We start from the raw sequence: 56,113 nt of genomic DNA, 5'->3' as shown, positions 1-56,113 counted from the left end.
CAGCGGCGAGTGCTGTTGCTGCGTGTCTTGCGGCGCCAGCGTGCGGTAGCCTCGCGGGTCGGGCGGCTTCGCTATCTGCCGAAGGTGTGGTCGTTCGCGCGGTTCATTTCTGGCTTGGAAGTGGCGATCCGCGGCGTGATCTGGATGTTGCGCAGGCATGCCCCGGTGATGAAGCAGCTGTTTGCTGGGGTGTTGATCTACGCGCCTGTCGCGGGTGTGGTGATCGGCGCTTTCCTGTGGCTCGGCCGAAGTGCAACTGGCCGTACCGCCGATCTGATTTCCATCGCGAGTACAGCCGGCGTTTGGACGACGGTAGGTGCAGTGTGGTTGGTGAGCGCCCAGGTCATCGCCCGAGTGGCAACCGCGGTATGGGGGGAACCGCGTCAATGGACCGGCGCAGCTATCACAAGCATCATTGGGGCGACCGTGATCGTGTTCGCGACGGTATCGCTGTACGCAACCGGCGTATTCGGGAAGCTGGCGCAGGTGCAGCAGAACGTCGCGGAGTCGGTGGAAATTCCGGAGGAGGTGTCAGTCAGGACCTTCTCTGCGCTGCTCGGTGCAGGCATGTTCTGGATGGCCTGGGGGATGTGCCGAACAGCCGGATTCATCCACCTGCGCCTCAGTGAGCGGATCAGGGCCGTGGGCCTCGCGGTCTTCATCGTACTCTTCGGCGTCACTTGCCTGAACATGGCGATCATCAGTGTCCCGCTTCCGGGCGCTGTCCTCTTTACGCGAGTGACGCTCGGCCTGGCGATGTTCTTGTTCCTCGTCAGTGCGTTGGTTGCCGCGGGCGAATGGTTCTCGCGGCGTCAGCGGCTGATCCGCGCGGGCGTTATCGTGCCACGACGAGGGTTTGGGCTGCGTGCGGGGCTTGTCGTCATCGTGGTCAACACTGCGGTCTACGTCACAGTTCTCGTATTCGACAGGATCGCCTGGACGAGTATGCGAGCTGTCGAGATCGCGGCGTACGGGCTGGTTGCCCTGATGCTCGTCGGTGTCGTTCTCGCGCTGGCCTGGTGCGTCGCAGGATGGCTCTATGTGCGGCGGGTGGACAAGTTTTACGAGAAGTATCGCGCCGCACTGTTCGGAGCCGCCGATGGTGCATAGCCTCGCACCCGGCCGTGTCTAGGGCAGTCGGGGGTCAAGTCCCTAGGGACTTGACCCCAGTGCGAGCCGAGAGCTACAAGTAGTGTCCGAGCAGCCGGGTGCGGGAATGCCTGTAGTCGGCTTCTACAACTGGGACCGCCGCCAAAAGCGGGGCGTATATTGGATGTTGGTGTCGTCAATTCCGACGAGATTCACAAGTTGTACTGGCTGAGCCGAGCGTATGAGTCGCCGAGGCGTCGTTGGCGCAGGTGATCGGAAGCGATACCAACGCTGCAGGACTCACGCGAAGGTGTACGGCGTTCGAGCCCCGAATGGTGACGGCTGGCGGAGAGGATCGCGGGGGAGTGACAACCATCAGTCTGGCGTTCAAGTGGGCTCGCTCTGAGGCGTGGCGACACATGCAGGCGTGCGAGCGCGCGCGTATCCGCTGGGCAGAGCCGGCCATCACGGAGATGGTAATGGCGTACGCTGCGCAGGCTGTGACGGTGGTGCCATTCACTCAGCCGGCTGAATCCGTCAGCGGCGCCGACTGGGTGTGGTGGTGGGTCGACGGTACGAGTGCCTACGGCATGCTGGTGCAGGCAAAGCGGCTGACGATCGCGGATGATACGTGGCATTTCGGCTTCGACTACAGAGCCGGTCATTCAACTAAGCTCCAGCGTGACCTTCTGATGAGTTCTGCGAACGAACTCGGGCTGGTCCCCATGTATGCGCTCTACCTCGGAACCGGTGACTACCGCGATTGGGAGCCATGTGCGGAGGCGCATGCTGGCCGCCACTGTGTCTCCTGCGTGAAGCGCACAGTCTCCCTAATGCCAGCGTTGCTCGCGAACGAGTGGGCGGTGACAAATGCGACGGAAACCTATGCGCGATCGGTCGCTTTGGAAGAGGTCTATCGACCAGCCCCTATCGACTCCTGGCTGTTCCGAGGGCTCGTGACGCAATTAGCGCCGGAACTAGGTGACTTCCTGAGGACGAGACAAGACGGCACACGTGCGGTGGCCAAATCAACGATCGCCAAGGTGCTGGCGGTGCGCGCCGGACAGTTCAGCGCACCGACTTTGAATCCTGTGCACGTTCGCAATGGTAAGCACGACCGGCTTGGTCCGGTCTTCGGTGAGCTTCCCGACGACACTGGTCACTTTGGTGTGCCCTACTTCGAGCATGTGCTCGGTCCGCTCCATCAGGCGCCGCCGGAGTACGTACTTGAAATCGAGTCTGGCAGCATCGACGCAGCGAATCTGGAGAGTGATATGCCGGAAGGGGTCGCTGGCATCGTCGTCACACGTCTGCCACGGTGAGGGCGCTGTTAGTGGACTCATCTTGGGCTGTCTCAACGCGATGGTCCTTGCCGCGCCTTACCTGCTCCCCCGGCGAGCAGCTTTGGTCCGGGGCTGGCCACATTGCCTTGACGCCAGGGCCGCCGCCATCCTCACAGGCTTCGCCGCTAATCGACACGGCGACTCCCAGCAACCGTGCTGCGGACGCGCTCGCAGGTCTATGACAGCGTGCGGATCAATAGCATTGCCGAAGACGACTGGTGCGTTACGGACTTGCGATGACACGCAGTCTCATACCGTGTGTCTCAACGAGGAATCGTTCGGTTCCGCCAAGCAGAGCACGCATGTCCTCGCTCGCAAGTGACTTGGACATCCCCGGCTGGACGATCGCAACGCAAACATTGAGCGTCCGGTAGCGTGACTCTCGAACGATGGTGGCCAGGGTTGCGATATCGCCAGTGATCAGGCCACTCTTTCCGGAGTTCTGACGTTGCTGCTCTCGGCGGAAGAGCCGTTTGGTGAGCAGTTCCGGGATCGACTTTGCACGATTCATCTTCATCGACTGACCGCAGACCTCATAAAGGTCGTTGATTCGCCCGCCTGGCTTGTCGCCGGATGAGTACTTACAGTGCGCCACCAAGACTTCGAGGCTCTCCTCGGTTCTTTTCAGCAGGACGATGTCGGCCAGTTCGCCGGCACCGTCATCGTCGATGATGATCTCCCACTCGTCCTCCGCGGAGAGTACCTGAATCGCGCGGTGCTGGATCGTGGCAGGGTCGCGATCCGCCCCCTGCGACTCCCGCTTGATGTCGACGCCAGACCAGTCGATCGTCTCGATAGCGTCGACCGGAAAAAGTCTTCTCTCGCGGTCCGGCCTCAGCAGGAATCCGTGTTCAACGAGAATCGTCTCGCCCTCGAAAGTAATGAGTAGTCCGTTCGCGGTGAGGAAGGCCGCGAGGCTCCCTGCACCCGCCGGTGTGAGGATCTGAGCGTCTTCGGCAACAGGGCGGATCGTGGGTGGGTCGTCTTCGTGGAAATCGAACTCAAATTCGAGTTCCCATGCTGGCGTCTTGAGCTTGAACCGTAGCGGCTGGTCTGCCGTGTGACCGCTCAAGGAGAGCTCGGTGTCGAGCAAGGAGAACGATTGATTCTTGTAGCTCACCTTGCGCCGCTCGCTGAGCGTTGCGACGAGTTGATGTGGCCATTCAATCGACAGGGGGACGTACGGTGGGCGTTCCCGGGCCGGCTCGGGAAGCAGGAAGCCTGACATGACGGACTCCAGGGAGATGGAGGTGTCCGTAATCGTTGGTCCGACCTGGGTCGCCCAGCGGACCCAGTCGTGGATGTCGCTAGCTTGTTCGTGGCTCCACACGCGTCCTTTGCGGGACGCTCCGAAACTCACGGTTCGGCCGTCGGCAAAGCCGTGGGCGAAGATGTTGGTCTTCATTTTTGTGCCTCCTTCTCCACGCCATGCGTGTAGCACGTCTTGGCCGACGTGCATGGAAAAGCGCCGGTTGCGGCTCACTGAGTCGAGAAGGCCGACGTTGGTCGGAACTCGGCGTTTAACCTTGGACAGGATTCGGTACACCGTTTCGCCCTTAACCAGGGTGACGTCGTCGCCGCCGATGGCTTTGGCGATGTCTTCGTGCATCGAATCGTTGTTCGTACTGTTGATGTACAGAAACCCAGCGGCGTCGTCGACATGCACTACGTGAAGGTGGTGGACGAGTTCGTTGAAGCTGGAGAAGTCGCCCCATCTGACGGGGGTTGCTTCTCGCGAGACCCACCAAACTACCTTGTCCATGTTGTTAATGCCGATCCGCGTCGTCAGCAGCCGGTTGTCGAAAAGGTCGTAGATGCTCTCGGGATTCCAGTTCACTGGTTTCGTGGACCGGTACGTGACAGTGCTCATCTTCGGATGGATGCTACGCATGGCGACTTCGCGAGGGACCGATCCAAATGCAACCTCGAAGTCAGTTCGGTCCTTCTCTTGTCCGACACCGTGCTCTGTCAAATCGCGGATTACTTCGTTCCAGTCGGCGTCCTCGCCGTATAGCTTGCGGAGCCGTTCGTCGACGCCAGCAACTTGAAGGGGGACGAATGCTGCGGCTTCTCCAAGAGACTCGTTGCCTACGCGGGTAAAGCGTCCGACGAACTGCAGGGTAACGGCAAGGCTCTTTTGCGGGTCATGGATCGCGGCGATCTTCAGAGCCGGGAGGTCGAAGCCCTCTCCGAGCATATTGACGCATACGACGATTCGGCTTCCGCGGCTGAAGAGCCTGTCTCGGTGCCTGCTGCGGGTCGACTCGGCCATTCCTGTGTCGATGCGAACTGGGGCGAATTCAGAGCCGAGTTCCTCGTAGAGCTTGACAATCTCCTTGGCCCGTTCCACGGAGCTTACGCGCGCCATCAGAAGGTGATCCAGCCCAGCTTCGATATCGGCGTGGAGTTGCTCGACGGCAGCAGCGGCTACGGCGCGGTCGGGATCGGCGAGGTCGATCACTGAGTGGTAGTTGATCCTGGCGAAGTAACCGTGTGCTTGGGCCAGGCGGAGCGGGTAGGCATAGGCGATGCGGCCGCCGAGGTGACGCCCGTCCTCGCGATACGGAGTCGCCGTGAACTGCACAACTTCCCGCGCATCGAACAGCTCGACGACTTGCCTCCATGTGCGGGCGCCCAAGTGGTGCGCTTCGTCGACGAACAGACGTTGGCACGACATAGCAAGGTACGAACGCGCTTCCTCCGAGCACGCGTTCAACACCTGCGCGGTCGCCACGACCACATTGGCTCCCGCCAGGGCCTGCCGAACCTGACCGACAGTTTGGAGTCCGCTCTTGAGCACGAGAACAGTGGGACACAAGAAGTCTCCGACGACCGCACGGACGTGGGGTAGTATCCCAAGGGTCACGAACTTCTCCGCGATCTGAGTGCGTAGTGCGTCGGATGGAACGACCACCAAAGTCTGGGCCGGCGAGTGGCAGTACGTCGCAAGCATCGTTTCCGTCTTGCCGGTCCCCGTCGGCATCACCACTGTGATCGGTTCATGCTCTTCGGTGGAACGGTAAGCCAAGATCGCATGCAGTGCACCGAGTTGCGGTTGGCGGAGCCCGACTTCTGATTCGGTCTCTGCCGTGAACCGAAACCGCCCCTTGAGGGCGGCCTCCACGACTTCGCCGTCCTGCGGTTCGTCGCCGTGCGCTCCCGGACCCTCGCCGAGCCACCACAGCTCATTGCCGTCGATGTCTTTGCACTCGATCGTCGCCACGTAGGTACTCCTTTGTCCCTAGGTCTACGAAGTACTCCGGTCGCGTGCCGATCTCGACTTCTCGGTTCTCAGTATGGCCGAAAAGGACAGGTGCTGGGCTGCTACTCACTCAGCATGTGGCCGCGTGCGGGCGACGCCTCCGAGGCCGAATACGACCTCACTGATTCAGCACCGCCTGATGTACGGCGTCGTCGCCGATGCCCTATGTGCCTGGCGACTCCCACGAGTGTCATCCCGCTGGTGATACTCCTAGCGCAGTTGGAGAGTGCTTTCGTGTGGCGTCCGCCGTCGGGGTCTTGGCGAGGTTGACAGCTACGACTGAAGCATCCGGTGAAGTGGGGCTGGAGGGGTTCGATAGTTGTCCTGTTAGGTCCACAGAAAAGACCAGGTCAGAAGATGTTTCTGACCTGGTCTTTTTGTTGGTCCACACCATGTTGTAGCCCGGTCCGCATGCGGTCCACGCCATGGCTAGTATTCGGTCCCGCATCCGCACTGACGGCGGCACCGGGCGAGCTCTCCCTGTCGCCGCCGGTTGTGTTGCCGCAACCACATGTACGTGGAAGCGCGGCAATCATGAAGTGAGGTCGCTTCGACTGGGACGGACACGAGACGCGCATGGCGGCCGGATAAGCAGGCGCGAGGCCGTCCGGATGTGGCGGGGGAAACACTGCGACGGGCCGGTGCTGCGGCACCGTCGTGAACCGCGGCGTTCACCGCCCTGACCTGCGGCGATCACCGTCGCATCCCACGCAGGGGCAGCCGATGCCGATGCTCGTGATGAGAATCACGTCGATGTGATTGGTCCGGCTAGGCGCCACTACCAGCGGTGATAGGCATTACTGATGGGTAACCCAGGACAAATCGATTGGCCTGATAAATCGGGCCGTCCTAGCCTCGTTGTCGAACCCAACAGGTACGCGAACGAAATGAGGAAGCACGTGTCGCTGATCAACAAGCAGATCAAGCCCTTCACCGCCGAGGCCTTCAAGGACGGCGCCTTCGTCACCGTGTCCGACGAGGACATCAAGGGCAAGTGGGCCGTCTTCTACTTCTACCCGGCGGACTTCACCTTCGTCTGCCCGACCGAGCTCGGCGACCTCGCCGATCACTACGAGGAGCTGCAGGCCCTGGGCGTCGAGGTCTTCTCGGTCTCGACCGACACCCACTTCACCCACAAGGCGTGGCACGCCTCGTCGGACACCATCGCCAAGATCAAGTACGCGATGATCGGCGACCCTAGCCTGCAGATCAGCACCGACTTCGAGGTGCTCCGCGAGGGCCAGGGCCTGGCCGACCGTGGCACCTTCCTGGTCGATCCGGACGGTGTCGTCCAGTTCACCGAGGTCACCGCCGAGGGCATCGGCCGCAACGCCTCCGAGCTCGTCCGCAAGGTCAAGGCCGCCCAGTACGTGCGCTCGCACCCGGGTGAGGTCTGCCCCGCGAAGTGGGAGGAGGGTGCCGACACCCTCGCCCCGTCGCTGGAGCTCGTCGGCAAGATCTAGCAGCCTTCGCGGCCGCGGGGCGAGACTCATTGCCCGCCCCGCGGCCGCCACCAACTTCGCTCGTATCTGAAGAACAGGATCGGATCACCATGCTCGAAGCCGCACTCGCCACCCAGCTCAAGGGCCTGCTCACCAAGGTCACGATGCCGGTCGAGCTCGTCTCCACGCTCGACGGCGGCCCCAAGTCGGCCGAACTCGCGGAGCTCCTCGACGAGATCGCGGGCATGTCCGATCACATCCAGCACGACCGGACCGGCGATGACCCGCGGACCCCGTCGTTCGAGATCCGGCGCGCCGGCACCGACATCGCGGTGCGGTTCGCCGGAATCCCGCTGGGCCATGAGTTCTCGTCGCTGGTGCTCGCGCTACTCCAGGTGGGCGGGCACCCGTCGAAGGAGGCCGCCGAGCTGCTCGAGCAGGTCCGTGAGCTCGAGGGCGAGTACCACTTCGAGACCTACTTCTCGCTCTCGTGCCAGAACTGCCCCGACGTGGTGCAGGCGCTGAACCTGATGGCGGTCCTCAACCCGCGGATCACCCACACCGCGATCGACGGCTCGCTCTTCCAGAGCGAGGTCGACAGCCGGCGGGTCATGGCCGTGCCGACGGTCTTCGTGAACGGCGAGCTCTTCGACTCGGGCCGGATGACTCTCGAGCAGATCGTCGGCAAGCTCGATTCCGGTGCCGCCGAGCGCACCGCCGCATCGCTGGCCGAGAAGGACCCGTTCGACGTCCTCGTCGTCGGCGGCGGCCCTTCGGGCGCGACGGCGTCGGTCTACGCCGCCCGCAAGGGGATTCGCACCGGCATCGTCGCCGAGCGGTTCGGCGGCCAGGTGCTCGACACGATGGCGATCGAGAACTTCACCTCCGTCTCGTACACCGAGGGGCCGAAGTTCGCGGCCGAGCTCGAGAATCAGGTGCGCCAGTACGAGGTCGACATCATGAACTCCCAGCGCGGCGCGAAGCTCGCGCGCGACGAGGAGACGGGCATGATCTCCGTCGACCTGGTCAGTGGCGCGCAGCTGCGCTCGCGCACCGTCGTGATCTCCACCGGCGCCCGGTGGCGCTCGATGGACGTGCCCGGCGAGGCGGAGTACCGGAACAAGGGCGTGACCTACTGCCCCCACTGCGACGGTCCGCTGTTCAAGGGCAAGCGCGTCGCCGTGATCGGCGGCGGCAACTCGGGCGTGGAGGCGGCGATCGACCTCGCCGGCATCGTCTCGCACGTCACGCTCATCGAGTTCGACTCCGCGCTGCGGGCGGATCAGGTGCTGCAGCGCAAGCTGCGCAGCCTGCCGAACGTCGACGTTCTGGTCAGTTCGATGACCACCGAGGTCGTCGGCGACGGCACCAAGGTGACGGGCCTGAACTACAAGAGCCGCACCACCGACGAGACGCACACGCTGGAGCTCGACGGTGTCTTCGTCCAGATCGGCCTGCTGCCCAACACCGAGTGGCTCGAGGGCACGCTGGAGCTGAGCCCGCGCGGCGAGATCGTGGTCGACGAGGCCGGTCGCACGTCGGTGCCCGGCGTCTTCGCCGCGGGGGACTGCACGACGGTGCCGTTCAAGCAGATCGTGGTCGCCGCGGGTTCGGGAGCGACCGCCGCGCTGAGCGCCTTCGACCACCTCATCCGCACGGACCTCCCGGTGGAGGCCGCCACCGTCCGCTGATCCGACAGCGGAATCACAGCACCCACGAGGGGCCGGGAACACTTTCCCGGCCCCTCGTCGTGTCGGCTGCAAGGCCGGCTTCGGTGAAAGCCCGGACAGCGATGTCACCGGGGCGCTAGCTTCTACCTTGGCAAGATTTGCACCAGCGGCCCCTGGGGCACACCGGTGGGCCCACGAGCACGGACTTCACCGGCCGTGCCGATGTCAGGCGGGAGTTGGCCCGGATGCAAACGCAGATGATGGCGGTGTCGGGGATCATCGATTGGGAAGAGCTCACCGGGCAATCCAAGTTCGTGATCGACATCATCAGTATTCCGATCTTCAGCGCGATCGCCGGTCTGATCACCAACTGGACCGGCGTGATCATGCTGTTCTCGCCGAGCAATTTCACCGGGTTCTACGTGCCGGGGCTGGCGGCGCTCTTCCGGCTACTGCCGCGCAAGGTCCAGATCCTGCCGATCTTCGCACCGGGTGGGATCCTCGGCTTTCAGGGCTTCATACCCTGTCGAGCGGAGAAGATGGCCAGCCTGCTGGTGGACATGTCCATCTCCCGGATAGGCAGTGTGGGCACCTTCTATCGGGAACTCGAACCCGACAAGATGGCGGAGTTCATGGCCCGCGAGGCCAGACCGCATGTCCGGCGCATCGCCGTCGACGCGATCGAGACGCAGTACAAGTGGCTGTGGGACACGATGCCGCGACCGGTGCAGGACAGCGTGATCGCGAATATCGATGACCGCGTTCCGGAGATCTCGCAGCGCGCGTTCCAGCGGGTGGGCGAGCACATCGACGAACTGCTCGACGTCAAGCTGATGACGGTCAACCACCTGCGCCGCAACCCGGAGATCCTCAGTGAGATCTTCCAGGGCATGGGCAAGCCGGAGCTGCGGTTCATGGTGAAGATCGGTGCCCTCGGGTTCTTCTTCGGGATCCCTCTGGCGCTGTACCTGTCGTGGGTGCACGAGGCGCATCCGCCCGTGCTCAGCGCGATCCCGGCGTGGCTGGTGGTGCTGTGCGGCGCCGCACTGATCGGCGTGATCGTGAACATCCTCGCGATCAAGATCGTCTTCGAGCCGGGTGATCCGCAGCCCAGGTACAAGTACCTGTGGAAGCAGGGGGTCTTCCCGAAGCGTCAGCACGAGGCCGCCGCACAGGTCGCCGACATGATGTCGGAGAAGGTGCTCACCGTCAGCAACTTCACCCACGAACTCCTCTTCGGCGCCAGCGGCGACAAGACGGCCGCCTATATCGCCGAGGTCATCTCGGAGGAACTCGACGCGATCTTCACGCCGGTCGCGACCACGGTGGGTCGCACGCTGGGCGTCGTGGATCTCGACCTGATCGAACGGAAGGTCAGCCGAGAGATCGTGGAACTGACCCCGGAGGTGTTCTACGACAAGGAGTTCAACGAGGAGAAGTCGAAGAGGATCGCCGCGTTCGCCACGACGAAGTTCCGCGAACTCAAGCCGGCGGAGTTCAGCGAGATGCTGTACGCCGCCATTGAGCAGGACGCCTGGTTGCTGTACGTGCACGGAGGTCTGCTCGGCATCGCCGTCGGCGGCGTGCACATCTTCCTGTTCGGGGCCTGACCACAGCCTCCGGGTCCCGACGGTGCCGGGCTCGTCGGGGGCGCTCAGCCGGCGGCGGCCAGCTTCTTTCCGTGCGGTCCGCGCTTGCCGATGTACTTGTCCCGGCGGCCGTCGTCCGCCCATCCGCCGGCGTCGTACTCGTCGAGGTCGAAGGCCACCTCAATGAACTGGGCCCCGAATGCGGTGACTCGGATGCTGCGGAAGACGGTGTGCGCCTTCTTCACGCTCTCGATCGCGTGTACGGCCGCCGGCTGCACCTCGAGAAGTGCGTACCTGCGGTAGTCGTCGACCGGCTCGTCCGAGATCTCGAGCAGGCCCAGCCTGTGCAGATTCGCGAAGTAGCTCCGGTCCTGTTCCGGTCGTTCGCAACCGGCCATCTCGGCCACCATCGATAGGTCGCCGAGGAGAAGCTCCGAGCCGATCATGAACAGCGTCTTGGTGCGAACGTCGATGAGGGGCTGGGTTCCTGCCTTCCCCATGAAGCGCAGGATGCGGGCCTCGTCGGGCAGCAGCTGATCGACGATCAGCCCGAACGACGGATGCTGGTCCCTGAGTTCGGTGTTCGGACGCTGCGAGAGCCGGATGAGGGCCATGCCGCGTTTGCGCACCCCCGCCGGGGACGATCGTCGCCTCGCCCCGATGCCACCGAGGAGGCCGCCGTCGACCAGGCCGGTGACATCGCCCAGCCCGAGGGCGTCCGCGCCCTGCTGGAGCGGCGCGACGGCCGCCGAGGCCATCTGGGTCGCCGGCTCGAGGACGGGCTCGACCACCGGCCGGGCGGTCTCGGACAGCTTTCCGACGGTGTCTCCGAGTACTCCGCCGGTGATCTGATCGAGCGGCGCCGCGAGCCCCTCGGCGAGTCCGCCGAAGAGCGGGAAACCCGCGCTGCGCCGTGGCCGCGCGGCCGCGCTGCGCCCGTCGCCCTCCGACTCCTGCGACGGTGCCCCGTCGGTCTTCGGCTGCTTGTTCTTCTTGCCCTTGTCCGACATCCGCTTCCCGCCCGTTTGGTGGCCCGGCCCACTCATGCTAGCCAGGCCGTCGCCCCGATCGGACGCTTTCCGCTGAGATCGTTCCGCGAAGCGCTGCCTTCGCAAGGATGCGAGATTCACGACCCGAGAGTGGGCGAAACGGCCGGTTCTGCGGGCGCGAACTCCGTCGAACCGCCACGCACCCCACCTTCGCACGCACACAATACGAGGCACTGCGCAGTTCGGAGGTGGTCATGCAGTCCTGGTCCGAGATCGTCGCCGACTTCGGCCGGAACTGGCCGGTCTACCTGTCCATGCCGATCATCGCGGCACTCATCGGCTACGGCACCAAGCTGGTCGCGATCAAGATGATGTTCCGGCCCCAGAGGTTCAAGGGGTTCGGCAAGCTGGGCTGGCAGGGGATCATCCCGCGGCGCGCGCCGCAGATGGTCGACGTCCTCTGCGACACGCTGACGGGTCGCCTCATCTCGGCCCGCGAGATCGCCGAGAAGGTCGACGGTGCCGAGGTCGCCGCGCTGATCGAGCGACCGCTCCGCGCCGAGGTCGCGCGCCTCGCGCGCGACATCCTGCCCGAGTACCAGCCCACTCTGTGGCGCCTGCTGCCCCCGGTCGCGCAGGACCTCGTGATCGAGCGCGTGCAGGACGCCGCGCCCGACGTGGTGGTCCGGATCGCCGAGGCGATCACCAACGACATCGATGAGCTCTTCGACCTCAAAGCCATGGTCACCGAGGAGTTCCTCGCCGACCCGGACACGCTCGAGTCGATGTTTCTCGACGTCGGTCGCCGGGAGTTCGCGTTCATCCGGCGCAGCGGCCTGGTCTTCGGCTTCGGCATCGGCCTGGTGCAGTTGCTCGTGTGGGCGCTGTTCCACAATCCGTACGTCATGCCGCTGTTCGGCCTGTTCACCGGCTGGTTCACCGACTGGGCGGCGCTGCGACTGATCTTCAACCCGAAGGAACCGACGAAGTACCTGGGCGTGATCACCTGGCAGGGGCTGTTCCTCAAACACCGCATCCCGGTCTCGCAGGAGTACGGAACTCTCATCGCCACGCGTGTTCTGACGTCCGACCGGCTGATGCGAGCGGTCTTCACGGGGAAGAACTCACCGAAGGTGGTGCTCGCCGTCGCGGACGTACTCGAGGACAGCATCCGGGAGGGGCTGGGCGACGTGGAGCAGCTCGCCGGTATCGACGTGGCGTCGATACCGGGGCTCGAGGAACTGAGGACCGCGGAGCTTCCGGGGCTGGGCGCACTGCGCGGTGATCAGGGCGCTCTCCCGGTCGCGGGCCTATTGGGGATCGTCTCCGGGGTGCTCAACGCTCCCGTCCGTGGAGCGACCGGGATCGGCCTCGACCTGGCTCGGATACAGCCGATGTGCAACGCGGTGGCCGCGGATCTCGCGGTCGTGATGCCGACGCTGCTCAAAGGTGCCGAGGAGTACCTGACGCGTGCGATGCAGATCCAGCCGATCATGGCCGAGAAGATGGCCGCGATGACGCCCGAGGAGTTCGAGGGCGTTCTGCGGCCGGCGTTCCAGGCGGACGAGCGAACCCTGATCGTCGTCGGCGCGATTCTCGGCTTCCTGGTCGGCGAGCTGCAGGTGCTGTTGGTGGAGCATCTCGCCCACTAGAGTGTGATGTGAGTCACAACGCGTTGCGTAATGATTACGCGGCGCGTAATTTCATCACTACGCAAACGCGTAACAAACATCCACAGCATGGAGGACATCATGGGCAACAGCACCGCGTCGAAGAAGGCCGCCACCGAGCCGTCGATCAGCAACTTCCTCTCGGGCGTCGTCGGCAACACGAAGGACCTCGTCGACAACCTGATCGAGAACGTCGAGAGCGCCGAGAAGGGCGCGCGCAAGGGCGTCCGCAAGATCGCCAAGAAGGACATCAAGAACCTGCGGAAGCAGACCGAGAGCCTGAACGAGCAGGTCAGGAAGCTCTCCAAGGTCGCCAAGGCCAAGTGAGCCGGAGCGCGCCGGCCGCAGTCATCGAGGATCGCCCGGGACGCCCGCTGAGCGGGGCCCGGGTGCTCCTGTGTTCCCGGGGTCGGCGGTAGGCTCGGAACCGGGGCGATCCCGACGAGGAGGATCATGAGCGACGAAGAGCCTTATCTGATCAAGCGGTACTCCAATCGCAAGCTGTACGACTCGGTTCGCCGCCGGTTCACGACGCTCGACGAGATCGCGGCGCTCCTGGATTCCGGTGTCCGGATCGTCGTCCGCGACCACGATGTGGGCACCGATCGCACCGATGAGGTCCTGGCGCAACTGCTCAGGCGCAAGGCGCAGAGCCGCCCGCGCACGGGGAGTTCCAATGCGTCCAGCCTGCTCGCAGAGCTGTTGCGCGCGCCCGCCGATGTCGCCCAGTCCGTGGTGGACGGTCTGTCCGCGCAGGCCCGGGGATCCGGCGGTCCGGGGTCCGGGAGCCCGGGTGTGGAGGACGAGCCCGACGCGAAGGGTGCGTCGACGACGTCGGAGGCCGAGCCCGCAGAGGCCGCGCCCGCACAGGCGGAGCCGGCGGACGGTGACCGGCGCGACGAGGAGATCCGGGAGCTCCGCGAGCAGGTGAGTGCGCTCACCGAGGCGGTCACGCTGCTGCTCAAGGAGAAGTCGGACCGCACGGACTAGGCCGGCCGGCGCGACCGGTGCGTCTCTCGGGGCCGCCGAGCCCGATCGGTGGCAGGATCGAGTCATGACCGACGACGCCATTCACACCCGGATCGACGCGCTCATCGCCGAGGAGCACGAGCTGCGCGCGCAGCTCGGGGCGGGTGAGATCAGCGAGGGCGAGGAGCACGCGCGGCTGCGCGTCCTCGAGACCCAGCTCGACCAGGCCTGGGATCTGCTGCGGCAGCGGCGGGCGCGGCGCGAGTTCGGTGCGGATCCGGACGGTGCCCAGCCGCGGTCCGCGAGGACCGTGGAGGACTACCGCAACTGAGCGCTCACGGCACCGGTGTCAGCATCCGGTGCCGCCCGCGCAGAGCCACCGCCACGGGGTCGTCCCGCCGGCGGGGGTTGGGCCCGGCTCCCGGGCGCGTGTCGAGATCGCGCACCGTCGGGACGGTTCCGCAGCGCGGGCACAGTCCCGATGCCTCGATGTCGGTACCGCACGTCGCGTGCGCGAAGACCCGGCCCGGGAAATCCGCGTCCAGATGCCGCTCGCCCCACCGGGTCAGGCTGAACACCGTGGGCCACAGATCCTCGCCGGCGGCGGTGAGTTCGTATTCGACGGTGCGCCCCTCCCGCCGCCGCACGAGGACCCCGGCCGCGACCAGGGTGTCGAGCCGGTCGGTGAGTACGGCGCGGGAGACGTCGAGGTGGGCCAGTAGATCGCTGAAGTGCCGCACGCCGAAGAAGAGATCGCGCAGGATCAGCAGTGTCCACCGTTCGCCCACGACCTCGAGCGCCCGCGCCAGGTAGCAGCCCTGCGCCTCGTACCCGGTTCCCAGTCCCATGGCTCGATCCTACGCGAAATAGGTCTTGTGAACAGACTTGTTGTGCGCCATGATGAGTCTCATGAACAGACTCGAATCTCGCTACGGCCGGGTACTCGCCACGGTCGCGGCCAGCACGCTCGTCGCGATGCTGGCGTACGCGGGGCCGTTGGGCAATGCGGTCACGCTCAACGCGGCGCTGCGCGCCGGCCCGGCGAGCGCCACCTGGATCCTCGCGTCCATGAGCGTCGGGCTCGCCGCAGCGCTCGTCACCGCGGGCGTGGTGGCAGACCGGATCGGCCATCGCCGGGTCTTCCTCGCGGGCGCGGCGGTCTTCCTCGTGGCGAACCTGACGTGCGCCGTGGTCGCGACGGCCCCGCTGTTCGTCGCCGCCCGGATCGTCGCCGGTGTCGGTGCCGCGGGCATGATCGCGACGGGGCTCGGGCTGGTCGCGGCGGTGAGCGAGCACGACGGCCATCGCGCCCGCACGGCGGTGTGGTGGAGCTCGTCCATGGGGGCGGGCATCGGCCTGGGGCCGATCGTCACCGGCTTGCTCGACCTCGCCGGGGCGTGGCGGGCCTTCTACGTCCTCCTCGCGGCGGCGGGTGCGGCGCTGTGGATCTCGGCACGCCGCATCCCCGCGCAGCCCCCGCACAACCCCGACCGCCCGCAGAGCGTGCTCGGCTTCGTCCTGCTCACGGGCGCGCTGAGCGCGGCGGTGGCCGCGCTCGTCGAGGTCCGGGTGCGGGAGGCGGGGCTCGCAGCGGCCCTCGCCGTCCTCGCGGTTCTCCTCGCCGGGGCACTGATCGCCGGCGGCCGTTACGGCGCGGCGCCCCTGGTCGACCCCGCGCTGTTCCGCCACCGGCGCTTCCTCTCGTCGACTGTGGCCGGACTGGGCGCGGGAGTCGGCGTGATCTCGGCGATGTCCTACTCCGGCACCTTCGTCGTGCACGGTCTGGGGCTGAGCACCCTCCAGGCGGGGCTCCTGCTCTCGCTGTGGGCGGGCACGAGCGCCGTGGCGGCCCTGGGCTTCTCGCGGCTGGCGGGAATCCTCTCGGGTCGTGCGCACCTGCTCGGCGGCCTCGCGGGGGTCGCGGTGGGCCTGCTCCTGATGTCGGGCCTGTCCGACGGTGCCTCGCCCGCGCGGCTCATCCCCGGGCTCGTGGTGGCGGGCGTCGCGTCCGGTCTCCTGAACACGGGTCTGGCCCGCGAGGCGATCGCGAGCGTGCCCGCCGGCGATGCCGCGATGGGCAGCGGTGTCAACAACACCGCCCGCTACGTGGGCTCGGCGCTGGGTATCACGATCGCGGGCGTCCTCGCCTCGGGCGCGCCCGGCGCGATCGCCGGCTGGAACCGCATCGCGTTCGCCGCGGCGGCCGCCTCGCTGGTGTGCGCCGCCGTGGCCGGACTGCTCACGCTCCGCGCCGGCGCCCGCGTGGCCGGTCGAGAAGGGCCGGCCGCGCCGTCACCGGCCGCTCCGCCGCTCCCGCGAGGCTGACGGTCATCGTTCGTCGGCCACCTGGCCGTCGCCCTGGATGACGGCGCGGGCGGCGAGGAGCAACTCCGCGATGTCGTCGTCACCGCGGCTGCGGTAGGCGCCGATGACGGTCGCCAGAGGCGAATCCTCGGGCAGGCAGACTGCGCGTGCGAAGGCCCGGCGTGCCGAGTCCCCGCGCAGACGCCGGCCCGCGCCGATGAGGACGAGCGCGTCGCGGAGCGGGTCGCCTGACGCGGAGTCCACCACTTCGACCGTGAAGAGCTGTTCGTCGCCGAAGATCAGGAGCACCTCGGTTCCAGCGGGGACGTCGTAGGCGAGCAGGTATCGCCGGATCGTCCCGAAGATCGGCTGGTTCCCCGTCCAGTTCACCGATTGCTCGTCGTAGTCCGAGGCGAGGACCACTTTGTCTCCGTGGCTCATCCCGAGGATTCCGGCGATCGCGATCGGGGCGATGAATCCGCTGCCGCGCAGGTGCTCGCTGGTCACCCGGACGCGGAGCGCCCAGGCGTCGCCGTGCCGGTACAGGCGCGCGGTGTGCTCGGGGGCCTTCCGGGGATGGCGCGTCGTCGTAGCGCCGCGGACGATGCCGCCGCGCAGCTCGTACGGCGGATTGGAGGCGTACGCGAGCACGCTGGCGGCGGAGACGGAGAACCGGCCGGTGATCGATTCGACGAGATGGTCGAGCGCGACGGCGCCGCCCGCCTGGTCGAGCTCCTTGCCGATGGCGGCCTTGATCCCCGCGTAACCCTCGAGCCCCCAGTCGGCGAGCGCCCAGCGGTCGCGGTCGACCCGCGCGAACCGTTCGTCCGCACTGAGCGAGTTCGCCAGGCTCCGCGCGCTCCGCTCGTGGACGAAGCGGTCCACGATCTGCTGCGCGCCCAGCGGTGCCCCTTCGATCGAGAGGACGGCGGCGGCGTAGTCGCCGACCGAGGACGTCCGGGTGATCACGTGGTCGCCGTCGACGACGTACCCGCACCGCTCAAGCCAGGACCGCGTCGTCGGCTCCGGCGCCGGCTCGGGGCCGAGGGCGATGTCCTCGATCCGGACCACGCCGTGCGGATCGGCGGCGGCGTCGAGGAGCTGCCGTGTCCGGTTCTCGGCCTCCGCGAGAGTGGGTGCGGCACACCATCCGTCGAGGATCTCGTAGCTGTCGTCGAGGCGATCGAGGAGCCGCCACGCGGGCTGCCCGACCGCGTCGACGGTGCCGGCGATCGCGGGCATCAGCGCGATCACCTCGTCCAGAGGGCGGAGCGCGCCGACGTTCCGCCGGATCGCGGCAGCGGCCTGGGCGAGGGTGCCTCCCTCGGTCACCGCGGCCGCGAGGGCGGCGCGCGCCTTGTTGTCGAGCTGTCGGACGCGCTCCCGGGTCACGCCGTGCGTCTGCCCCAGCTCCTCCAGCGTGGCCGGTTCGTCGGCGAACAGGCGGCGACGCAGGATGTCGACGGTGCGCGGTTCGTACCCGGCGAACAGCTCGTCGAACAGCGTCGCGATCGTCCGCGCCGGACCCGTCCCGCCCGGTAGGTCCGCGGCGGTGAGACCACGGACGTACTCGCGCGCCTCGCGGACCTCGGCCGGCTCACCCGGCAGCGGTCCGTCGCCGAGGAGAGGCTCGTCCGGTCGGCCGACGGCCTGCAGCCATGTTCCGATGACACGCAATCGTGCGGCGATCTCGCGATCGGGATCGGACGAGGGGGAATCGCCCGGCTCGGACGCGTCCACGAGCCACTCGACGATGCTCGGCCGGTGTCTCTGCGGAGTCTCCGGCTCGGTACCCGCCCCCGTGGCGAGCGACGCGGTCGGCTCGGCGGGGGTGTCCGATGCGCTGATATCGGCGAGCGCCTCGAGGATCGCTCCGACGGTGCCCGTACCGATGGCTCGCCACCGCATCATCGTGCCGCTCGTCAGGGGCCGCAGGTGGCTCGTGGTGGCGTACTCGAACCTGGCCAGGGCGCGGGCCGCGCGGGTGGGGAGCTCTAGTTCGGCGAGGGGCACGTCGAGGGGGAGCATCGGGAACAATTCGACGACCGGCGTCCCGGGCGCGTACTCCATCGCGAGCGCGACGAGGTCCGACAGGCGAGCCTGCCGCGCCTCGGTCCCGGCGTCGTCGATCGGGACCCGCCACTCGCTTACGCGGGGCGCGGCGGTGGTGAGCCAGGGGAAGGCGTCCGTCCACAGCGCCACCGTCGGGTGGGCCGGGCCGTCGGCCGTGCAAGTGGACATGGTGTGCGAACCTCCCCGTTCGAGCGTGTCCGAATCTTTATAGCGTTCGGCACCGACAACATCGTCCGGCGCATCCCCGATCGCGGCACCTCGCGAGCGCGAGCGGCCGCGCGTGGGTACGGCGTCACGCTCCGGACAGGTGCTCTCGCAGCCGGTCGAGGAACACGGATTGCGCTTTCACCAGCTTCTCCGCCGCTTCCTCGAGACTGAACCACCCCGCCCGGTCGATCTCCGGGAAGCGTTGCATCCGGCCGGAACCGCGCGGCCACTCCAGCTCGAACTCGTTGGAGCGGATCGTCGTGGCGTCGAAATCGCCTTCCCGCGCGAAGACCGACACCGTCTTGCCGCCGGACTGCCGGACGGAGCCCAGCGGCACCGTCGGCCCGGGTGGCGCGGGGCGGCCGAGTTCCTCGGCGAACTCGCGCTCCGCGGCGGCGAGAGGCTCCTCGGTGGTGTGGATCCCCTTCGGAATGGACCAGGCGTGGGCCTCCTTACGGCTCCAGAACGGGCCGCCCATGTGTCCGATCAACACCTCGATCCCGCTGTCGGCGATGCGGAACAGGAGGAGCCCGGCGCTGGTCGTGGTCACGTCCGCAGCGTAGCGCCGAACGGCCGAAAGCCGAGGCGGTCACACAACTGGTCCAACCAGTTGACCAGAAGGCGGGCGGGCTGTCATGCTGCTCGCCATGGACGTCACTCCCATCGCCAGGACCGCGGTCTCGGACGAGGTGCTCGCGCGCATCGTCGACGAGATCCTGTCGGGCCGCCTCGCCCCCGGCGATCCGCTGCCGGGCGAGCGCGACCTCGCGGACCGCTTCGGGGTGAACCGGCACGCGATCCGCGAAGCGCTCAAGGGCGCGCGCCAGGCGGGCCTGGTGCAGATCGCGCAGGGCGGCAAGACGCGGGTGCTGGACTGGCGCGAGAGCGCGGGACTGGACGTGCTCAGCGCGGTCGCCATCGCCGGGGTCGTGCCGCCCCTGCGCGTCCTGCGGGACGTCACGCAGATGCGTCGCACCGTCGCCGCCGACGCCGCCCGGCTGTGCGCCGAACGTGCCACAGCGGGGGAGAGGTCGGCGATCGTCGAACTCGCCCAGGGCTATCCGGACGGAGGCTACGCCGCCGATGCCGCGTTCTGGACCGCCGTCATCGACGGCTCCGGCAACCTCGCCTATCGCCTGGCGCTCAACACCCTCCTCGCCGGCATGCGCGGCGTGGGGGAGCAGACCTTCGGCGCGCTCGGGCTCGACGGTGAGCTGTTGGACGGGCAGGCGCACGTCGATCTCGCGCGGTGCATCGCCGACGGTGACGGCGCCGCCGCGTACGCGAGGACGTCCGCGCTGTTGGACGGCATCGTCGCCGCCCTCGACGAGCAACTCACGAATCTCTAGAAAGACCGGGTACCACCGTGTTCGACCTCATCCGCGCCGCCATCCCCGTCTTCGTGCTCTGCCTCGTCCTGGAGTACCTGTCGTTCCGCTTCCTGCCGGACGACGACGAACTCGGCTACGACCTGCGGGATTCGCGCACCAGCCTCGCCATGGGCATCGGCAACGTGGTCATCAACCTGGGCTGGAAGCTCGTGGTGCTCGCCGCGCTGGCCGGGGCGTACCTCGTGGCGCCGGTGCACCTCTCGGCGGCGAACCCGCTCACCTGGGTGCTGCTCTTCCTGGCCGACGACCTGGCCTACTACTGGTACCACCGCACCCATCACACGGTCCGGGTGCTCTGGGCGAGCCACGTCGTGCACCATTCGAGTCGCTTCTACAACCTGTCGACCGCGCTCCGGCAGACGTGGACGCCGTTCACCGCCCTGCCCTACTGGATCCCGTTGGCGCTGATCGGTATCCCGCCGTGGATGATCCTCCTGCAGCAATCGGTGAGCCTGCTGTACCAGTTCTTCATCCACACCGAGCGGGTCGGGCGGCTCTGGCGGCCCATCGAATTCGTGCTGAACACACCGTCCCACCACCGCGTGCACCACGGCTCCAATCCGGAGTACCTCGACCGCAACTACGGCGGCATCCTCATCGTCTGGGACCGCCTGTTCGGCACCTTCGAGCCGGAGGGGCAGCGGGTGCGCTTCGGCCTGACCAAGAACATCGACACCCACAACCCGCTCCGCGTCGCGACGCACGAGTACGCGGCGATCTGGCGGGACGTGCGGGCGGCGGATTCCTGGCGGGTCCGCTGGGGCCACGTGGCGAAGGGGCCGGGCTGGTCGCCGCGCTGACGGGTGGCGGCGACGGTGCGCGTTCCGCTAGGCCCGTCCGCCCGCCGGCTCCGCGCTCGCACCGGCCTTCTGCACTGCGCGTGTGAGCATCTCCGGCCCGGTGACCAGCGCCCGGCGCCAGGGTGCCACCCCGTCCATCTCGACCTGCAGGGAGAAGCTCAGTACGGTCCGGATGAGCACGATGATGCCGAGCACGGCGACGTCCGTCAGGGTCGGATCGGAACTGACCGTCTGCACCAGGTCCGCCGCGACCAGGATCTCCAGGCCGAGCAGGATCACGCTGCTGAAAGTCTCACGCAGGGTGCGCAACCCCGATGTCCAGCTCCCCGCGCGGCGCCATGCCATGCCGGCGGCGACCAGGGCCACGACGAAGCCGAGGGTCAGCGCGGCGACGCCGGCGAACTCGAAGCCGACGCCGACGATCTCGAAGATGTGCTTGACTTCCACGCGCTCATCGTGCCACAGCGGAACGGCGCGAGAGCACGGCGTTCGCGATCCCCGCGCCGAGCACGACCAGCGCCGCCACGAGGGGTGAGCACTGCGCGACCGCGGTGCCGAAGCGCTCTGCGAGCGCGCCGTTGACCGCCGACGCGAGGGACTGTCCGAGGATCAGCCCGCTGCCGAGCATGGTCATCACCGTGGCGGAGCGGCCCAGCGGGCTCCGCTCGGCGCCCAGGCTGAACTCGGTGACCAGGGTGGGGCCCACGCCGATGCCCGCGATGGCGAGGCCGGCCACGAGCAGCGGTAGCGACGGCGCGGTGGCGATGAGCACCGCGCCCAGGACCAGTACCGTGGCGAAGCCCACCCACCGCGCGGCGATGCTGAACCGCTCGGGCAACAGCGCCGAGCCGAGGGCCAGCGCCGCCGAGCCGACGCCCATGACGCCGTAGAACAGCCCGGCGGACTCGGCGTTGCCCGCGTCGCGCATGAACGCGGTGAGGCCGGTGAGGGTGGAACCGAAGAACAGGCCCATCCCGAAGACGCCCGCGATCACGGTGAGGAGAAGGGGTTCGGCGAGCTCGCGTGCCGGTGCCTGGGCGACGGTGCCGTCGGCGTGCTGCTCGGTGGCGCGGCCGCTGGGGTGCAGAGCGAAGGCCGAGACGAAGAGCACGGTGAGGACGGCCGCGCCGACCATCGGGGCGGCGGGCGACATCGTGGTCGCGAGCAGGCCGACGATGACCGGCCCGAAGACGAAGATGACCTCGTCGGCGGCGGATTCGTAGGCCATCGTCGACAGCAGGGTCCGGCCGCGGCGTCCCTCGGGCAGCTTCGTGGTGATCATGGTGACCAGGCGGCTGCGGGACATCGGCCCCACCTGCGGTGCACTCGCGCCCACGAGTGCCGCGGCGGCGAGGACCGTCCAGCCCGGCAGTGGGCTGAAGACGACCCACGCCATGAGGAGCAGGGCGAGACTGTTCGTGATCCCGGCGGCGAGTACCGCGCGGCGTTGCCCGTACCGATCGGCGGCGGCGCCGACCAGCGGACCGACTGCGGCGGAACCGATCCCGACCATCGCCGAACTGAGCCCGCCGAAGGCCAGCGAATCGCGCCCGGCCACGACCAGGGTGAGGGCGCCGACCACCATCATCGCGAACGGCAGCCGAGCCACCAGCGCGATCGGGAAGTAGGAGGGCCCCGCGACGGAGAGCATCGACGGACCCGCGGATCCGGTCGCCCGTGGGGATGTTTCGTGGCACATGGTGGCGGTCACCGTGAGGGGCCTTTCCGCGGCCGGCGCCGCATCGCTCGACGTGCCGCCTTGGGAGCCCGGGGGACGTGCCAGGTAGATACACGGTTCTTCGGCTGCGGCTCGGCCGCAGCCGAAACATCCTATCAATTATTCGGCGCCGTCGCTGCCCGTCGCGCATCGATCGTCGTATCTACGTCGGCAAAGCCCCAGGTGAAGGGGGGTTTTGTCCGATTGGTCACGCGGCGTCGGTAAGGCTAGTCTCACTCAACTATGACGAGCCTTACCTTCTTTGTAGCGGCGTCCGCTCCGGCCGCCCCACCGTTGTGGCGCATCCTCACGCAGGTGGGCTACTTCGGCGCGCTCTCGCTGACCGTCGGGTTCTTCCTGGCGCTGGCCTTCCTGCTGCCCGCGGGTGCGCGGGGTGGGGCGGCGGAGCGCAGCCTGCGGAGCCTCGCGCCGGCGATCGCGGCGTTCACGGTGATCGCCGGATACGGTCAGTACGCGGGGCGCATCGCGCGCGGCAAGCTGGGTCTCGGCTTCGCCGAGTCGCTCTCGCCGAGCCGGTTCGGCGCCTATCTCGACCTCCCGAAGGACAAGGGCGCCTGGATCTCGGCGTCCGCGATGGCCACGGTCCAGCTCGGGCTGTTCGCCGTCGCCGCGATCCTCGTCCTCGTCGTCGGCCGGGCGCGCGGGCGGACCATGGCGGCGGGCGCCGCCGTCGGCTTCGCCGTCGTCGTTCTCGCGGCGTCGGCGCCCAGCCTGACCACGACCGTCGTGGGCATGGACGCCGCGGCCAACCGGGTGCTCAAACTCGCGCACATCCTGGCCTGCGTGATCTGGCTCGGCGGTGTTCTCGTGCTCGCGGCAGCCGGGCTGCGCGCGCGGCGCTCCGGCATCGACGGCGCGAACGCCTTCGGACGCATGTGGGTGCGGTTCAGTGCGTGGGCCATGGGCGCGGTGATCGCGGTGGGCGTGAGCGGCCTCTGGCTCACCTGGGTGCACGTCGGTTCGTTCGCGCAGTTCGCCACCACGCCCTACGGGCGATACCTGTTGCTCAAGCTGATCCTGGTGGCTGCCATGGTCGCCGCGGGCGTCTACAACGTGCGGGTGCTGATCCCCGCCGTCCGGCGGGCGCGTCTCGCGGGTGACGAGAGCACCGTGATCCGCCTCGCGCTGCACCACTTCCCGAAGGTCGTCCTGGCCGAAGCGGTCGCGGGGGTGGGCGTCCTGTTCATCGTTCCGTTCCTGTCCGGGTCGGCGCGCAAGCAGGCCGACGGTGCCGTCGCCGGCCCGTTCGACTGGGAGGCCTTCGGCATCGGCGCGCTCGTCGTGGCCCTGTTGATCGGCGCCTGCGCGGCCGCGGTACGGGCCGGAGGGAGCCGGGCGGTCGCGGCCTGACCGCGCCTACCGGATCGGCGGCTGCAGGACGTCGCTCAGCGTCACCAGCTGCAGGTTGCGGGAGCGGATGATCTCCGTGAGCTGTCCGTAGACGTGGGTGACGGGTTCGTGGTTCGCGTGCCCGATCACGATCGCCTGCTCGCGGAAGTACTTCCGGGCGCACTCGAGCAGGTACTTCTCGGTGATCAGCCCGGAGTCGGACAGCGAACCGTCCCACAGCGTGGGGACCGGGTAACCGAGATCGGCGGCCACCGCATCGACGTGGGCGTTGTGGTAGCCGAAGGGCGGCCGGTAGAAGGGCGTCCCGTCGACCCCGAAGTTCTGCCGGAGGAAGTCCTTGGTGTGCTGGAGTTCCCGCGCCACGCCCTGCGGGCCGAGGGCGACCAGCGAGGGGTGGGTCCAGGTGTGATTGGCCAACTGCACCTGGCCGGAGTCGACCAGCGGCCGCAGTGCGTCCCGATGCGTCGTCCAGCCGGCGAAGCTCCCGGTCACGAAGAAGGTCAGGCGCGCGCCGGTGTCCTGGGCGAACCGCGTGTACGCGCCCACGACGTCGGCGTTCGCGCCGTCGTCGATGGTCAGTGCGAGGTGACGGCCCTGCCCCGGGAGCCGGGTGATCGGCGCCGCCGGGATCGGTGTGCGGACAGTGTCCGGCGGCGGCGGTCCGAAGGGCTTCGACGGCGCCGGTGGCGGAGCGCTCGGACTCCCGCCGGCGCCCGCGCGGACGGTCGCCTCCGGCGTGCAGCCGGTCAGTGCGCCGACGGTGCCCGCGGCCAGGAGGGCGAGCAGAGCGCGGCGCTCGATCCGGGAGCCGGTCACCGCGCGTCCCCGACCCGCACCACCTCGAGCGGCACCGTGCCGGTGTGGCGGAATCCCATCGCGTCGTACAGCTTCTGCGCCGGGTTGTCGTCGGAGGTGTGGAGGAAGGGGATCTCGCCGCGGTCGCGGATGCCCTGCGCCACAGCGCGGATCAATCGGGAGGCCAGGCCGCGGCCCCGGGCTTCGGGCGCCGTGCAGACGGCGCTGATCTCGGTCCATCCCGGCGGGTGCATGCGCTCGCCGGCCATGGCGATCAGGGAACCGTCGGAGTCCCGGACGCCGAGGTAGGTCCCCAGGCGGATCGTCTTCGGCAGGAACGGGCCGGGCTTCGTGCGTTCGACGAGCGCCGCCATCTCCGGGACGTCGGCGTCGGTCAGGCGCACGGCCTCCGGGTCGGGAGCCGTCTCAACGGCGCTGCCGTCGTACTGGACGAGGCCGATCGTCTCGACCACGGTCCATCCGGAGGGCAGCGGAGTCGCGCGGTCGCGGAGGAGGACGGTCCCGTCCGCCCCGGCGAGCCGAGCGGCATCGGCGTAGTCCTCGGCGGTGAGCTCGCGCGGATGGCCGAAGAAGACCGAGACGTCGGACCGGTACCGCTGGATCCTGCCGCTCGTCGTGCGGAATCCCGCGTGCGGCCCGGAGAGGGCGGCGTTCACGGGATCGAGCAGGACGCTGTTCTCGGTCACCCGCCGATCATCCCAGACGACGGTTGTACGTCGGTGGCGACCGCGGCCAGACGGGGGAGGACCTGATCGCGCCAGCCCGGGCCCATCCGCTCGAACGCCGCGGCCATCCGCTTGTCGTCCAGGTCGAAACCGCTGTGCTCGAGCAGAACGCGGGTGCCGCGTCCTTCGGGGCGCAGTGTCCAGGTGAGCGTCCACTCGGTGGTGAAGGTGTAGACGAAGCGCTCCGGTGCCACCGACTCCAGCACCCGGCAGGGCTGTGCCCCGAAACCGGGCATGTCCAGCGTGAACTCGTGCCCGATCTCCGCGGCGATGTCGCCGTCCGCCCACCAGCGGCGCACCAGATCCGGTTCGGTCAGGGCGCGCCAGACGGTGGCGGGTGCGGCGGCGACGAACTGATCCAGCGTGATGGTGGCCATTCACAACTCCTCTGCGACCTCGGCGAGCGCGGACAGTCGTGCACGCCAGAACTTCTCGAACGGGTGCAACCACTCGCCGAGCTGCTCCAGCGGTTCGGCCGTCAACCGGTAGATCCGGCGGCGCCCCTCGGGGGAGTCGGTCACCAGGCCCGCATCGCGGAGCACCTTGAGGTGCTCCGCGACGGCGGGCCGGCTCAGCGTGAATCTCTCGCTCAGCTCGCCCGCGGCCAGGGGGCCGTCGGCGAGGATCCGGAGCAGTTCCCGGCGGACGGGATTGGCGAGCGCGAGGAAGACGCGGTCGACGTTCTCCGTCTCGGTGGTCACGCCGCCGAGGTTACGTCGGAGATACCCGACATGTCAATGATCTCCGACATGTCCTCGATGTCCGCACTCACTCGAAGGAGGCGCCCTCGAAGTCCTCCGGGGTGTACTCCCGAGCCTCGACGAGCACCATCCAGTTGCCCGAGTTGTCGCGCATCAGCGCCTCCACGCCGTACGGGCGCTCCTCGGGCGGCTGGATGAACTCGACGCCCTTAGCGGACAGGGCCTCGTACGTCGCGCGGCAGTCGTCGACGGCGAGCCCGAGGCCGGGCAGGCCACCGTCGGCCTGGGCCCGCTGCATCGCCGCGATGAGATCGTCGGAGAGGGGCTTCGACGGGGTGGTCAGGTGGACCTGCAGTTCGGGCTGCGCCGGGTGGCAGACGGTGACCCACCGGAAGTCGGGCCCCATGGTGATGTCGTCCTTGGGAGCGAAGCCGAGGATCTCGGTGTAGAAGCGCAGAGATTCGTCGAGGTCCTTGACCCACACGGACACGAGCGAGATGTTCTTGATGATCATGCCGACGAGCCTAGGAGCCGCCGGGCGCGCCCGGCTTCTCCTCGCTTGCGGAGCCGTGCCGCTCCGCGAGCCCGGCCATGAAGACGTAGCAACTCGGGATCCGCGGGGCGCCGTCGGACCACCGCGAACGGAACTCGGTGGGCGATTCGCCGACCAGCTCGCGGAACCTGCTGCTGAACGATCCGAGGCTGGCGAACCCCACCGCGGTACAGATCTCGGTCACCGTGAGATTCGTCGCCCGGAGCAGGTCCTGCGCGCGTTCGATGCGCCGGCGGGACAGGTGCTCGGCCGGTGAAAGGCCGTAGGTCGCCGCGAACAAGCGCTGGAAGTGGTACTTGCTGATACCCGAGATCGCCGCGAGAGCGGCGAGATCGAGCGGCTCGGAGTAGTTGCGGTCCGCGTGATCCCGTGCACGGCGCAGGTGGGGCAGGAGGTCGTCGGACGCGCGCACGGTCACCGGGATCGCCTCCGCTCTCACGTCAATGAGGGAATTCGCCGCTGATCCTCTCACTGTGCCGCCTACGATGGGCGGCTATGGACCTCAAGGGCATCGTCACCACTCCGCTGCGCGTCGTCTTCTCGACCGCCGATGCCGCGATGTCGGCGATCGAGGGCGGCGTGGCCGTCACCCGGTTCGCCGTGCAGAACGTGGACGCGGAAGTGAGCAACGCCCTGCACGTCGAGGCGGGGATGTCCGCGGCCACCCCGATGCAGTTGCTGCAGCGCCTCGCCCTCCTGCTCGAGCCCGATCGCCCCATCGGGATCATCCTGTCCCGCGGCGGCCCCCTGGACCGCGTGCTCAAGCCCGGCGGCGTGGTCGACCGGCTCACCGAGCCCGGCGGCATGCTGGAGAAGCTCACGGGGTCCGGCGGCCTGCTCGACCAGGTCACCAAGGACGACAGCCCGATCACTCGGCTGACCAGCGAGGGCGGCCCACTCGACCGTCTCACGCGCCCCGGCGGCGTCGTCGATCAGATCACCGACTCGGAGGGGGTCCTCGAGCGTCTGACCTCCGAGGGCGGCGTCATCGACAAGCTCACCGCGCCCGACGGTGTGCTGGAGAAGCTCATGTCCAAGGACGGCGTGCTGGACAAGTTGACGGAGAAGGGCGGAATCCTCGACAAGCTCGCCGCCGACGACGGCGTGCTCGAGAAGCTCACGGGCCAGGGCGGCCTCATCGACAAGCTCACCGAGCCGGACGGGGTGATCGACCGGGCGATCGCGGACGGCGGCATCGTCGACCAGCTGCTCGGCCAGGAGGGCGCGATCGAGCGCGCCATCGCGCCCGGTGGCACGCTGGACGCCGTCGCCCAGCTGCCCGACGTGGTGGCCGAGCTCAACGAGGCCGTCGCGCTCATGACGGCCGCGGTCAACCCGATGAGCGAGCTGGTCAACCGCCTGCCCAAGCGCATCCTCAAAGGGCGGGAGGGGCGGGAGCCCCGCCGCGGCGCCGGGGCGTCCGACGGTGCCCCCGTCACCCGTGCCGACGGCGCACCATCGGACGGGCCCGAGCTGATCTGAGCCGTCCGGGTGACCGGGTGGGGACGGCCGGGCGAACGCCCGGCGAACTCGACGGTGCCGCCGTTCACCGACGTGTGAATCCTCGTGTAACCCTTGCCGAACACCGGCTCGGTGCCCTTCCGTGCCGGTCCGCTGCGCGCTTACCTTCGGCGCATGAAGATCACAGTGCTGGGTACGGGGTACTTGGGGGCCACCCATGCGGCGTGCATGGCGGAGCTGGGCCACGAGGTGCTCGGTGTGGACGTCGACCTCAGCAAGATCGCCGCGCTCTCGGAGGGCAAGGTGCCCTTCCACGAGCCGGGCCTGCCCGCCGTGCTCAAGCGCAACATCGAAGCCGGCCGGCTGCGCTTCACCGACTCCTACGAGGAGGCGGGCGCCTTCGGCGACGTGCACTTCATCGCGGTCGGCACGCCGCAGCGCAAGGGCGAGTTCGCGGCCGATATGACGTACGTGAACTCGGTGGTCGATTCGCTCGTGCCGCATCTGCGCCGCGACGCCGTGATCCTGGGCAAGTCGACGGTCCCCGTCGGCACCACCGACCTGTTGCGGGCCCGCGCGGCCCGGCTGGTCCCGGCGGGCGTGAGTGTCGAATTCGCCTGGAACCCGGAGTTCCTCCGCGAGGGCCACGCGGTCAAGGACACGCTGGAGCCGGACCGCCTCGTGCTCGGCGTCGAGCCCGGCGGTCGCGCCGAGGAGGTCGCCCGCGAGGTCTACGCGGGCATCCTCGCGCGTGACATCCCGTTCTTCGTGACCGACACCGCCACCGCCGAGTTGGTGAAGATCTCCGCGAACGCCTTTCTGGCCACCAAGATCTCGTTCATCAACGCGGTCGCCGAGGTCTGCGAGGCCGCGGGCGCCGACGTCGTGGCTCTCGCGGACGCGATCGGCGTGGACTCCCGGATCGGTCGGAAGTTCCTCGGGGCGGGCATCGGCTTCGGCGGCGGCTGCCTGCCCAAGGACATCCGCGCGTTCATGGCCCGCTCCGGCGAGCTCGGCGCGGGCCACATGCACGGCCTGCTCCGCGAGGTCGACGCGATCAACATGAGCCGGCGCACCCGCATGGTCGACCTGGCCCGGGAGGCCTGCGGCGGAACGCTGCTCGGCGCCAAGGTCGCGGTTCTCGGCGCCGCCTTCAAGCCGGACTCGGACGATGTGCGCGACTCGCCGGCGCTCAACATCGCCGGCCAGATCCAGCTGCAGGGCGCGGCCGTCTCGGTCTACGACCCCGAGGCCATGGACAACTCGCGGCGCGTCTTCCCCACCCTCGACTACGCCACCACCGCACTCGAGGCGTGCGAGGGCGCCGATGTGGTGCTGGTGCTCACCGAGTGGACGCAGTTCCGCGAGCTCGACCCGGCGGTCGTCGGCGCGGTCGTCCGCAACCCCGTCCTACTGGACGGGCGCAACTGCATGCCGGCGGCGGACTGGGTCGCGGCGGGCTGGGAGTACAGCGCCTGATCCGTGCTCGCTGGACAGGAATGAGTGCACACTCGTACACTAAATCTTCATGAACGCTGTGCACGATCGCCGTCGACTGGAGGTGCGCGCTCTCGCTGAGCTGGGCTGTAACGAGATCGCGGGCACGGCGGACGGCGTCCACGGCGTGCACCGGGCCATCTCGGATCGGGTGTTCCGGTACGTCCGCCTCGGGGTCGGTCCCGTGGTCGCCCCGGTGCGCGCCCTGCACGACGGCATCACCGACGGCGTCTACGCCACCATCAGTACCGTGGCGCGCACCGTCGGCCGGGTCGCGGCCGCGGGGGCGGACTGGCCGGGGGACCGGCCACCGTCGGAGACGGTGCGCGGGGCGACGCTGATCGGCGCGGTCCTCGGGCTCATCGGCGACGACCTCGAGGCGCAGGGCTCACCGCTCGCCGCGGACCCCGTCACCGTCCGGGTCGACGGTGCCGTGGTGCACCTGGGCGACGGCCCGGTCCCGCCCGGCCGGCTGGATCCGGCCGAGGTCTTCGACGGTGCGACGGGTCGCGTCGTGGTGCTGCTGCACGGGCTCACCGAGACCGAGTACGCCTGGGGTGTCGGCGGCCTCGATGCGGAGGACTACGGCGTGCGGCTGGCGGTCGACCTGGGCTTCACCCCCGTCTACGTGCGGTACAACAGCGGCCGCCACATCAGCGAGAACGGCCGCGAGCTGGCGGATCTGCTCGAGCGGCTCGTCGCGGCCTGGCCCGTGCTCGTCACGGAGCTCGTGCTGATCGGGCACTCCATGGGCGGCCTCGTGGCGCGCAGCGCCGCGCACCGGGCGGACGAGGCCGCAATGGCCTGGCCCACCGCGGTTTCCGCCACCGTCAGTCTGGGGACCCCGCACCTGGGCGCACCGCTGGAGCAGGCCGCGCACTACGGCAGCGCGGCGCTGGCCGCGATCCCCGAGACCGCGCCCTTCGGCCGGCTGCTGCGGCGGCGCAGCGCGGGGATCCGCGACCTGCGGGGCGGATCGATCGTCGACGAGGACTGGCGCGGCCGCGACGCCGACGCCCTCGGCCGCGCCGTCGCAGCGGAGGTGCCGCTCCTGGACGGTGCGGAGCACTACTTCGTGGCCGCCACCGTGACCCGCAGCGGGAGCAACCCGGTGGGCCGGATCGTGGGCGACGGGCTGGTGCTCGGACCGAGTGCGGCGGGCCGGAACCGCGCCCGCCGCATCGGTTTCACCGCCGAGGCGGGGATGCACCTCGGCGGAGCCCATCACTTCACCCTGCTCCGCTCGGACGCGGTCTACGAGCGGATCCTGGGCTGGCTGGATCAGCCGCGCGAGCGCGCGGGGGTGACGGGCGAGTAGTCCGAGGCGTCGCCCCGCAGGGCCACGCCCTCCCGGCCGTCGACGCCGACGGGCAGATCGCCGGCCAGTGTGACGCGACGCAGCAGTCGCCGGTGGTCGCCGTAGTCGTTGATGCCGAAGTGCTGCGTGGAGCGGTTGTCCCAGATCGCCACGTCGCCCGGCTGCCAGGCCCAGCGGACGGTGTTGTCGGGGTTCTCGATCCGCCGCTGCAGCAGCGCGAGGATCGGCGCCGAGTCGTGGCTGCTCAGGCCGGCGAAGGACTTCACGAAGTGGCCCAGCAGCAGTGAGCGCCGGCCCGTCTCCGGGTGCACCCGCACCACCGGATGCTCGGATTCGAAGATGTTCCGGATGAACTCCTTGTGGTACTCGGCGCGCTGGTAGGTGGCGTTGTGACCGGCGTAGTCGTAGTCGTTGGTGTGGATCGCACGCAGGTTCTCCGCGAGCGCCTTGAGCGGCGCGGGCAGCTTGTCGTACGCGCGTGTGGTCGAGGCCCACGTCGTGTTCCCACCGTGCGGCGGCAGCTCGACGGGCCGCAGGATCGACGCCTTGGGCACGCGGTCGACGAAGGAGACGTCGGTGTGCCAGCTGTTCGCCGCGCCCTCGATCGGCAGCAGGTCCGAGTCCGAGCGGACCGTCGGGTGCGGGGTGGTGGGCACGCCCAGCCGGGCGGCGAAGGCGTGCTGGCCGGCGTCGTCCAGGTGGTGCTGGCCGCGGAAGAAGATCACCTCGTGCTCGGCGAGCAGGTCGAGGATCGTCTCCGCGGTCGCGTCGTCGATGTCGCCGCCGAGTCGCACGCCGTGCACGACCGCGCCGATGTGCTCACTCAGTGTGGTCACGGTGATCCCGTGCGCGGTGGTCGTGGTGGGATCGAGCGTAGCGGTCATGCCATCCTCCGGAAATCCGTAGCGTGCGTGGTGCTTCCAGCTCACCCGATCCGCTTCGACGGTGCCAGGGTTGCGTTCAGCGGGCGCGGAACCCTCAGTCCGCCTCCTCCTCGGCCTCCTGCTGCAGCCGGTCGATGTCGCCGGACGGCACGCCGACACGGCCCGGCGTGTACGTGACCGAGTGCAGCGCACCGGAGTACGGAAAGGTGCCGCGGCGCTCGCGCAGCTCCCACGCGACGGGCCCCCGGGCGTCCACGCCCACGGAGATCCCGGTCCACGGGGCCATGCCGATGAGCTGGACCCGGTCGGTGAGGGTGGCCGGCTCGTGCCCGTCCACGCCGATGCGCAAGTCCCACCGCAGGTTCGGGCGAACGGTCGCGATGAGGGTGACGGTGCGCCGGCCGGGCGTGACCCGCTCGGTGCGCGCCTCGGTGTAGCGGCCGTAGGCGTTGTAACCCAGGACGATCGTGCCGTTCTCGACGTACACCAGATAGCCGCCGAGCGGGTCGCCGTGCGCTACCAGGACGCCCTCGTCGCCGCCGCTGGTCCCGACGCCGATCTCCACGTCGATGTCGATCCGGAAGTCGCGGTACTGGACCAGCTTCGCCGAGCGGTAGCGTTCGAGCACCGGAGTTCCGGGGAGGAGCCGCACCGGCGCGGAGAGCCGCTGTTCCGCGGGGTTGCGGGTGGATCCGTCGATCACGAGGGGGAAGACGGTGTTCCGCCACGCCTCGTGCTCCCACTCCGCCGCCAGCTCGGCGACCAGCTCGGGGTGTCGCTCCGCGAGGTCCGTCGTCTCCGCGGGGTCGGCCCGGTTGTCGAAGAGCTGCCAGCGGGGCGCCAGCGGATCGGCGCCCGGCGTCTGCAGGCTGAGCAGTTTCCAGCCGTCGCGGTAGTAGCCGCGGTGGCCGCGGAACTCCGTGTACTGGCGGCTCCGGGCGGAGGGGGCGGCACCGTCGGACCAGGCGGCGCGCTGGGAGAGGCCGTCCCGCTCCTGCGCGGGCCGGCCGTGCCGGAACGCGGGAGTGGGCACGCCGGCCAGGTCCAGCAGCGTCGGCGCGACGTCGGTGACGAAGGAGTACTGCTCGCGCACGCCGCGGGCGTCGGGCAGCCCCGCGGGCCAGGACAGCACGAAGGGCACGCGCACGCCGCCGGCGAAGGTCTGGCCCTTGTAGAACCGGAACGGCGTGTTGGACACCTGCCCCCAGCCGCGCGGGTAGTGCACGCCGAGGCGCGCCGTGCCGATGAGGTCCTCCGGGTGGTCGACGTCGCCCTCCCAGCCCTCGGGGCCGATGCCGTCGGCGAACTTCACGAACTCGGCGAAGTAGCTGCGGGTGCCCTCGGGGCCGCCCTCGGCGGTGCCGCCGTTGTCGGAGGTGAAGACGACGATCGTGTTGTCCAGCTCGCCCAGCTGCTCGACGGTGTCCAGCAATCGGCCGAGGCTGTCGTCGACGGTGCGCACCATCGCCGCGTAGACCTGCATGTACCGCGCGAACCGGCGGCGCCGATCGGGATCGAGCTCGTCCCACGGCGGCACGTCGTAGCCGGGCTCGCCGTTGCGGTCCGCGGGCCGCACGTCCGGACCGAACAGCCCGAGTTCCTGCTGCCGGGCGAACCGCTGCTCGCGCACGGCATCCCAGCCGCGGGCGTAGTCGAGGTCGCCGCGCGGCAGGTCGGCGTCCTTGACCTGCAGCGGACCGTGCATCGCGATATGCGCGAAGTACAGGAAGAAGGGCTTGTCCGCGTCGTGCGCGCGCAGGTCCTTGATCCACGAGACCGCCGTGTCGGTGAGCGCATCGGTGACGTAGAAGTCCTCGGGGTACTCGGTGACCGGGTCGACGGTGTTGTCGCGCACCAGCTGGTTGGGGTGGAAGAAGGAGTTCAGGCCCTCCATCGAGCCGTAGTAGTGGTCGAAGCCGCGTTGCAGGGGCCAGGAGGAGCGATCGGCGTCCGGCCCGAGCCGCGAGTCCTTCGCCAGGTGCCACTTGCCGACGGCGTAGGTGGCGTATCCGGATTCGCGGAGGATCTCCGGCAGGGTGAGCACGTCGTCGGCGAGGCTCAGGCGCAGGTTCGGGTACCCCGGATCGGAGTTGGCGACGGAGCCGTAACCCGCGCGGTGCGGGTTGAGCCCGGTGAGCAGCGCCGCGCGGGCGGGCGAGCACACCGGCGTCGAATGGTGATTGGTCGAGACCACGCCGCGCGCGGCGAGCGCGTCGAGGTGCGGCGTGGGGATCTCGGAACCGTACGGGCCGATGTCGGAGAAGCCCATGTCGTCGACCAGGACGACGATGATGTTCGGCGCGCCTGACGGGGCGCGTACGTCGGTGGGCCAGGCGGGCTCCGACTCGGCCTCGGAGCGGCCGATCCGCCCGGTGAAGTCGTCGTATCCGCGGGCGTGATCGGGGATGGTCGTCATGCCGGCGCGGTCACCGCCGGAGCCTGCTCGACGCCGAGGGCGTCCAGCAGCCGCTCGCGCAGCTCGGCGAAGCCCGGCTCGCCGGGCCGGCGCCCGGCACCGTCGCCGACGGTGACGTCCACCGACAGGATGCCGTGGTCGAGCACCAGGATCCGGTCCGCGAGCGCGATCGCCTCGTCGACGTCGTGGGTGATGAGCAGGACACCGGGCCGGTGCCGCGCCACGAGGGCCCGGAGGAGGTCGTGCATCTTCAGCTTGGTCAGGGCGTCGAGCGCGCCGAAGGGCTCGTCGGCCAACAGCACCGCGGGTTCGCGGACCAGGCTGCGGGCCAGCGCGACCCGCTGCTGCTGACCACCGGAGAGCTCGCGCGGCCAGGCCTTCTCCCGGTCCTCGAGCCCGACCTCCGCGAGCAGCGCGCGGCCGACCTCCTTCGCGTCGGGTCCCGGCAGGCCGAGGATGACGTTGTCGAGCACACGCGACCAGGGCAGGAGCCGCGAGTCCTGGAAGACCACGGCGCGCCGCGGATCGACCTCGAGCACACCGGATCCGGGGACGCCGTCGTCGAGGCCGGCGATGGCGCGCAGCAGCGTCGACTTGCCGGAGCCGGACCGGCCGAGGAGCGCGACGAACTCGCCGCGCCGGATGGTCAGGTCGACGCCGCGGAGCACGGCGCGGCCGTCGAAGCCGCGCACCAGGTTCCGCGCCTCGATCACCGGACCGTGGTCTTCGTCGGTCGCGGGCGGCGTGCTCAGTGGGCCAGGGTGCTCTGCCATGACAGGGCCTTTCGTGCGGAGTAGCGGACGAGGAGGTCGGTGCTGAAACCGAGGAGTGCGTACACGGCGAGGCCCACGACGATGACATCGGTGAGGCCGTACAGCCGCGCCTTGTACATCAGGTAGCCGATGCCGTCGGACGCGCCGACCTGTTCCACGACGACCAGGGCGAGCCAGGCCACCGTCGCGCCGAGGCGCAGGCCGGTGAAGAATCCGGGCAGCGCGCCCGGGATCGCGATGTGGCGCACGAACTTCGCGCGGCTCAGACCGACGGTCTCGGCGAGTTCGACGTACTTGCGGTCGATGCCGCGCAGCCCGGCATGTGTGTTGAGGTAGACCGGTGTCGCCACCGCGAGGGTGATGAGGACGATCTTCATCTCCTCGCCGATCCCGAACCAGACGATGAACAACGGGAGCAGTGCCAGCGCGGGAATCGCCCGGTAGACGGTCACGGTGCCGTCGATGAGCGCCTCGCCGGGGCGGGTGAGGCCGGAGAGCAGCGCCAGCACGACCGCCAGGCTCACGCCCAGCACGCCGCCGACGATCGCGCGCTGTGCGGAGGCCCAGATGTTGGACCACAGGGAACCGTCGACGGCCAGGTTCCACGCGGTCTGCGCCACCGTCCACGGGGCGGACAGGACGGTGTCCGGGATGATCCCGGTCGCCGAGCCCGCGGCCCACAGGGCGACGACGAGCACGGGCCCGGCGAGGATCCACGCGCCGATGGGGCGGGAGTCGACGAGGGCGCGGCGCGCGGTCGTGCGGGGCAGGAGTTCGTGGTCGGGATCGAGTGCGCCGGGCCGTTGCTCCGGCGCGGAGTCGTGCGCGAGGCCGCTGCCGAGGCGGCCGATAGGGGGAGAGGTCACGGGTGGCCCTTACGTCGTGGAGTGGGTGTCGAAGCGGAAGTCGACGGAGCCGTCGGCCGAGACGCGACCGCCGGGGATCTCGTCGAAGGCGGCGAGGGTGTCGATGGTGTCCTGCTGGCGCGCGACGAGCGCGCGGTCCAGCGATACCGAGTGCCAGGTGCCCTGGCCCTCGTAGGCGATGCGGCCGACGGCCGCGGGGATCTTCAGCGCGCCCACGTAGTAGGTGGCGATCCACCGGTTCTTGTCGGCGTCCGCCCAGGCGCGGGCCCGGTCGATCGCCGCCGTGAGGCGCTTCAGCGCCGCCGCGCGGGCCGGATCGGTCAGTGCGGCGCGCGGCGAGTACAGGAACATCAGCCCGGACTGCGCCGCCTGGGAGACGGCGTCGGGGAGCGCCTGCGCATCGGGGTGCGCGAGTCGGTACTTCGTGTTGATCGGCTCCATGAGCGGGGCGATGTCGATCTGGCCGGCGCCGAGCGCCTCGCCCACCTCCGTGAGCTGCAGCGGCACCAGCTGGACGTCGTGCTTGGACAGCCCCGCCGCGCGCAGCAGGCGCAGCACCATGGCCTGGTGCGCCGTGCCCTCGGCGTAGCCGATCTTGCGGCCCCGCAGGTCGGCGGGCGTGCGCAGGGGCACTCCGGGCCGCGCGACGGTCGAGACGCCGGGGCGATCGAGTTGCCACGCCTTGATGATCGGGCTCGGGAACCGGGCGATCTGCGCGTGGATCGGCGGCACGTCGGCGACGATCGCGACCTGCGTCGCGTCGGCGCGGAAGGACTCGAGGATCGCCGGTCCGCCCGCGAAATCGGCGAACTTCACGGTGAATCCCAGCTTCGCCGCCTCCCCGGACGCGGTGAGCATCGTCTTGAGGATGGACTGCTGATCGGCGACGGTGATGACGGTGTCCGCGGGCACCCGGTCGGGAATCGGCGCCGACGGGTCGTACGCGGGCCCCGTCGACGGCGTGCACGCGGCGACGGCGAGCACCGCGACCAGGGAGGTGGCGAGCGCCGCGGCGTGGCGGGGGAGGCGAAATGGCATGCGATGCAGTGTTCGTGTCGCGGCCGCCCGGCGGAACCCTTGGACGCACGCTGAACGCAAGGGAAGGCGCGGCGTGCGGATAGAATGGTCCGCGTCATGGGCAAGATCGTGCTGTTCTACGTGTTCGCCCCGCTGGCCGATCCGGAGGCGATCCGGTTGTGGCAGCGGGCGCTGTGTGAGGCGAACGGCCTCCGCGGCCGGATCATCGTCTCCCGGCACGGGATCAACGTCACCGTCGGCGGGGAGATCCGCGCGGTCAAGCGGTACGTGCGTGCCACTCGTGAGTACGCCGCCTTCGCGAGGGCCGATGTCAAGTGGTCGGACGGTTCCGCCGAGGACTTCCCCAAACTCTCGGTGAAGGTGCGCGACGAGATCGTCACCTTCGGCGTCCCCGACGAGATCGAGGTCGACGGTGCCGGCATCCGCGGCGGGGGAACGCACGTGACGCCCGACGAGCTGCACGCGCTCCTCGCGGAGAAGCCCGACGCCGTCTTCTTCGACGGGCGCAACGCCATCGAGGCGGAGATCGGGCGGTTCGCCGGCGCCGTGGTCACCCCGGCGAAGACGACCCGGGACTTCGTCGAGCTGCTCGAGGCGGGGGAGTACGACCACCTCAAGGACCGCCCCGTGATCACCTACTGCACCGGCGGAGTGCGCTGCGAGGTGCTCAGCGCGGTGATGCGCCGCCGCGGCTTCGGCGAGGTCTATCAGCTGGACGGCGGTATCGCCCGCTACGGCGAGCGATTCGGTGACCGCGGGCTCTGGGAGGGCTCGATGTACGTCTTCGACCGCCGGATGCGCATCGACTTCTCCGACGCGGCGAAGCGGATCGGCCGGTGCGCCCAGTGCGGGACCCCCACGTCCGACGTCGCGAACCTCGCTCCGCCGCAGGACCGTGAGCTGGCGGTGCTGTGCCCCGACTGCGCACCGGCGACGGCCTCGTGAGGTCGCGTCCGGTCCCAGTCGTGGTGGTCGCCGGCTATCTGGGGGCCGGCAAGTCGACGCTGCTCAACCACCTGCTCGCCGGTGCCGGCGACGCCCGGATCGGGGTGGTGGTGAACGACTTCGGCGCGGTCAACATCGACGCCATGCTCGTCTCCGGTGCCACGGGCGGCGGCTCCGTGCGCACCGTCTCGCTCAGCAACGGGTGCGTGTGCTGCACCGTCGACGACGAGGAGCTCGAGGACGTCCTCGGCTCGCTCGCCGCCCGCGGCCTCGATCTGGTCGTGGTCGAGGCGTCGGGGCTCGCCGAGCCCGCCGCGATGGTGCGGCGCGTGGTCCTCGCGCAGGACCCGCGCATCGACTACGGCGGCCTGGTCTACGTGGCGGACGCGGCGCACCTCGCGGACACCCTGGAGCGGCACCCCTCGCTGCGGCACCACCTGGCGCTCGCCGACCTCGTCGTGCTCAACAAGGTCGACCTGGCCGCTGATCCGGAGGCCGCGCGGGCGCTGGTCCGCCGGTTCGCGCCGTCCGCGCCCGTGGTCGGGACCGTCGACGCCGTCGTGCCCGTCGAACTGCTCATCGACGGCGAAGTGCTCGCGCGGCGTGCCGCCGAGCGCCGCGAGTCACCGCGCCAGCTGACGCTCGACGAGGCGCTGCGCGAGCACGACCACGATCGCGATCACGGCGGGCCGGGCGAGCACCGGCATGCGCACCTGCACGACGAGTACACCGCGGTCACCGTCGAGACCGATGTCCTGGACGCCCGGGCGACCGCCGCGCTGCTCACCGACCCGCCCGCCGGTGTCTTCCGGGCGAAGGGCTTCGTCACCGTCGCGGACGGCACGCGACTGGAGGTGCACACGGTGGGGCGGCACGTCCGCACGGCACTCGAGCGGGGCCGCCGGGGTGGGGCCGCGTCCGTCCTCGTCTTCCTGGGGATCGGGCTCGACGAGGCCGCCGTCCGCGCACGGGTCGAGGGTTGCCGGGCGGCGCCGGACGCCCCGGCGGACCCGCAGGCGGTGCTCTCCCTACTGCGTTACTCCGCTGCGGCGCAGTCGGATTCGGCGATCCTCGAAGACTGATTCCGGCCCGGCTGCGGTAACGGTTCGGTAACGATCACTCCCCGGAATTTTCCTAAAGTCTCAATTGATGGTTGACTGTTTCTCGTGTGACTGATGTGACGAAAGTTGCACAAGAGACTTGGAAGGAGAGCGGCGCCACTTCCCCGGCGCCCAGCTGCCCATGAAGAAGACCCGTTCCCTCGGGGGCTTCGCCCCCGAGCGCCCCCGGCTCGCCCTCGTCGCGGGTTCGCTCGCGACCGCGACCGTCGCGCTCTTCGGTGCGCCCGGTTTCGCGTCCGCCGACCCCGCACCCGCCGCTCCGGCCCAGCCCCTGGCCGGCAAGACCGTCTTCCTCGACCCCGGCTCCTCCGTCGCGTCGGCAGTCGAGCAGGCCCGTAAGGTGGCCGATGGTCGCGGTGGCCAGGTGCCCTGCGTCAACCCCGTGGCGATCGCCTCGAACGGCACGCCCGACCACTCCATCAACTTCGCCGTGGCCAAGATGGTCGAGGCGGCGCTCAAGAGCCAGGGCGCCAAGGTCCTCCTCTCCCGCGCCGACGACGCCGGCTTCGGCGGTTGCGTCGACCAGCGCGCCACCGCGGCCAACAAGTCCGGTGCGGATCTCGCCGTGAGCATCAACAGCGCGGTCCAGGAGGCGGCTCAGCGCGGCTTCCTGCTCGAGACCGCCGCGCCCGGCGCGACCGATCCCAAGGTCACGGCGCAGCAGGCGGTCAGCGATCCCGCGACCACCGTGCTGCGTGACACCACTCGCGCGGGCGGGTTCGTGCCGGCCCAGTACCTCGGCGGTCAGGACGGCATCGCCAAGACCACGAACGCCCTGGCCTCGCTGGTGAACATCCCGCTCGTCTACGCGAACCTCGGCAACCTCGCCAACGCCGACGACGCGGCGCTGCTGACCTCGCGCGAGGGGCAGACCCAGTACGCATCGGTGATCACCAACGGCGTCATCCAGCAGCTGACCGGCAAGGTCAAGCCCGGCGGCGTCGTCGAGCGGCCCGTCGTGGCCCAGCCCATCGCGCCGCAGGTCGACCCGGCCGTGCCGGTGACCCCCGTCGCCCCTGCGGCCCCCGCCGCTCCGGCGGCTCCGGCGGCCGCAGCACCGGCGGCTCCCGCGGTGCCCACGGCCCCCGCGCAGACCCCGATCGTCCCCGCCGTGCCGGGCGCCGCGGCGCCGGTGAGCCCGACCACCGGGACCGGGACGTCCCCGATCGTGGCCGGCGTGCCGATGCTCCAGGGCGGCGCGACCCCCGGCACCTCGGTGCCGCAGCTGACGGCACCGTCGGCGCCGGCGGCGCAGGGCACCTCGGTGAACATCCCCGGACTCGGCCAGGTGGCGCTGCCGGCGCTGCCGACGATCTCGATCCCGGGCCAGTCCCAGCCGCTGGGCGTGAACAGCCTGTTCGAGATGGGGCCCAAGGCCGCCGAGTTCCTCACCAGCTCGCAGGGGCAGCAGCTCGTCAACACGCTGATCTCGAGCCCGCAGGCCTTCAACTCCCTGCAGTCGGCGCAGGGCCCGGCCGCCGCCCAGGAGATCCTCAAGGCGATCCTGAGCGCCGGCGCGCTCCTGCCGAAGTAGGAATCGCACCGCACCGACTTCCGCCGGGGACGTCACGCCCCGGCGGGAAGCGGTAGCGCGGCCCGATCTGGCAAGCTGGCTGATATGGCACTCCGCAATATCGTCCGGCTCGTCCACATGGCTCCGCCGATCAAGGACCTGAAGGGGAAGAAGGTCCTCGTCACCGGTGCGGCCAGCGGGATCGGCCGCGCTACCGCGAATCTTCTCGCGGCGCACGGTGCCGAGCTGGTGTTGACCGATATCAACGCCGAGCAGCTCGACGCCGTCACCCGCCACGTCACCGCCCTGGGCGCGAAAGTCATCGCGTCCAGGGCGTTCGACGTCTCCGACTACGACGCGGTGCGGGCCTTCGCGGACGAGGTCCACGCCGCTACCGGCTCCCTGGACGTCGTGATGAACGTCGCGGGTATCGCCGTCTGGGGCACCGTCGAGAACCTCACGCACGAGCAGTGGCGCAAGACCGTGGACGTGAACCTCATGGGACCGATCCACGTGATCGAGACCTTCGTTCCGCCGATGATCGCCGCCGGCCGAGGCGGCCAGCTGGTCAACGTCTCGTCCACGGCGGGCCTGATCGCTCTGCCGTGGCACGCCGCGTACTCCGCGGCCAAGTTCGGCCTGGTCGGCGTCTCCGAGGTGCTCCGCTACGACCTGCGCCGGCACGGGATCGGGGTCTCCGTCGTCGTGCCGGGTGCCGTGGAGACCGGTCTGGTGAAGACCGTGGAGATCAACGGGGTCGACCGGTCGAACCCCAAGGTGAACAAGGGCATCGACGCCTTCCCGAAGGTCACGGCCGAGAAGGCGGCGCAGGCGATCGTCGACGGGGTGCTGCGCAACCGGTTCCTCGTGTACACCTCGTTCGATACGCGGTTCGGCTACTTCTGGAAGCGGAAGTTCGCGCTGCCCTATGAGATCGCGATGCGCGTGGCGAACGACCGGTTCGCGTACCTGGCGAAGATCTCAGAGCGAGGTCAGTAGGCGCACGTGCTCCGCCCACACGTCCTCGAGTTCGTCCTGTGAGACGCCGGAGGACAGTTGGTGGAGCACCCACGCGGGGCTCAGCGTGGCCATCAGCGCCGCGGCCCAGACGTCGGCGTGGGCGGAGCGGCCCGCCTCGACCAGCATCGCGCGCACCGTCATCGACGAGACCCGCCACGGCGGGGCGTCGTACGGGTCGCGGGCGGCCTGCTCTGCGCCGCGCAGCAGGTCCCCGTGGCGCGCGATGAGCTGCATCCGGGCCTTGCCGTACTCGGTCAGGCGGTGCACGGGGTCGCCGCCCGGACCCAGCGGGGGCGGGCCGAACATGAAGCGGTGCTGCAGCTCGGTCTCGTCGTGATCGAGGAGGGTCTGCAGCAGTCCGGCGCGCGAGCCGAAGCGGCGGAAGACGGTGCCCTTGCCCACGCCGGCGGCCTGGGCGACCGCGTCCATGCTCACCGCGTCGACCCCGCGCTCGGCGAACAGGCGCTGCGCGGCCTCGATGAGCAGCTCGCGGTTGCGCGCCGCGTCGCGGCGCGGTTCGTTCTGCGGTTGCGCGAGGGGCAGGAGTGGTCCGGTCATCGGAGTGAGCCTACCGTGCGGGTTTTCGAGTCACCATGATCCTGGGGAAGAAATACGGACCGAAGTCCGTTAACGTGAGCGGACGCGGCCCGGACGGGTCGCGAGGAAGAAGTGAGGAACATGTCCGAGATCACCGTGCTCGCCGTCGTTGGTTCGCTGCGCAGCGGTTCGCTCAACCGCGAGCTGGCCGAGGTCGCCGCCGCGAACGCCCCCGAGGGCGTGCGGGTCGAGATCGCCGAGGGCATCGCCGATGTCCCCTTCTACAACGAGGACATCGACGGTGATTCGGCGCCTGCGGCCGCCGTCGCGCTCCGTGACCGCATCCGGGACGCCGACGCGCTGCTGCTTCTCGCCCCGCCGAACAACGGCACCGTCAGCGCCGTGCTCAAGAACGTCATCGACTGGGGCTCGCGTCCCTACGGTGCGAGCGTGCTCTCGGGCAAGCGGGTCGCCCTGGCTGGTGTGGGGCACCGTCTGGACACCACTCTGGCCGATGCCGAGCGGGCTGTGACCATCGCCGGCGGCGAGGTGCCCGAGGGGCTCGTCGAGGAGTTCCCGATCGCAGGCCTCGAGGGGAAGCCGGTCCGCGAGCACGACGCCGTCGCGCAGCGCGCGGAGGACCTCCTCGAGCGCCTCGTCGCCCCCGTGCGGTAGGTCGCCCGGCCGGGGCTCCGACGGTGCCGGGACGGCTTCCCGACGGTGTCGCGAGCCCCGGCCCGGCGTGTCGCCGATCCTCGGCGTGTCCTGGGGATTCACGATGAAAAACGCCCTACGGACCGTCTTGCGACCTGGTAATTCCACGAATGTTGTTCGCAAGTGGTTGTGTCGCTTCCCCGTGGGCACCACTAGGTGTAGTGTTCTGTGCACTGCGAGAGCGGACGGACCGAGAGGCGGTCCGGGAGGCATCAGACCGTCGTTGACGGTGCCGCGGGTCGCCCGAGTTCACGCAGGTAAACGTCCCGAAAAAACTTGTCAGTCCGTAGGTCGATAATCGGGTTCCGAGCAGTCCCGGGACCGTCCAGCGAAGGGGAGCCGTCCATGAGCCAGGTCGAGATCACCGTCTACACCAAGCCCGCGTGCGTGCAGTGCAACGCCACCTACAAGGCGCTCGACAAGGCCGGCCTGGACTACCGCGTGGTGGACATCACCGAGGACTCGGATGCCCGTGACTACGTGATGGCGCTCGGTTACCTTCAGGCGCCTGTCGTCGTCGCCGGCGATGCGCACTGGTCCGGCTTCCGCCCGGACCGGGTCAAGGCGCTCGTCGCGGTCGCCGCTACGGCGTAGCGATGCCCTCGCCCCTCGTCGTCTACTTCTCGTCGGTGTCGGAGAACACGCACCGATTCGTTGAGAAGCTGGGCCTGCGCGCCGCGCGCATCCCGGTCACGAGGGTCGAGGAACCGCTCACGATCGACGAACCCTTCGTCCTGATCACCCCCACGTACGGCGGGGGGAAGCAGGCCACCGCGGTCTCCGGCGGGGGATACGTCCCCAAGCAGGTGATCCGGTTCCTCAACGACCAGCACAACCGCTCCCTGATCCGCGGCGTGATCGCCGCAGGGAACACCAACTTCGGCGAAGAGTTCTGCTACGCGGGGGACGTGATCTCCCGCAAATGCCGGGTCCCGTACCTGTACCGCTTCGAGCTGATGGGCACCACCGAGGACGTGGAGCGAGTCCGTACCGGGCTCACCGAATTCTTCTCCCGCAACGATCTGAAGGAAAGCGCGCACGCATGACCGCCACCCAGGAAGACCTCGTCCCCTCGGCAAGCCAGTCCGGCGTCCACGGCGGCCCCGGCCACAGTGAGCTGGACTTCCATGCCCTGAACGCGATGCTGAATCTGTACGACAAGGACGGGCGCATCCAGTTCGAGAAGGACCGGGAGGCGGCGCGGCAGTACTTCCTGCAGCACGTGAACCAGAACACCGTCTTCTTCCACAACCTGGACGAGAAGCTCGACTACCTCCTCGAGGAGAACTACTACGAGCCCGAGGTACTCGAGAAGTACAGCCGGGAGTTCGTCAAGAGCCTCTTCGACGCGGCGTACGCCAAGAAGTTCCGGTTCCCCACCTTCCTGGGTGCGTTCAAGTACTACACCAGCTACACGCTCAAGACCTTCGACGGCAAGCGCTACCTGGAGCGCTTCGAGGACCGGGTCTGCATGGTCGCGCTGACGCTGGCCGACGGTGACGAGAAGCTCGCCGTCTCGCTCGTGGACGAGATCATCGCCGGCCGGTTCCAGCCGGCCACGCCGACGTTCCTCAACTCGGGCAAGAAGCAGCGCGGCGAGCCGGTCTCGTGCTTCCTGCTGCGCATCGAAGACAACATGGAATCGATCGGGCGGTCGATCAACTCGGCGCTGCAGCTGTCCAAGCGCGGCGGCGGCGTGGCTCTGCTGCTGTCGAACATCCGCGAGCACGGCGCGCCGATCAAGAAGATCGAGAACCAGAGTTCCGGCGTCATCCCGATCATGAAGCTGCTCGAGGACTCGTTCAGCTACGCCAACCAGCTCGGTGCGCGCCAGGGCGCCGGCGCGGTGTACCTGCACGCGCACCATCCGGACATCTACCGCTTCCTCGACACCAAGCGCGAGAACGCGGACGAGAAGATCCGCATCAAGACCCTGTCGCTGGGCGTGGTGATCCCGGACATCACCTTCGAGCTCGCGAAGCGGAACGAGGACATGTACCTGTTCTCCCCGTACGACGTGGAGCGCGTGTACGGCCTGCCCTTCGCGGACGTCAACGTGACCGAGAAGTACCACGAGATGGTCGACGACGCGCGGATCCGCAAGACCAAGATCAACGCGCGCGAGTTCTTCCAGACCCTCGCCGAGCTGCAGTTCGAGTCGGGCTACCCGTACATCATGTACGAGGACACCGTGAACCGGGCGAACCCGATCGCGGGCAAGATCACCCACTCCAACCTGTGCAGCGAGATCCTGCAGGTGTCGACACCGTCGTACTACAACGACGACCTGTCCTACGCCGAGATCGGCAAGGACATCTCCTGCAACCTGGGCTCGCTGAACATCGCGAAGACCATGGACAGCCCCGACTTCGGCGCCACGATCGAGACCGCGATCCGGGGCCTCACGGCGGTGTCCGATCAGACGGACATCAGCTCGGTGCCGTCGATCGAGAAGGGCAACAACCTCTCCCACGCCATCGGCCTCGGGCAGATGAACCTGCACGGTTACCTGGCGCGCGAGCGGGTCTTCTACGGTTCCGACGAGGGCGTGGACTTCACGAACATCTACTTCTACACGGTGCTCTTCCACGCGATCCGCGCGTCGAATCGGATTGCGCGGGAACGCGGCCAGTCCTTCGGCGGTTTCGCCGAGAGCAAGTACGCGAGCGGCGAGTTCTTCGACAAGTACACCGAGCAGGAGTGGAAGCCGGCCACCGCCAAGGTCGCCCAGCTCTTCGCGGACTCGGAGATCCACATCCCCACGCAGGACGACTGGCGCGCGCTCAAGGCCGACGTGCAGCAGTACGGCCTGTACAACCAGAACCTGCAGGCGGTGCCGCCCACCGGCTCGATCAGCTACATCAACCACTCCACGAGTTCGATCCACCCCGTCGCGGCGAAGGTCGAGATCCGCAAGGAGGGCAAGATCGGCCGCGTGTACTACCCGGCGCCGTACATGGACAACGACAACCTGGAGTACTACCAGGACGCGTACGAGATCGGCTACGAGAAGATCATCGACACCTACGCCGCCGCCACCCAGCACGTGGACCAGGGCCTGTCGCTGACGTTGTTCTTCAAGGACACCGCCACCACCCGCGACGTGAACCGCGCCCAGATCTACGCCTGGCGCAAGGGGATCAAGACCCTCTACTACATCCGCCTGCGGCAGATGGCCCTCGAGGGCACTGAGGTGGAGGGTTGCGTCAGCTGCATGCTGTGATGCTGTTCTAACTCGCTGGCCAGGGGAAAGTCCTCTGGCCAGCGTGTTTGATCCACTCCGTGTGCAGGCACCGCACCCGACCAGCCGGTCGCTTGCGTCTGGTGCAATGAGATCGGCGGGCGGGTCGGGTGTCCTGGCGTACGGCACTTAGGTGGGGAAGTCGGCGCTGCGGGAGAGGGCTTCGTTGGCCCGGATCGCGGTCACCTTGTTCTCCAGCGCGTCGATCACGGCGTCGTAGCCGCTGTTGCCCAGGACCAATCGGCGGGGCGGCGGGTTCTGGGCCATCGCCGCGACAACCGCACGGGCACCGCGATGCGGGTCGCCAGGTTGCACACCGTCCATCCCGATGAAGGCGGCGCGGACCTGCTCGAGCACGTCGTGGTAGTCTGGAATTCGCTCCTTGACCGGTTCGTCGGTGAAGCCTGAGTAGGCGTTGGTGCGAAACGCCCCCGGCTCGACGGTCAACACCGAAATGCCGTGCGGAGCGACCTCGTCGTACAGCGCGTCCGTGACGGCTTCGATGGCGAACTTCGTCGCGCTGTAGTAACCGAATCCGGGCGCTGATGCCAGCCCGGCCACCGAGGAGACGTTGACGATCCACCCGTTGCCGCGGGCGCGCATTCCCGGCAACACGGCCCGCGTCACGGACAGCACGGCGAAGAAGTTGAGTTCGAACATCGCCCGCACCGTGGACTCGTCCATCGCCTCGATCGATCCGTACCAACCGCGACCAGCATTGTTGACCAGCACGTCGATGCCGCCGAAGTGCTCCTCGGCCGCGCGCACCGCACGCTGCACCTGCGCAGCGTCGGTGAGTTCGAGAGGTACGATCAGAACTCGCTCGTCGTACTGCTCGGCCCAGGCCGCGAGTTCCTGCGGGCGGCGGGTGGTGACAGTGACACGGTCGCCGGACTCCAGCGCTGCCTCGGCGAACGCCACACCGAAGCCGCCGGGCGTGCCGCCGGTGATGAACCAACGCCTGCTCATGGCTCGATCACCAGCCGGCTGATCAGCGCACCGTCCAAAGTGAAGCGGTAGTGCAGGTCGACCTCGCCGCCGGGGAAGTCACCCTCCAGGTGCTGCCCGACGTCGACGACGCCAGGGACTGTCGTTGTCGCGCCGGTGAACTCGGAGGTGTACGTGTATTCGCCGGCTGAGGAGGTCAGCCAGGCCCCGATCTCGTCATGGCCCCGATAGTCGCGGCCGTCGTCGGTGACATGGCCATCGGCGGTGAACATGGCGACAGCTCGTCCGTCATCCGGTGTGCTGAGAGCCGTCATGAAGGTCTTCACGGGTTCGGGGAGAGCATCCCAGTCTGTGGTAGTCATGACTCGACTGTCGAGCTTCCCTTAAGGGGAAGGTCAACCCCGGGCCGGATGTACCCGTGGCCGCGCCCGACTGTCGGGTCCGCGTTCTCCCGTGCCGGTCACGGTGTCGACCTTCCCCCTAGGGGAGGCTGCACGATAGCCGCACCTGTTACGCGACGAGCAGATCGCAGAGGAGGACGTCATGGGTGCACGGGTCTCGATCGGTGACTTCGCGGTGATGACGAGCCTGAGCCGTAAGGCGCTACGCCACTACCACGAGATCGGCATACTCGAGCCGGCCGATATCGACTCTCACACGGGGTACCGCTTCTACGACACCAGCCAAGTCGACCACGCCCACATCATCCGCCGATTCCGCTCACTGGGCTTCTCCATTCCCGACATCAAGGCGTTACTGAGTACGGACGACGCCGCGACCCGAGCCGAGATCATCACGACTCACCTCGCACAGATGGAGGAGAAACTGCAGCAGACGCTCGACACCGTGGGTGCCCTGCGCGAACTGCTCTCGCCCGTGCGCACCCCTCCCGATGTGGAGTTGCGCCGCGAACCTGCGCTCGCTGTGTGGTCGGTCAGCGCCACCGTCGAGGTTGCTGAGATAGACGACTGGTTCGCCGCGACATTGGCGACATTGCGCCGCGCACTCGCCACGACCACGTGCGAATCGTCGGTGTTCGTGCCGGGCGGTCTCTACGACCGGGCACTGTTCCTCGAATCACGGGGCGAGGCGACCCTGTTCGTTCCCGCACCGCGCTTCCTCGCAGGCCCACCGGAGGGCTTGCGTGCCGAGGTTCTGCCCGCCGCCGAGTACGCCGTGCTCACTCACCCCGGCGGCCACGAGAAGGACATCGACCGCAGTTACGCGGCCCTGGGTGTGTTCGCGAACGAGCACCTGATAACCGGCCAGGGGCCGATTCGGGAGCACTACCTCGGCGCCTCGCTCCGTTCCCCGATGACATTCACCGCCACGGAGATCTGCTGGCCGATCTTCAGCACCAACCCACCCGTGCGCCCCTTCGAACGGGAATACTGACGAGCGCGAGTAGCACCATGCATACGGCCAGGTTGCTCCTTGCTCAGGTCTGCAACGTTCAGGCCCAGGAGCCGATGGCAGAGCTCGGACATTCCCGAGCCCGCTGCGTCGTCGGCATCGGCCAGGGGAGAGCTTCCACCTCGTGTGCAGGGACGGCCCGATACGAGCAGCGGCTGACCAACAGGATCGCCGGGATCGAGCGGGTTCGCTGACCATCGGGAGGCGCGGAGGTACTGTCCGAGGCACCGATGCATCATTCGAACCGAATGACACGTGACTAGCGGGCGGATCGGCGGATGCCCGCGCGAGGAGGCGGCGCACATGGCGGAGGCGGTACGGGGCGAGCGGACAGGCGCGCACCTGCTGGTCGACGAGCTGCTGGACGCGGGGATCGAGGTCTGCTTCACCAACCCCGGCACCTCGGAGATCCACTTCGTGGCCGCGCTCGACGACCGCCCCGCGATGCGCTCGATTCTCTGCCTGTTCGAGGGCGTCGCCTCGGGCGCGGCCGACGGCTACTTCCGCGTCACGGGGCGGCCGGCGGCCACGCTGCTGCACCTCGGGCCGGGACTGGCCAACGGCCTCGCCAACTTCCACAACGCCCGGCGCGCGCACAGCGGCGTGCTCAACATCGTGGGCGACCACGCCATCCGCCATCAGGGTCTCGACGCGCCGCTCCAGTCCGACATCGACGCGGTGGCCGGCTGGTTGGAGGGGCCGATGTACCGGCCGGGGCACGCCTCGCTGCGCGCCGACACCCGTGCCGCCGTCGCCGACTCCCGCCGCGCGATCGCGACCCTGATCCTCGCCGCGGACGTCTCGTGGGACGCCCCGGCGGAGGCCTCGAAGACGGCGACGGTGCCGGCACCGTCGGGCCAGGATGACGCGCCCGACATCGAAGGCCTCGCCGCGCTCCTCACCGACGACGGGCCCGCCACCGTCCTGCTGCTGGGCGGGGACGCGCTCACCGAACCCGGTCTGCACGCCGCCGCCCGGATCGCGGCGACGACCGGTGCGCGCGTGATCATCGAGACGTTCCCCGCGCACATCGCGTCGGGGCGCGGCGTGCCGAACTTCGAGCGGCTCGCGTATCCGGCCGAGCACGCCGTGGCCCAGCTCGCGGGCGCCCGGCGGCTGGTGCTGTGCGGCGCGGCGCACCCTGTCGCGTTCTTCGCCTATCCCGGACTGCCGAGCGACCTGGTGGCGCCGGGGACGGACGTCGTCACCGCGAGCGGGCACCGCGGAGCCGGCGCCGCGCTGGTCGCCGTCGCCGATCGGCTGGACGCGCCGACGGTGACCCCGGCATCGCCCGCACTGCCGACAGTGCCGGACGAGCCGCTCACCGTGCGGAACTGGGGCGCCGTGCTCGCCGCGGAGCTGCCGTCCGGCGCGATCATCTCCGACGAGGCGAACTCGAGCGGCTTCCTCCTGCCGGAGCAACTCGCGGGCGCCGCACGGCACGACGTGATGCGGTTGACCGGCGGCGCGATCGGGCAGGGGCTGCCGCTGGCCGTCGGGGCGGCGGTGGCCGCACCCGACCGGCCCGTGTTCGCGCTGCAAGCCGACGGCAGTGCGGCGTACACCATCTCCGCGCTGTGGACGATGGCCCGCGAGCGCCTCGACGTGACGGTACTGCTGCTGGACAACCGGTCGTACGCCGTGCTCGGCCGCGAGCTGGAGCGGGTGGGGGCCGCCTCCTCGACCGGGATCGCTCGGGCACTGCTGGACCTGTCCGACCCGGCGATGGACTTCACCGCGATCGCCGAGGGCTTCGGCGTGCCCGCCTCGCGCGCGGCGACCACGGGCGAGCTCGCCGAACAGATCCGGGCGGCGCAGGCCGCGCCGGGCCCGCACCTGATCAGCGTGACGCTGCCGGGCCCGGCCTGAGCCGAGCCGGAATTCCGGCACCGTCGGGCTCGGGACGGAGCCCGGACGGCCGAGCAGGGGCTCCACGACCACCATGCAGGAGACCGGCCCGTCCGGCCGGAAGCGGTCCCCGTCGTGAGGTGTACGCGCAGGGCATCCCTTCCGTCCAACAGCGCCGGTAGTGTCGAATCCGTGAGCCGATTCCGTCGAGAATGAGGAGCAACCGTGGCACACAACGATTTCGAGCAGATCTTCCCGCTCGGTGAGCCCAACGACGCCTTCGCGCAGTACTTCGTAGGGCAGAGCTATCTCGCCCCGCTGGCCTCGGGCAGCGTCCCGGTCAGCAACGTCTCCTTCGAACCGGGCTGCCGCAACAACTGGCACATTCACCACGGCACCGGTGGAGGCGGTGACCAGATCCTGATGTGCACTGCGGGTAGCGGCTGGTACCAGGCAGAGAACGAGGCGCCGGTGAGCATGGAGCCGGGAACAGTGATCCGCGTCCCCGCCGGCACGAAGCACTGGCACGGCGCGAAGGCCGAGTCGTGGTTCTCTCACGTCGCCTTCATCACGCCCGGCGACGGAGTCAGTAACGAATGGCTCGAGCCGGTCGCCGACGAGGCGTACGCCGCACTGCCGACGAACGGAGAGAAGGCATGACGATTCTGCACGAGACCTATACCCTGCCCGGCGGTGTCGAGATCCCAGCGCTGGGGCTGGGCACCTGGTTCATCGACGACGACAAGGCGGCCGCCGCGGTGCGCGCGGCGGTGGAGATCGGGTACCGCAATATCGACACCGCCCAGGCGTACGGCAACGAGGTCGGCGTCGGCGAGGGGGTGCGCACGAGCGGCGTCGCCCGCGACGAGCTGTTCGTCTCCACCAAGCTCGCCGCCGAGATCAAGGACTACGCCGGTGCTGTCGCCGCGATCGACGGCTCGCTGACCAGGCTCGGTCTCGATCACGTCGACCTCATGCTGATCCACAGCCCGCAGCCGTGGGACGACTTCCGCGGCGGCGACTACACCGAGGGCAACCGCAACGCGTGGCGGGCGCTGGAGGAGGCCCACAGGGTGGGCAAGATCCGGTCGATCGGCGTCTCGAACTTCCAGCAGGCCGACGTGGACGCCCTCCTGGCCACCGCGACCGTCGCGCCCCAGGTCAATCAACTTCTCGTGCACATCGGGAACACCCCGGCGGAGCTCCTCGATTACTGCCGGAGCAACGAGATTCTCGTGGAGGCGTACTCACCTATCGCGCACGGCGCGATCCTCGCCGACCCCGAGATCGCCGCCATGGCAGAGCGCTACGGCGTGAGCGTGCCCCAGCTGTGCATCCGCTACACAGTGCAGCTGGGCGCCGTCTCGCTGCCGAAGACCGCGAATCCCGAGCACATGCGCAGTAACGCCGAACTCGACTTCGTCCTCTCCGACGAGGACATGGCCGCCCTACAGGCACGCACCGAGGTCGACTACGGCGAATACCGGGCGTTCCCCGTATTCAGTGGTAAGTAGGCACAGCAGCGGCCGCCGCGTACGGTGGGCCGCGAACCGAGAAACAACCTCCCTGGCCGGTACGGCTAGTGAGCGGTCGAGGCAAGCTCCGCCGCCGCCCGCTGGTGAAGTTCCTGCACCTGCTCGGCCTGTCTGAGCGCCTGCTCGTCGTAGCGCTCCACGGCGTCGCGATCGACACTCAGAGCTGCAGGGCTGAGTGCCAGACCCAGTTCCCACATGGCCTTCTTCGCCAGCAGAAGCGACCGCATCGCTTCCAACGCCGCCATCCTCCGCAACTGGCCGTCGATCGGACGAACGGGGGCAAGAACGGACCTCACGGTCGCGGTCAGAACCAACGCCGGGCGCAACCACACCTCCGGCACCGAGCTGAGCGATCGCGTCCACCGCTGCACGAAGTCGATCTCCTCGGCTAGTTCGGCAGGGAGGGAGTTCAGCTGCCCATCGGTCCAGGGATCTGCGGCGATGAGCTCCGCCAGACGAATCCCGAACGAGGCACCGAGCAGATGCGTCCGGAGGTAGACCGCGAACTGTTGACGATCCCAGAAGTTCATATCGCCGTAGTATCACGGCTCACCAGGATCGGCACGCCGTGCGGGACTGCCGCACGACCAGCCGGTCCGATTCGCCGCCGCGCCGAAATTCGGTCGCGCGCGGTCGCACCGCCCGGATAGCGTGGAACCTCTCCGGGCGGCGCCGGGCTCGCGAAGCAGGTGCGGGCCCGGAGAACCGAGCGATCACGAGGTGCGACATGACGATCACGGTGGTGGGCCCCGAACACGCTGCGACGGCCGCGCGACTGCAGGTGGACTTCGCGGTCGAGTTCGAGTCGCCGACACCACCGGCGGAGGTGCTCGAGCCGCGGTTCCGGCGACTGATGGCGGACCCGGCCGCCTTCGTGCTGTTCGCCGGAGATCCGACGGGGCCGGACGGCTACGCGGTCGTCACCCTGCGGCCGACCGTCTACTGCGACGGCCCGCTCGCAGTCCTCGACGAGCTCTACGTCGTACCGCGCCTCCGGGCGGGCGGGATCGGCACCCGGCTGCTCGGCCGCGCGGTCGATGAAGTGCGCGCCCGGGGCGGTGGTGAGATGCACATCAACGTCGACGAGGTGGATGTCGATGCCCGGCGGTTCTACGAGCGGCACGGATTCGTCAACATCGAGCCGGGCACCGACTACCGGATGCTGTGCTACATCCGCGAACTCGACTGACCCCGAGAACCGGCGTCCACCCCGTCGCTGCTCATGCCGGGGCCACGCGCTGCTTCCGCACCGCGCCCGGTAGCACGATCGCCGAGCAGAGGAGGAAGCACACCGCGCCGAGGCAGGTGCCCAGGTTGGTGAGGACGATGTCCTCCGTCAGGCCCGACGGTAGTACGTACGCGCCCACCGCCGACACGCCGAACAGCACGGAACCGGCGAGGTTGATCGTCACCGACCACCACTGCAGCGATCGCGGGCGCCACCACCCCGCCGTGTGCCCGTAGGCGACGATCGCGACCACCCCGCTGACCAGGAAGGCCACCGAGCCCGCGGCGTTCGGGCTCCACACGAGATCCCGCTCCTCGCCCGGAGTGTGCAGGTCCACCGCCGCGCCCGTGCTGATGTTGAACAGCACCGTGCCGAACGACTGAGTGGCTGCGGCGAGCCAGTCCGCCCGGATGCCGTGCACGGCACCGTCGGCCTCGGTTCCCCCGGACACCCGCGGCCCGGCCAGCGCCAGCTGCATCAGCCCGGCTGCGGTGAAGAACCACGACCCCACGAAGAACATCAGGTTCGCGTTCGACGCCCCGACCAGCGCTGCGAATCGGGGTGCGGCGCCCAGCGCGAACAGGGTGGAGCCGACGATGAAGGCCCAGCACTGATGCACTGTTGTGGGGCGGAGCACCAGCCTCGTTCCGATGAAGGTTTCCCCTGTCACGGCGGGTCAGTGGTGGAAGATCGGGTGCTGCGATGCGCTCGGCATGGGACTGTCCAGCCCCTCGAGGAACTCCACCTCCTTGCGGATGTCACTGAGCAGCGACACCGCGAGGTCGTGGCTGAGCCCGTTGCGCACCACGATCCGCTGCACCGTCATATCCTCCATGCCCTCGGGCATCGGGTAGGCCGGCACCAGCCAGCCGCTCAGGCGGAGCCGGTCGGACAGGTCGTAGAGATCCCAGTTCGGGCTCGCGTCGTCGCGGAGCCGCCACGCGAACACCGGTATGTCGGAACCGTCGCTGATCAGCTCGAACGGGCCGATCTTGGCGATCTCCGAGGAGAGATAGGTGGCCACGTCGATGCAGCCCTGCTGCACCTGCCGGAAGCCCTCGAAGCCGAGCCGCAGGAAGACGTAGTACTGCAGCAGTACCTGGGCTCCGGGCCGGGAGAAGTTCAGCGCCAGTGTCGGCATGTCGCCGCCGAGGTAGCTGCAGTGGAAGACCAGGGACTCGGGCAGAGCGTCGTTGTCGCGCCATACGATCCAGCCGACACCGGGGTACACCAGGCCGTACTTGTGTCCGGAGGTGCTGATCGACGCGACCCGCGGCACCCGGAAGTCCCATTCCAGATCGGGCTGACAGAACGGGGCGATCATGGCGCCCGAGGCGCCGTCGATGTGGATCTCGACGTCCAGGCCGGTCGTGGCCTCGATCTCGTCGAGCGCGGCCGCGATCTGCGTCACCGGCTCGTACAGGCCGTGGTAGGTCACACCCATGATCGCGACGACGCCGATGGTGTTCTCGTCGACGTACTTGTCCAGGTCGTGGCCGTCCAGCACCATGTGCTCGGGGGAGACCGGGATCCACCGCGGCTCCACCTCGAAGTAGTTGCAGAACTTCTCCCAACACACCTGCACGGCGGTGCTGAGCACGATGTTCGGGTTCTCGGTGGACTTGCCCGCGGCCTTGCGCTTGGCCTGCCAGCGGCGCTTGAGCGCGAGCCCACCCAGCATGCACGCCTCCGACGAGCCGATGGTCGAGGTGCCGATGGTGTTGCCCGGGTCCGGGTTGTTCCACAGGCTCGCCAGGATCCGCCAGCAGCGCTCCTCGATCGCGGCGGTCTGCGGGTACTCGTCCTTGTCGATCATGTTCTTGTCGAACGTCTCGGAGTACAGCTTGGCGGCGTAGTCGTCCATCCAGGTGCCCACGAACGTCGCCAGGTTCAGGCGGGCGTTGCCGTCGAGCATCGCCTCGTCGTGCACCAACTGGTACGCGATCTCACCGAGCCGCGCCTTCTTCGGCAGTTCGAATTTGGGTAGTTCGGTGGCCTCGCCCGGGCCCAGGAACACTGACCGCAGACTCAGTGCGTCGGATTCGTTGCCGCGGTGCCGGTGGTGCATGTGCTTGCTCATGAACGGGTCCTCCGTTTGCTCGATCGGACTCTGTGGGAATCGGGCCCCCGGCCGGTACACGCGCACCGCCGAACCGCCCCGAATCGACCATAGTCGCCGAGCCTCGGGTACGGGTGAGCAGTCACGCGGTGTCGATGCCTTCGTGCAGGTCGACGGTGCCTAGGGGGTGTGGCCGCCCGCGCCGCCGGCGCCGCGCTGGTCGCCCGCGGTGTCCGACCGCGGAGATCGCCCCTTCTTCCGGACGATCGGTTCTCGTCTTCGACAATGTTCGTCTGACCGGGACGGAGGTGTCAGCGACGGTGTTTGAACGGACCGTGCAGCGGTTACCTCGTTCCATGACTTCAGCACTTGCGATCATCTGTACGCTCAAGCCCTCGCCCTCGGGATCGAGTAGCGAACTCCTCGCCGGACAGGTGCTCGAGGAACTCGGCGGGCACGGTGTGTCCGGCACCGTCGTCCGTGCGGTGGATCACGACATCAAGCCCGGGGTGGAGCGCGACATGGGCGGCGGCGACCAGTGGCCGGAGGTGCTCGAGCAGGTCCGTGCCGCCGACATCGTCGTCCTCGCGACACCCACCTGGCTCGGACACATGTCCAGTGTCGCGCAGCGCGTTCTCGAGCGGCTCGACGCGGAACTGTCGCAGACCGACGACATGGGGCGCCCGTCCATGCTGGACAAGGTGGCGATGTGCGCCGTCGTCGGCAACGAGGACGGCGCGCACAAGATCATCGCGGACGTCTTCGGGGCCTTGGGCGACATCGGATTCTCGGTGCCCGCTCAGGGCGCGACGTACTGGAACGACGAGGCGATGGGCGGTCGCGACTACAAGGACCTCGAGAGCGTCCCGGACGCGGTCGCCACGACCACCGCCAACGCTGCGCGCAATGCTGCGCACCTCGCCGAACTCCTGGGCCGGTCTCCGTACCCGCCGTACCGCTGAGACCTTGCCCGGATCGCGAACCGCCTCGGGGCCACTGCCCCGAGGGAGTTTACTTGCTTCCCCAAAAGGGAGGAGAAAGGGTCCACAGGGGACCC

At 68.9% G+C, this 56,113-nt stretch carries 53 protein-coding genes and 2 pseudogenes (1 of these 55 running past the window's edge); 30 read left to right on the top strand and 25 right to left on the bottom strand.

The annotated features are described in order from the left end of the window. Together AC21LY_RS15040 and AC21LY_RS15035 are read left to right on the top strand one after the other, a co-directional pair. A protein-coding gene (locus tag AC21LY_RS15040) for a hypothetical protein (RefSeq protein ID WP_489047317.1) crosses the window boundary here: on the top strand, positions 1–1,110 show its 3' portion. It extends 318 nt beyond the left edge of the window; 1,110 of the gene's 1,428 nt are visible here — the last part of the coding sequence; its start codon lies off the left edge, out of view; the stop codon is at positions 1,108–1,110. Positions 1,111–1,454: 344 nt separating this feature from the next. Further along, positions 1,455–2,411, top strand: coding sequence for a DUF6615 family protein (locus AC21LY_RS15035; protein ID WP_489047316.1), 957 nt, complete (start codon positions 1,455–1,457; stop codon positions 2,409–2,411). 244 nt (positions 2,412–2,655) lie between these two features. Here AC21LY_RS15035 and AC21LY_RS15030 read toward each other — a convergent pair. Beyond that, a pseudogene (locus tag AC21LY_RS15030) lies at positions 2,656–4,725 on the bottom strand (helicase-related protein); the annotation flags it as partial. A 276-nt stretch (positions 4,726–5,001) separates the two neighbouring features. Beyond that, positions 5,002–5,556: pseudogene (locus AC21LY_RS15025) on the bottom strand (DEAD/DEAH box helicase family protein); the annotation flags it as partial. Between the two features lie 1,037 nt (positions 5,557–6,593). Between AC21LY_RS15025 and ahpC the strand changes: the two are divergent. The 3 genes from ahpC to AC21LY_RS15010 all read left to right on the top strand — a co-directional run bounded on the left by ahpC (position 6,594) and on the right by AC21LY_RS15010 (position 10,416). Then, positions 6,594–7,157, top strand: a complete 564-nt coding sequence (gene ahpC, locus AC21LY_RS15020; protein ID WP_489047534.1) for an alkyl hydroperoxide reductase subunit C — start codon at positions 6,594–6,596, stop codon at positions 7,155–7,157. Positions 7,158–7,246: 89 nt separating this feature from the next. Beyond that, a complete protein-coding gene (gene ahpF, locus AC21LY_RS15015; RefSeq protein ID WP_489047315.1) occupies positions 7,247–8,827 on the top strand; it encodes an alkyl hydroperoxide reductase subunit F in 1,581 nt (526 codons plus the stop codon). A 224-nt stretch (positions 8,828–9,051) separates the two neighbouring features. Further along, positions 9,052–10,416 (top strand): hypothetical protein, encoded by a 1,365-nt coding sequence (locus tag AC21LY_RS15010; RefSeq protein WP_489047314.1) that lies wholly within the window; start codon positions 9,052–9,054, stop codon positions 10,414–10,416. Positions 10,417–10,460: 44 nt separating this feature from the next. On the opposite strand, the gene AC21LY_RS15005 is transcribed toward AC21LY_RS15010, so the two are convergent. Beyond that, positions 10,461–11,405, bottom strand: coding sequence for an Abi-alpha family protein (locus tag AC21LY_RS15005; RefSeq protein WP_489047313.1), 945 nt, complete (start codon positions 11,403–11,405; stop codon positions 10,461–10,463). 233 nt (positions 11,406–11,638) lie between these two features. Here AC21LY_RS15005 and AC21LY_RS15000 point away from each other — a divergent pair, with 233 nt between their 5' ends. From AC21LY_RS15000 to AC21LY_RS14985, 4 genes are all read left to right on the top strand, one after another. Further along, positions 11,639–13,036: a DUF445 domain-containing protein gene (locus AC21LY_RS15000; RefSeq protein WP_489047312.1), complete on the top strand. Its 1,398-nt coding sequence runs from the start codon at positions 11,639–11,641 to the stop codon at positions 13,034–13,036. An 87-nt stretch (positions 13,037–13,123) separates the two neighbouring features. Next, on the top strand, positions 13,124–13,381 hold the full coding sequence (locus tag AC21LY_RS14995; protein WP_489047311.1) for a hypothetical protein: 258 nt from the start codon (positions 13,124–13,126) through the stop codon (positions 13,379–13,381). A 126-nt stretch (positions 13,382–13,507) separates the two neighbouring features. Continuing rightward, positions 13,508–14,044: a polyhydroxyalkanoate synthesis regulator DNA-binding domain-containing protein gene (locus AC21LY_RS14990; RefSeq protein ID WP_489047310.1), complete on the top strand. Its 537-nt coding sequence runs from the start codon at positions 13,508–13,510 to the stop codon at positions 14,042–14,044. Positions 14,045–14,108: 64 nt separating this feature from the next. Further along, complete coding sequence (locus AC21LY_RS14985) at positions 14,109–14,354, top strand: DUF2630 family protein (RefSeq protein WP_489047309.1); 246 nt, start codon at positions 14,109–14,111, stop codon at positions 14,352–14,354. A 4-nt stretch (positions 14,355–14,358) separates the two neighbouring features. Here the strand turns inward: AC21LY_RS14985 and AC21LY_RS14980 are convergent, their stop codons facing one another. Continuing rightward, positions 14,359–14,871 (bottom strand): winged helix-turn-helix transcriptional regulator, encoded by a 513-nt coding sequence (locus tag AC21LY_RS14980; protein ID WP_489047308.1) that lies wholly within the window; start codon positions 14,869–14,871, stop codon positions 14,359–14,361. Positions 14,872–14,932: 61 nt separating this feature from the next. On the opposite strand from AC21LY_RS14980, the gene AC21LY_RS14975 reads away from it, so the two are divergent. After that, the gene (locus AC21LY_RS14975) at positions 14,933–16,348 is read left to right on the top strand and encodes an MFS transporter (protein WP_489047307.1); all 1,416 of its coding nucleotides are present in this window, start codon (positions 14,933–14,935) and stop codon (positions 16,346–16,348) included. A 3-nt stretch (positions 16,349–16,351) separates the two neighbouring features. Here AC21LY_RS14975 and AC21LY_RS14970 read toward each other — a convergent pair whose 3' ends face one another. Both AC21LY_RS14970 and AC21LY_RS14965 read right to left on the bottom strand, forming a co-directional pair. Further along, the gene (locus AC21LY_RS14970) at positions 16,352–18,568 is read right to left on the bottom strand and encodes a sigma factor-like helix-turn-helix DNA-binding protein (protein ID WP_489047306.1); all 2,217 of its coding nucleotides are present in this window, start codon (positions 18,566–18,568) and stop codon (positions 16,352–16,354) included. Positions 18,569–18,692: 124 nt separating this feature from the next. Next, the gene (locus tag AC21LY_RS14965; RefSeq protein ID WP_489047305.1) at positions 18,693–19,157 is read right to left on the bottom strand and encodes an NUDIX hydrolase; all 465 of its coding nucleotides are present in this window, start codon (positions 19,155–19,157) and stop codon (positions 18,693–18,695) included. Positions 19,158–19,254: 97 nt separating this feature from the next. On the opposite strand from AC21LY_RS14965, the gene AC21LY_RS14960 reads away from it, so the two are divergent. Both AC21LY_RS14960 and AC21LY_RS14955 read left to right on the top strand, forming a co-directional pair. Further along, positions 19,255–19,956, top strand: coding sequence for a FadR/GntR family transcriptional regulator (locus AC21LY_RS14960; protein ID WP_489047304.1), 702 nt, complete (start codon positions 19,255–19,257; stop codon positions 19,954–19,956). 17 nt (positions 19,957–19,973) lie between these two features. Then, positions 19,974–20,798 carry a sterol desaturase family protein gene (locus AC21LY_RS14955; protein WP_489047303.1) on the top strand — a complete coding sequence of 275 codons (825 nt, stop codon included), beginning with the start codon at positions 19,974–19,976 and terminating at the stop codon, positions 20,796–20,798. 27 nt (positions 20,799–20,825) lie between these two features. On the opposite strand, the gene AC21LY_RS14950 is transcribed toward AC21LY_RS14955, so the two are convergent. Beyond that, positions 20,826–21,245 carry a DUF1622 domain-containing protein gene (locus tag AC21LY_RS14950; protein ID WP_489047302.1) on the bottom strand — a complete coding sequence of 140 codons (420 nt, stop codon included), beginning with the start codon at positions 21,243–21,245 and terminating at the stop codon, positions 20,826–20,828. A gap of 4 nt (positions 21,246–21,249) precedes the next feature. Continuing rightward, positions 21,250–22,449 (bottom strand): MFS transporter, encoded by a 1,200-nt coding sequence (locus AC21LY_RS14945; protein ID WP_489047301.1) that lies wholly within the window; start codon positions 22,447–22,449, stop codon positions 21,250–21,252. 309 nt (positions 22,450–22,758) lie between these two features. Between AC21LY_RS14945 and AC21LY_RS14940 the strand changes: the two genes are divergently transcribed. Further along, positions 22,759–23,886 (top strand): CopD family protein, encoded by a 1,128-nt coding sequence (locus AC21LY_RS14940; protein WP_489047300.1) that lies wholly within the window; start codon positions 22,759–22,761, stop codon positions 23,884–23,886. 6 nt (positions 23,887–23,892) lie between these two features. Here the strand turns inward: AC21LY_RS14940 and AC21LY_RS14935 are convergent, their stop codons facing one another. From AC21LY_RS14935 to AC21LY_RS14910, 6 genes are all read right to left on the bottom strand, one after another. Further along, positions 23,893–24,702, bottom strand: a complete 810-nt coding sequence (locus tag AC21LY_RS14935; protein WP_489047299.1) for a polysaccharide deacetylase family protein — start codon at positions 24,700–24,702, stop codon at positions 23,893–23,895. Further along, a complete protein-coding gene (locus AC21LY_RS14930; RefSeq protein WP_489047298.1) occupies positions 24,699–25,388 on the bottom strand; it encodes a GNAT family N-acetyltransferase in 690 nt (229 codons plus the stop codon). Before AC21LY_RS14930 ends, AC21LY_RS14935 begins: the two co-directional genes overlap by 4 nt. After that, entirely contained in the window at positions 25,385–25,804 is a 420-nt protein-coding gene (locus AC21LY_RS14925) for an SRPBCC family protein (protein WP_489047297.1), read from the bottom strand. The genes AC21LY_RS14930 and AC21LY_RS14925 overlap by 4 nt, the downstream gene beginning before the upstream one ends. Continuing rightward, complete coding sequence (locus tag AC21LY_RS14920) at positions 25,805–26,128, bottom strand: ArsR/SmtB family transcription factor (RefSeq protein WP_489047296.1); 324 nt, start codon at positions 26,126–26,128, stop codon at positions 25,805–25,807. A 67-nt stretch (positions 26,129–26,195) separates the two neighbouring features. Then, positions 26,196–26,639, bottom strand: coding sequence for a VOC family protein (locus AC21LY_RS14915; protein ID WP_489047532.1), 444 nt, complete (start codon positions 26,637–26,639; stop codon positions 26,196–26,198). 13 nt (positions 26,640–26,652) lie between these two features. Beyond that, on the bottom strand, positions 26,653–27,099 hold the full coding sequence (locus AC21LY_RS14910) for a helix-turn-helix domain-containing protein (RefSeq protein WP_489047295.1): 447 nt from the start codon (positions 27,097–27,099) through the stop codon (positions 26,653–26,655). Between the two features lie 77 nt (positions 27,100–27,176). On the opposite strand from AC21LY_RS14910, the gene AC21LY_RS14905 reads away from it, so the two are divergent. The 3 genes from AC21LY_RS14905 to AC21LY_RS14895 all read left to right on the top strand — a co-directional run bounded on the left by AC21LY_RS14905 (position 27,177) and on the right by AC21LY_RS14895 (position 30,957). Further along, entirely contained in the window at positions 27,177–28,163 is a 987-nt protein-coding gene (locus AC21LY_RS14905; RefSeq protein ID WP_489047293.1) for a hypothetical protein, read from the top strand. Positions 28,164–28,316: 153 nt separating this feature from the next. Next, on the top strand, positions 28,317–29,621 hold the full coding sequence (locus tag AC21LY_RS14900; protein WP_489047292.1) for a UDP-glucose dehydrogenase family protein: 1,305 nt from the start codon (positions 28,317–28,319) through the stop codon (positions 29,619–29,621). 49 nt (positions 29,622–29,670) lie between these two features. Further along, positions 29,671–30,957 carry an esterase/lipase family protein gene (locus tag AC21LY_RS14895; RefSeq protein ID WP_489047291.1) on the top strand — a complete coding sequence of 429 codons (1,287 nt, stop codon included), beginning with the start codon at positions 29,671–29,673 and terminating at the stop codon, positions 30,955–30,957. Here AC21LY_RS14895 and AC21LY_RS14890 read toward each other — a convergent pair. The 5 genes from AC21LY_RS14890 to AC21LY_RS14870 all read right to left on the bottom strand — a co-directional run bounded on the left by AC21LY_RS14890 (position 30,921) and on the right by AC21LY_RS14870 (position 36,934). After that, complete coding sequence (locus tag AC21LY_RS14890) at positions 30,921–31,841, bottom strand: TauD/TfdA dioxygenase family protein (RefSeq protein ID WP_489047290.1); 921 nt, start codon at positions 31,839–31,841, stop codon at positions 30,921–30,923. The two genes, AC21LY_RS14895 and AC21LY_RS14890, sit on opposite strands and share 37 nt — an antisense overlap. A 94-nt stretch (positions 31,842–31,935) precedes the next feature. Continuing rightward, positions 31,936–34,257, bottom strand: a complete 2,322-nt coding sequence (locus tag AC21LY_RS14885; RefSeq protein WP_489047289.1) for an arylsulfatase — start codon at positions 34,255–34,257, stop codon at positions 31,936–31,938. Continuing rightward, positions 34,254–35,030, bottom strand: a complete 777-nt coding sequence (locus AC21LY_RS14880) for an ABC transporter ATP-binding protein (protein ID WP_489047288.1) — start codon at positions 35,028–35,030, stop codon at positions 34,254–34,256. The genes AC21LY_RS14885 and AC21LY_RS14880 overlap by 4 nt, the downstream gene beginning before the upstream one ends. Next, positions 35,006–35,896 (bottom strand): ABC transporter permease, encoded by an 891-nt coding sequence (locus AC21LY_RS14875; RefSeq protein ID WP_489047287.1) that lies wholly within the window; start codon positions 35,894–35,896, stop codon positions 35,006–35,008. Before AC21LY_RS14875 ends, AC21LY_RS14880 begins: the two co-directional genes overlap by 25 nt. A gap of 9 nt (positions 35,897–35,905) precedes the next feature. Further along, positions 35,906–36,934: an ABC transporter substrate-binding protein gene (locus tag AC21LY_RS14870; RefSeq protein WP_489047286.1), complete on the bottom strand. Its 1,029-nt coding sequence runs from the start codon at positions 36,932–36,934 to the stop codon at positions 35,906–35,908. Positions 36,935–37,030: 96 nt separating this feature from the next. Between AC21LY_RS14870 and trhO the strand changes: the two genes are divergently transcribed. From trhO to AC21LY_RS14850, 4 genes are all read left to right on the top strand, one after another. After that, the gene (trhO, locus tag AC21LY_RS14865; RefSeq protein ID WP_489047285.1) at positions 37,031–37,879 is read left to right on the top strand and encodes an oxygen-dependent tRNA uridine(34) hydroxylase TrhO; all 849 of its coding nucleotides are present in this window, start codon (positions 37,031–37,033) and stop codon (positions 37,877–37,879) included. Positions 37,880–37,899: 20 nt separating this feature from the next. Further along, positions 37,900–38,961, top strand: coding sequence for a CobW family GTP-binding protein (locus AC21LY_RS14860; protein WP_489047284.1), 1,062 nt, complete (start codon positions 37,900–37,902; stop codon positions 38,959–38,961). 160 nt (positions 38,962–39,121) lie between these two features. Next, positions 39,122–40,534 (top strand): N-acetylmuramoyl-L-alanine amidase family protein, encoded by a 1,413-nt coding sequence (locus AC21LY_RS14855; RefSeq protein WP_489047283.1) that lies wholly within the window; start codon positions 39,122–39,124, stop codon positions 40,532–40,534. Between the two features lie 84 nt (positions 40,535–40,618). Further along, complete coding sequence (locus tag AC21LY_RS14850) at positions 40,619–41,512, top strand: SDR family oxidoreductase (protein WP_489047282.1); 894 nt, start codon at positions 40,619–40,621, stop codon at positions 41,510–41,512. Here AC21LY_RS14850 and AC21LY_RS14845 read toward each other — a convergent pair. Continuing rightward, complete coding sequence (locus tag AC21LY_RS14845; RefSeq protein ID WP_489047281.1) at positions 41,495–42,091, bottom strand: TetR/AcrR family transcriptional regulator; 597 nt, start codon at positions 42,089–42,091, stop codon at positions 41,495–41,497. The two genes, AC21LY_RS14850 and AC21LY_RS14845, sit on opposite strands and share 18 nt — an antisense overlap. Before the next feature lie 120 nt (positions 42,092–42,211). On the opposite strand from AC21LY_RS14845, the gene AC21LY_RS14840 reads away from it, so the two are divergent. The 4 genes from AC21LY_RS14840 to nrdE all read left to right on the top strand — a co-directional run bounded on the left by AC21LY_RS14840 (position 42,212) and on the right by nrdE (position 46,007). Continuing rightward, positions 42,212–42,745, top strand: coding sequence for an NADPH-dependent FMN reductase (locus AC21LY_RS14840; RefSeq protein WP_489047280.1), 534 nt, complete (start codon positions 42,212–42,214; stop codon positions 42,743–42,745). 384 nt (positions 42,746–43,129) lie between these two features. After that, complete coding sequence (nrdH, locus tag AC21LY_RS14835) at positions 43,130–43,378, top strand: glutaredoxin-like protein NrdH (RefSeq protein ID WP_489047279.1); 249 nt, start codon at positions 43,130–43,132, stop codon at positions 43,376–43,378. Between the two features lie 2 nt (positions 43,379–43,380). Beyond that, the gene (gene nrdI / locus AC21LY_RS14830; RefSeq protein WP_489047278.1) at positions 43,381–43,830 is read left to right on the top strand and encodes a class Ib ribonucleoside-diphosphate reductase assembly flavoprotein NrdI; all 450 of its coding nucleotides are present in this window, start codon (positions 43,381–43,383) and stop codon (positions 43,828–43,830) included. Beyond that, positions 43,827–46,007 carry a class 1b ribonucleoside-diphosphate reductase subunit alpha gene (gene nrdE / locus AC21LY_RS14825; RefSeq protein ID WP_489047277.1) on the top strand — a complete coding sequence of 727 codons (2,181 nt, stop codon included), beginning with the start codon at positions 43,827–43,829 and terminating at the stop codon, positions 46,005–46,007. The genes nrdI and nrdE overlap by 4 nt, the downstream gene beginning before the upstream one ends. Before the next feature lie 147 nt (positions 46,008–46,154). On the opposite strand, the gene AC21LY_RS14820 is transcribed toward nrdE, so the two are convergent. Both AC21LY_RS14820 and AC21LY_RS14815 read right to left on the bottom strand, forming a co-directional pair. Continuing rightward, entirely contained in the window at positions 46,155–46,994 is an 840-nt protein-coding gene (locus AC21LY_RS14820; RefSeq protein WP_489047276.1) for an SDR family NAD(P)-dependent oxidoreductase, read from the bottom strand. After that, positions 46,991–47,287, bottom strand: a complete 297-nt coding sequence (locus AC21LY_RS14815) for a nuclear transport factor 2 family protein (protein WP_489047531.1) — start codon at positions 47,285–47,287, stop codon at positions 46,991–46,993. The genes AC21LY_RS14820 and AC21LY_RS14815 overlap by 4 nt, the downstream gene beginning before the upstream one ends. Positions 47,288–47,516: 229 nt before the next feature. On the opposite strand from AC21LY_RS14815, the gene AC21LY_RS14810 reads away from it, so the two are divergent. The 4 genes from AC21LY_RS14810 to AC21LY_RS14795 all read left to right on the top strand — a co-directional run bounded on the left by AC21LY_RS14810 (position 47,517) and on the right by AC21LY_RS14795 (position 51,748). Continuing rightward, entirely contained in the window at positions 47,517–48,368 is an 852-nt protein-coding gene (locus AC21LY_RS14810) for a MerR family transcriptional regulator (protein ID WP_489047275.1), read from the top strand. A gap of 321 nt (positions 48,369–48,689) precedes the next feature. After that, positions 48,690–50,255: an acetolactate synthase large subunit gene (locus tag AC21LY_RS14805; protein ID WP_489047274.1), complete on the top strand. Its 1,566-nt coding sequence runs from the start codon at positions 48,690–48,692 to the stop codon at positions 50,253–50,255. Positions 50,256–50,459: 204 nt separating this feature from the next. After that, on the top strand, positions 50,460–50,894 hold the full coding sequence (locus AC21LY_RS14800) for a cupin domain-containing protein (RefSeq protein WP_489047273.1): 435 nt from the start codon (positions 50,460–50,462) through the stop codon (positions 50,892–50,894). After that, a complete protein-coding gene (locus AC21LY_RS14795) occupies positions 50,891–51,748 on the top strand; it encodes an aldo/keto reductase (RefSeq protein WP_489047271.1) in 858 nt (285 codons plus the stop codon). The genes AC21LY_RS14800 and AC21LY_RS14795 overlap by 4 nt, the downstream gene beginning before the upstream one ends. Positions 51,749–51,813: 65 nt before the next feature. Here AC21LY_RS14795 and AC21LY_RS14790 read toward each other — a convergent pair whose 3' ends face one another. Then, the gene (locus AC21LY_RS14790; protein ID WP_489047270.1) at positions 51,814–52,299 is read right to left on the bottom strand and encodes a hypothetical protein; all 486 of its coding nucleotides are present in this window, start codon (positions 52,297–52,299) and stop codon (positions 51,814–51,816) included. 197 nt (positions 52,300–52,496) lie between these two features. Between AC21LY_RS14790 and AC21LY_RS14785 the strand changes: the two genes are divergently transcribed. After that, positions 52,497–52,958, top strand: coding sequence for a GNAT family N-acetyltransferase (locus AC21LY_RS14785; protein WP_489047269.1), 462 nt, complete (start codon positions 52,497–52,499; stop codon positions 52,956–52,958). 31 nt (positions 52,959–52,989) lie between these two features. On the opposite strand, the gene AC21LY_RS14780 is transcribed toward AC21LY_RS14785, so the two are convergent. Both AC21LY_RS14780 and gad read right to left on the bottom strand, forming a co-directional pair. Further along, a complete protein-coding gene (locus AC21LY_RS14780) occupies positions 52,990–53,667 on the bottom strand; it encodes a hypothetical protein (protein WP_489047268.1) in 678 nt (225 codons plus the stop codon). A 6-nt stretch (positions 53,668–53,673) separates the two neighbouring features. Next, positions 53,674–55,077, bottom strand: coding sequence for a glutamate decarboxylase (gad, locus tag AC21LY_RS14775; RefSeq protein WP_489047267.1), 1,404 nt, complete (start codon positions 55,075–55,077; stop codon positions 53,674–53,676). Between the two features lie 335 nt (positions 55,078–55,412). Here gad and AC21LY_RS14770 point away from each other — a divergent pair, with 335 nt between their 5' ends. Further along, positions 55,413–56,018, top strand: coding sequence for a flavodoxin family protein (locus AC21LY_RS14770; RefSeq protein WP_489047266.1), 606 nt, complete (start codon positions 55,413–55,415; stop codon positions 56,016–56,018). Positions 56,019–56,113 lie beyond the last annotated feature (95 nt).

The sequence above is a fragment of the Tsukamurella sp. II2bb genome (genome assembly GCF_057815145.1).
The sequence above is the reverse complement of the archived record's forward strand: the minus strand, read 5'-3'. Positions and strand labels throughout refer to the sequence as shown.

Excerpts from the sequence above, each read along its gene's own strand:
- AC21LY_RS14925 (WP_489047297.1), bottom strand. The coding sequence starts at position 25,804 with ATGGCCACCATCACGCTGGATCAGTTCGTCGCCGCCGCACCCGCCACC.
- trhO (WP_489047285.1), top strand. The coding sequence starts at position 37,031 with ATGGGCAAGATCGTGCTGTTCTACGTGTTCGCCCCGCTGGCCGATCCG.
- nrdE (WP_489047277.1), top strand. The coding sequence starts at position 43,827 with ATGACCGCCACCCAGGAAGACCTCGTCCCCTCGGCAAGCCAGTCCGGC.
- AC21LY_RS14895 (WP_489047291.1), top strand. The coding sequence starts at position 29,671 with ATGAACGCTGTGCACGATCGCCGTCGACTGGAGGTGCGCGCTCTCGCT.
- AC21LY_RS14880 (WP_489047288.1), bottom strand. The coding sequence starts at position 35,030 with ATGGCAGAGCACCCTGGCCCACTGAGCACGCCGCCCGCGACCGACGAA.
- AC21LY_RS14885 (WP_489047289.1), bottom strand. The coding sequence starts at position 34,257 with ATGACGACCATCCCCGATCACGCCCGCGGATACGACGACTTCACCGGG.
- AC21LY_RS14985 (WP_489047309.1), top strand. The coding sequence starts at position 14,109 with ATGACCGACGACGCCATTCACACCCGGATCGACGCGCTCATCGCCGAG.
- AC21LY_RS14960 (WP_489047304.1), top strand. The coding sequence starts at position 19,255 with ATGGACGTCACTCCCATCGCCAGGACCGCGGTCTCGGACGAGGTGCTC.
- AC21LY_RS15000 (WP_489047312.1), top strand. The coding sequence starts at position 11,639 with ATGCAGTCCTGGTCCGAGATCGTCGCCGACTTCGGCCGGAACTGGCCG.
- AC21LY_RS14995 (WP_489047311.1), top strand. The coding sequence starts at position 13,124 with ATGGAGGACATCATGGGCAACAGCACCGCGTCGAAGAAGGCCGCCACC.
- AC21LY_RS14840 (WP_489047280.1), top strand. The coding sequence starts at position 42,212 with ATGTCCGAGATCACCGTGCTCGCCGTCGTTGGTTCGCTGCGCAGCGGT.
- AC21LY_RS14890 (WP_489047290.1), bottom strand. The coding sequence starts at position 31,841 with ATGACCGCTACGCTCGATCCCACCACGACCACCGCGCACGGGATCACC.
- nrdH (WP_489047279.1), top strand. The coding sequence starts at position 43,130 with ATGAGCCAGGTCGAGATCACCGTCTACACCAAGCCCGCGTGCGTGCAG.
- AC21LY_RS14980 (WP_489047308.1), bottom strand. The coding sequence starts at position 14,871 with ATGGGACTGGGAACCGGGTACGAGGCGCAGGGCTGCTACCTGGCGCGG.
- ahpF (WP_489047315.1), top strand. The coding sequence starts at position 7,247 with ATGCTCGAAGCCGCACTCGCCACCCAGCTCAAGGGCCTGCTCACCAAG.
- AC21LY_RS14900 (WP_489047292.1), top strand. The coding sequence starts at position 28,317 with ATGAAGATCACAGTGCTGGGTACGGGGTACTTGGGGGCCACCCATGCG.
- AC21LY_RS14820 (WP_489047276.1), bottom strand. The coding sequence starts at position 46,994 with ATGAGCAGGCGTTGGTTCATCACCGGCGGCACGCCCGGCGGCTTCGGT.
- AC21LY_RS14850 (WP_489047282.1), top strand. The coding sequence starts at position 40,619 with ATGGCACTCCGCAATATCGTCCGGCTCGTCCACATGGCTCCGCCGATC.
- AC21LY_RS14785 (WP_489047269.1), top strand. The coding sequence starts at position 52,497 with ATGACGATCACGGTGGTGGGCCCCGAACACGCTGCGACGGCCGCGCGA.
- AC21LY_RS14975 (WP_489047307.1), top strand. The coding sequence starts at position 14,933 with ATGAACAGACTCGAATCTCGCTACGGCCGGGTACTCGCCACGGTCGCG.
- AC21LY_RS14940 (WP_489047300.1), top strand. The coding sequence starts at position 22,759 with ATGACGAGCCTTACCTTCTTTGTAGCGGCGTCCGCTCCGGCCGCCCCA.
- gad (WP_489047267.1), bottom strand. The coding sequence starts at position 55,077 with ATGAGCAAGCACATGCACCACCGGCACCGCGGCAACGAATCCGACGCA.
- AC21LY_RS14805 (WP_489047274.1), top strand. The coding sequence starts at position 48,690 with ATGGCGGAGGCGGTACGGGGCGAGCGGACAGGCGCGCACCTGCTGGTC.
- AC21LY_RS14815 (WP_489047531.1), bottom strand. The coding sequence starts at position 47,287 with ATGACGGCTCTCAGCACACCGGATGACGGACGAGCTGTCGCCATGTTC.
- AC21LY_RS14970 (WP_489047306.1), bottom strand. The coding sequence starts at position 18,568 with ATGTCCACTTGCACGGCCGACGGCCCGGCCCACCCGACGGTGGCGCTG.
- AC21LY_RS15010 (WP_489047314.1), top strand. The coding sequence starts at position 9,052 with ATGCAAACGCAGATGATGGCGGTGTCGGGGATCATCGATTGGGAAGAG.
- AC21LY_RS14870 (WP_489047286.1), bottom strand. The coding sequence starts at position 36,934 with ATGCCATTTCGCCTCCCCCGCCACGCCGCGGCGCTCGCCACCTCCCTG.
- AC21LY_RS14795 (WP_489047271.1), top strand. The coding sequence starts at position 50,891 with ATGACGATTCTGCACGAGACCTATACCCTGCCCGGCGGTGTCGAGATC.
- nrdI (WP_489047278.1), top strand. The coding sequence starts at position 43,381 with ATGCCCTCGCCCCTCGTCGTCTACTTCTCGTCGGTGTCGGAGAACACG.
- AC21LY_RS14990 (WP_489047310.1), top strand. The coding sequence starts at position 13,508 with ATGAGCGACGAAGAGCCTTATCTGATCAAGCGGTACTCCAATCGCAAG.
- AC21LY_RS14790 (WP_489047270.1), bottom strand. The coding sequence starts at position 52,299 with ATGAACTTCTGGGATCGTCAACAGTTCGCGGTCTACCTCCGGACGCAT.
- AC21LY_RS14770 (WP_489047266.1), top strand. The coding sequence starts at position 55,413 with ATGACTTCAGCACTTGCGATCATCTGTACGCTCAAGCCCTCGCCCTCG.
- AC21LY_RS14810 (WP_489047275.1), top strand. The coding sequence starts at position 47,517 with ATGGGTGCACGGGTCTCGATCGGTGACTTCGCGGTGATGACGAGCCTG.
- AC21LY_RS14845 (WP_489047281.1), bottom strand. The coding sequence starts at position 42,091 with ATGACCGGACCACTCCTGCCCCTCGCGCAACCGCAGAACGAACCGCGC.
- AC21LY_RS14945 (WP_489047301.1), bottom strand. The coding sequence starts at position 22,449 with ATGCTCTCCGTCGCGGGGCCCTCCTACTTCCCGATCGCGCTGGTGGCT.
- AC21LY_RS14855 (WP_489047283.1), top strand. The coding sequence starts at position 39,122 with ATGAAGAAGACCCGTTCCCTCGGGGGCTTCGCCCCCGAGCGCCCCCGG.
- AC21LY_RS14905 (WP_489047293.1), top strand. The coding sequence starts at position 27,177 with ATGGACCTCAAGGGCATCGTCACCACTCCGCTGCGCGTCGTCTTCTCG.
- AC21LY_RS15005 (WP_489047313.1), bottom strand. The coding sequence starts at position 11,405 with ATGTCGGACAAGGGCAAGAAGAACAAGCAGCCGAAGACCGACGGGGCA.